Source organism: Arthrobacter sp. 10T425 (assembly GCF_056393985.1).
In genome coordinates this window covers 167,554-223,139 of the sequence record NZ_JBFTGZ010000001.1, presented here as the reverse complement: position 1 = coordinate 223,139, position 55,586 = coordinate 167,554, and the positions used below count along the sequence as shown (strand labels likewise).

The window sequence follows — 55,586 nt, the reverse complement described above, 5'->3', positions numbered from 1 at the left end:
CCTTGACGACCTTGTCAGAGGCAACCGGCGCGGCCCGCTGCCGCTGCGGTGGGTCTACCTGCACATGCTCAGGGAACTAGCCCAGCACTGCGGCCACGCGGATATTCTGCGCGAGCAGATCCTCGCTGCGCGCACCTGACGGCACCGGCCGCCCGTGTCAAGGTTCTAAACCAGAAGACCCGCATTGCACCATGGGTGCGGGTGAGCGCGGATGCGGCCACCCCCGATTGGTTTTCACAGGGCCGCATCCGCGCTGGTCTAGGGAAGGCCGGGTTCCGGCTCTGGTTCCGCGTGCCGGCGGCGTAATCGCGCCCCGGCCAGCTCAGACAGCACAGCGGGGGCGCGCAAGGAACCGGGACGGCCGGATGTCGTGTCCGATCTCAAGGCGAACGCCGTGAACGGGGCGACGGCACTGCCGGCGACAACGACTTTGGTGGCCATGAGATAGGAACTCCCGCAACGAAGTTAGCAGCCTCTGCATGACCAAAATCAGAATATCAATTGCATTTGCCGCACAAAAGGAAAAGAGAGTAACAATTAACCTGCGGCTTTTTGGGCCGGCATCCCCGTAATCCGCGGCTCACCGTCTCTACAGTCCGGAAAGATGTGGGATGCGGATGAGGTCAACCGGCCGATGCGCTGGCCCATTTCGTGGACGGGGCGTATTCCGGGTAGTAACGCTGGATCTCTTGAACGGTCTTGCCGGCCCTCACCATTCGCTCAACGGACACCATGCTCCGGACTTCCTCGTCCGAGGACCGGGTGCTGTTCCACGGTCCCATCGTTCGGTAGCAGAAGTCATTCGGATCGTTCAGCCTGGCTTCGTTGTAGCACTCGGGATGATTCGAGGCATCAACTGCCGTGCCAGCAGGACCGGATTTCGATGCTCCGAATGCGGCGGACAGCCCCAGCGCGAGAAGTGGCGTGAGCGCCACGGCTGCAATTCCAGTTTTCATTCCTTTATTCATGGTTCCCCCAATTGGCCAGAAATATGTTGGCGAGCCTACCGCACAGGTGCCAGGTTTCCCGAGCGACGGTGTTTTCCCCTCGGTCATGGAGGATTCGGCAGTTTGCCTCGCCGGAATCGCAGTTGGGTCTTGATCCACTCGCGGTCTTGGGAAACAATGTTCGCGGCGTAACGGGCCCCGGAGAAAGGGTTTCAATGACAGCGCGGGATACCTCCTCAGTCGGCGCTCCGTGCTGGGTCGACACCTGGCAGCCCGACCCCCAGGCGGCCAAGGACTTCTACGGTCCGCTCTTCTGCTGGACTTTCGACGACCCCATTCCGATGCCGCCCGGGCTCGACGGCTTCTACTACGCCGCCCGCCTCCGCGGTCAGCTGGTTGCCGGAATCGGACAGGCGCCGCCGCAATCGCCGCCGGGGTGGATAACCCACGTGCGTGTCGTAAACGTCGGGGAAGCCTTGGCTCGTGCCGAGCGGGCGGGGGGCAAGCGCCTGGCGCCGTTTGGTGCCGGCCCGGATGACCGTATTGCTGTGCTCGCCGATGCCACCGGCGTCCCGTTCTGCCTGCGGCAGGCAGGAGGGAACGACGGCGCCCAGCTGGCCAATGAGCCGAATTCCTGGGCCATGAGCTCGCTGCACACCACAGATGTCGGGCGGGCCCAGGCGTTCTACGGTGCAATGTTCGACTGGGAACTCGAACCCGTCCCGAACGCCCCCTTCTCGCGGTGGCTCCGCTCCGGCCGGGTAGTGGCGGTGGTGGCAGCCACGGACGGCGTCGCGGTCCCGCCGCATTGGAGCGTCAATTTCGCCGTCCGCGACGCGGACGCCATTGCCCGGCAGGCCGTAACACTGGGTGGCAGCATCTTGATGGCGCCCATGGACACTCCGGGATTTCGCAGCGCCGTGATCAGGGACCCCCAGGGCGGCACCATCGCGGTCAGCGCAACCACCGGCTGACGCTTGCTGGAGAGCATGAGCGCCACACCGATTGGCGGCGCTGGTAGGGTCAGCCCATGGATGAAATTTTGGGGAAGTTCATCGACGATTTCGCGCGGCTCGTGGAGCTCGCGCAGTCCGGGCAGCGTCGGGGGCAACCGGGAACCCAGCTGCTGACTACGCTCACCGAGCATTTGGCGGTCCGGGCCGAATCAGTGTCAGTAGTGGTTGAGGAGATTCCGCCGCACCGATTCGTGGACGCAGACATCCTCATGGAAGAGCTCGCCGCCGAGGATCCTGAGTTCCGGCTCGTGGGCATCGGCGGCGGCGACCAACGCCACCATCACTCGCTGAGCGACATGCTGCAGCAGTCCCAGCTATATCCGCAGTTCCCCCTGTCCCAGCCGGACTACGCCAACTTAGCTGTCGGGCCGGACGAACAACGGCAGGCCGTGGCACTGGGGCTCTGGCTATTCAGCCATGGAGGCAGTCCCATCGCCGTGCTGCAGCGGGACGCCAACCCCCGGTATGGCCGGCAGTCAGCGTCCCTTGAGGTTTTGGCCGGCGCTACAGATAAGGCCGCACGCTTCCTCTCGGAGTTCCGCCGTCGGATGCAGCACCGCAGCGTGCTCAAGGGACAGGTCATTTCCCTGGTGATGGGTGAGTATGGTCCCAGCGCGGCCGGGGTGACGTTCCATGCACGGCCAGTCCTTGCCGCGTCGGATGTCATCCTGCCGGATGGTCTGCTGGAGAAAGTGGCGGACCACGCCTTAGGTATCGCCGAGCACCGCGAGTCTCTGATCAGGTACGGCCAGCACCTCAAACGCGGCGTCCTGCTCTACGGCAGGCCGGGGACGGGCAAGACCCATACGGTGCGGTATTTGTTGAGCCGGAGCGAAGGTGTCACAGCAATCCTTCTTTCGGGAGGATCGCTCGCCAGGATCTCAGAAGCCGCCACCATGGCCAGGGCGCTGCAGCCCTCCATCGTGGTCCTCGAGGACTGCGACCTCATCGCCGAGGACCGCAGCTTCGGGCACGGACCCCAGCCGCTGCTATTCGAGGTGCTGGACGCCATGGACGGTTTGGCCAGCGATGCCGACGTGGCGTTCGTCCTCACCACCAACCGCGTGGACATGCTGGAACGCGCCCTGGCACAGCGTCCCGGCCGTGTGGACCTGGCCGTGGAAATTCCCATGCCAGCCCAGGCGGAGCGGGTTGCGCTGATCAAACTGTATGCCCGCGGTATTCCCCTCAGTCCGAACTCGATTGAAGACGCCGCCGCCCGCACCGAAGGAACCACCGCTTCGTTCGCACGCGAACTCGTCCGCCGTGCGGTCGTTGCCGGCGCATTGGACGGCGTGCCGGTGGCGGACCATCATCTTCAGAAGGCTGTGGATGACCTGATGGCCGACAGCGCCGCGCTCACCCGAAGCCTTCTCGGCAGCGGCACCGGAGACGGCTCTGAGGGCATGGGCGGACCGTTCCCCGGACCGCCGGCGGCCTTCCATCCCGGGGGCTAGGACGTACCGCGCCAGTGCGCTTGGGCCCTCAGCGCCGCCAGCGGTACGGGGTGGTCGTTGAGACTCGCAGCAATCCATAGCGTTCCAGGATCGGTCGCGAATATTCAGTCGAGTCACTGTGGATGAGTCTCTTCCCGAGGGCCAGCGCGGCCCCGGCCCGGGCGGCGGTGAGGGCCCGGTAGATACCCTGACCACGCCATTCTGATCGCGTCGCCCCGCACCAGATGCCCGCGAACTCGGTACCCGGCACCGGCTCCAGGCGGCCCGCGCTCACGATCAGTCCTTCGTGTTCGGCTACCCACAGTTCCATGCCGTCGTCGCGCGCCATGCGTTTCAGGATTGCGTCGGCGTTGCCGTCGGAGACGTCAACGCCGAAAACCTCGTCCTGCATCGCGCTCATGGCGCGGATGTCCCGTTCTGCGCTCACCGGCCGCAGGCTGACGCCGGGCGGGAGCTGGACGTCCACCGTCAAGGCGTTTGCCGGTCCGATCATGATCGACTCGGTCTCATCAGGCTCAAATCCGTTGTCGAGCAGTGCCCCGTGGAGTCCGGGCGCATGATCGTGACCACGGGTTTTCCACTCGACCCGCACGATTGCGGGATCGCTGCGGTAAAACGCGAGCGCTTCGGCTACCCACTGCGCGATCGTCAGGGCGTTGGCCCCATCGAGGTTCTGATAGGTCACGAAGCCCCTGCCGCCTGCGAAGGTCACCAGCCGCAGCGGACCCAGCCGTTCCACGCCGCTGGTACCGGGCGTCTCTGCAGCTGTCCGGAGTTGCTGGTCGTACGCCACAAGAAGTTCTTCAGAAAGAGTCATCGGCGTCCACCCTACAGCCACGCCGGACGCCGGATACAGGACATAGGACACCCGGCGCTCAAGTTCCCTCACTGAGGGCAACCCGGCCGGAGCGATGGCTAGGTGTCACCTGCACTCCTGCCGCCGCCCCCAGCGCGGCCACGTGGCGAAGGTCCGCCCCCGCCGCAAGATCCCCCACGCTCCGCTCTGGAGGGCCTCCGCAGCCTCGTCGTACCCGGCCGCAGGCCTCTTCCGCGGCCAGCCCGCGAGGCTTAGACTCGATTGGCTTGAGCAAACAGGGAGAAGTTCGGCATGAGGCTCGTCGTCGATCTCACTAAGTGTCAGGGTTACGCACAATGCGCCTTCCTCGCCCCGGAGGTCTTCACGATCCAGGGGGACGAGGCACTTACCTACGACCCGGACCCTGACGAGGCGCAGCGCACGAGGATCCGGCGGGCAGCCGCGGCCTGCCCCGTTCAGGCCATCCGGCTCGACCAGCTTGAGGAGCCGAACAGGCCGCGGCCTCCCGAAGAAGCCCCGGGAACGGCCGCTGCCGCAAGGGGCAACGGGGGCGCGTTCCTTCGATCCGGCAGGATTGTCATCGTGGGCACGTCACTGACCGGGCTCCGTGCGGCGGAGCGGCTGCGCGAGGAAGGGTTCACGGGCTCGCTGACTCTCATTGGTGAGGAAGCGCACGAGCCGTATGACCGGCCGCCGCTGTCGAAACAGGTCCTGGCCGGGTCGGTGCCGTCCGATGACACGTCGCTGCCGCGCCGCCGGGCAATCGACGCCGACTGGCGTCTGGGCGTCGCGGCCACGGGTCTGGATCTCGCCGCCAGGCAGGTGCATCTCGCCGACGGTGGCCGGATCGGATTCGACAAGTTGTTGATCGCCACTGGGGTGCGGGCCCGGTCCTGGCCAAACGCGGCGGAGGCGGCGCTGGCAGGCGTGCTGACCTTGCGGACCCGGGAAGACGCGGCAACGCTTCGGCAGCTCCTGGCCGCGCGCCCTCGCCGGGTCCTGGTCATTGGCGCCGGGTTCATCGGCTGCGAAGTCGCTTCGGTGTGCCGCGAACTTGGCCTGCCGGTCACCGTGGCGGAGGCAGGCCCGGCACCGCTCGGCGCGGCGCTCGGCAGCGTGATCGGTGCAATTGCCGGAGAGCTTCAGATCGAGAACGGCGTGGATCTGCGCTGCGGCGTCAGGGTCGTTGCACTGGAAGGCGATGCCGGCGGACAGCTGCGCCGCGCCCGCCTCTCCGATGGCACAACACTTGACGTGGACATCGCGGTCGCCGCGCTGGGGACCGTTCGTAACGGTGATTGGCTCGCAGGCTCCGGATTGGCGAGCGGCGTGTGGGGTGTCGCGTGCGACGCCGGCTGCCGGGCTTTCGACGTCAACGGGCTGGTCACCGATGACGTCTTCGTCGCCGGCGACGTATCCCGCGCCCCGCAGCCGATGTTCGGCTACCAGTTCCTCGCCGTCGAACACTGGGGCAACGCAATCTCCCAGGCCGAGGTTGCAGCGCACAATATGGTCAGCGGCGAAACCGAACGGTGGCCGCACCTGGCTGTGCCCAAATTCTGGTCCGTCCAGTTCGGCACCGAAATCAAGAGCGTGGGCGTGCCCTCGGTCGCCGATGAGGTCGCCATCGTGCAAGGATCGGTCGGATCTCGGCGGTTCCTGGCCGTTTACGGCTACAAGGGCCGGATCGTGGCTGCAGTGGCGTTCAACCAGAACAAATGGCTTGACTTCTATGAACCGCTGATTGACCAGGCGGCGCCCTTCCCGCCGTCGTTCCACCATATTGACGAGCCCGAGGATGCGCAGCCCGTGCCGGCCGGGTTCCAGCCCGCCGCCAGCCCCACCCAGGATGCGACCGTCGTCGTGACCGGTCACTATCCCAATGAGCGGCGCGCCAGATTGACTGACCGCCGCCTCCCGTAAAGCGCCGCACCGGAGGCCTGCAGCCACCGGCCCACGACCCAAGGAGCCTTCGCCATGGCCGAGCCCAGCACCTGGGAGCAGATCCTCGACTACACCAACCGGGCTAACCCCTACCCGTTCTATGACGAACTCCGCAAAACCCCCGTGAGACGACTTCCGGACGGCAGCTATCTCGTGAGCACCTACGCGGAGATCGCCGCCCTGTTGCACGATCCACGGGTCAGCTCCGACATAACCCGCAACCCGGCTGCCGCCGCGGCGGGCGCCGCCGTCGGTGAGGACGGGGACGGGGACGGCGCCGGCATGACGCCGACTTTCCTCAGCATGGATCCCCCTGATCACGACAAGTTCCGGCGGATCACCATGCGGCATTTCGGGCCGCCCACGACGCCTGGCAGGGTGGCCGGGATGGAGGCGCGGATGGCGGAAATTGTCACCGATCTGGTCGACAATATGTCGGACCGCGGCCGGATCGACGTCGTCGATGATCTGGCGTATCCCCTGCCCGTCACGGTGATCTGCGAACTTCTCGGTGTGCCCCCGGGAGATGAACAGCGCTTCCGGGTCTGGGTGGACCTGGCCCTGCAATCGACCGATCCCGGACTCGATCCCGAAACCCAGCAAAAGAAGAGGATTGAAGCCGGCACGGAACTGCGAGCGTTCATGCAAGAGCTGGTCGACGCCCACCGGCAGGCCCCGGGGACTGACCTGCTTTCAGCGATGGCCACCGACGATGGCCCGGAGGGCCGCATGCCGGACGAACAACTGGTGAGCACCGGGCTTCTCCTGCTCATCGCCGGACATGAAACCACCGTGAACCTCATCTCCAACGGCGTACTGACGTTGCTCCGCCACCCGGCCGAGCTCCAGAGGCTTCGCGCTGACCCCGGCCTGGCCATCCCGATGGTCGAGGAACTGCTCCGCTACGAGCCGCCCGTGCATTTCGTCCCGTTCCGCACCGCCCTCGACGACATCGACATCGCCGGCACCACCATCCCGGCCGGCGCCTCCCTCACCCTGGTCCTTGCTGCGGGCAACCGCGACCCCGCCCACGTCGCTGACCCGGGGCTCTTCATCCCTGACCGGGCCAACAACCAGCACCTCGGTTTTGGGGGCGGGGTTCATCTGTGCTTCGGGGCGCCCCTGGCCCGGCTGGAAGCGCAGATCGCGCTCACTGAATTCGCCACCAGGCTGGAGAACCCGCGGCTGGTCTCGGACCCACCGCCGTACCGGCCGAGCCCGTTCCTGCGCGGCCCGTCCCACCTCCCGGTAGACATCGACGGCGTCCTCGCCCCGGGTAAGCCCTTGCCGACAGTCGCCCGGAAAATGCACTTCAGCGGGTGACGGTTAGAGGTTTCATGGGCAACACACAGGACACCCGTTCCAGTCGTAGGTCGCCAGCGCCCGCCACGCGGTTGTTCCTGCCGGTGTCATCGCACCAGTCAATGTTGTAGGGCACCGCGGTTACGGCGGCATCCCCCACAGCTGTCCGGGCGGGAACGACAAACGTATAGGTGAACCCCCCGGCGTCGTTCATGGCGGTGGTCGTTTTGACAACCTCCACGCCTGTGGCGTCGGTGACGCTCACCTGGATGCGGGCGTTCTTGCCGTAGCGGGGATTGCAGTCAGAGTCCGGCGCTGCCACCGTCACGCTCTGCCCCGGTTTGGCTTCCGACGGGGTCAGCGAATAGGCGGGCGGGAAACACGGCGGTTCCCCACCACTGGACGACGCGCACCCCGAGATCGAGGCAGCCAGCACCAATGCACCAATCGTGGCACGGATCACGGAGCGCCGACCACGGTCCTTCAGACAGAGAACCATGCCGTCAGTGTCGCTGGTACAGCAGTCGGCGCCTACTGTTGTGCTGAATTCGTACCCGGATCGTTGCCTGCGCCTGCCCGCCGGCGGTTGACCGCCCCCATCAAGCGCAGGCAGAACGCCCAGTAGGCCACCCCCGCGGCCAGCGAGCCTGCCACGGCCAAGGCAGGGCTGATCCCGGCCAGCGGCGGATAGACCACCCAGTGGACCAGGTACGCGTAGAGGGAGGCGCCGGCGAGCACCACCAAGAGGCAGCGGAGGACCTTCGGCACCGGAATGCTGGGCAGCCAGATGAGCAGCAGGATCCCGGCGAGCAGCGTGGCCTCCCGGCCGGGGTTCTCGAAGAATCCCGGAACGGTCACTGCTGCAACGACAGAGACCAGGCAACGCTGGGCGATGGTCCGGGACCGTGCGATAGCCCAACCCAGCGCGAAGAGCCAGAGAGCAGGCGCCGTGTGCGGCACCCCGGGGTTCACCAGCTCATACCGGGTCAGGAGCCCCACGCCGGTCAGCGCCAGCGGAAAGAGCAGGGGGAAGCGCCGCTCGGCGCGGTCCGCCCACGGAACGGCAAGCAGTGCCACGGACCCCACAAGCAGGTAAACAAGAACTTCGATGAACCAGAAATGCCACTGGGTGCTCACCCCCTCCGGCCCGAGGACGGCATTGAGCAGCACGATATTGGCGGGTGAGTAGTTGTCGGTGATCAGGTACGCCACCGCGATGAACGCCATGCTCGGCACGATGATTCGTGCCGAGCTGGACAGCTGCCTCCGCAGCCGCGGGATCCGCTTCCCGGAGAGCTGGAAGCGTGCGAAGTTGTAGCCTGCCACCGCCATGAGCACGTGGGCCGCACCCTGCCAGCTGAACAGCCCAACGTGCGTGCTGACGATCAGGACGATCCCGACGGCCCGCAGCACGATGCTCGTTTCCACCGGCGCAAAGAAGCGACGACGCGTCTGGCCCGGTGCAGTGCGCGGCCGGGGCTCCAGATCCCGGACCGGCGTCACGTGCCAGTCCCGCGGGAGATGGCCCAGCGCCTGTTCCAGCCGCACCGACGCGGCCACATAAGAGAGCGAGTCCCCGCCCAGGGACACGAACGTGTCGCTGTCCGCGATGTCGGCGCACTCCAGCACGTCCTGGAAAATCTTCCGGACGCTGTCCGGAGCATTGTTGTCCGGCGCGCCGGTTTCCGCTGCGGGGGCGGGTGCCGGCCCGGGTTTCGGCCCGGACAGGGCCAGGACGCCCCTGTAGTCGAGCTTGCCCGTTGCCAGGCGCGGGAGATGGTCGACGGCGTGCACCTCAAGGGCGGCTCGCGGCAGCCCCATGCCCTGGGCGAGGACCTTGCCCAGCAGGTGCGCGTCGTGGTCGCCTTCAACGGCGACGACGACGCCGTCGTCCGTCCCGGCGCTGGCCGCCTGCACACCGAGGTCAGCCAGGAGCCGCTCCACCTGCCCCAGGTCAACGCGCAGCCCCACGATCTTGACGAACCGGCTGCGCCGGCCCACCACTTCGTAGACGCCCGCCGGGTGCAGCCTGGCGAGGTCGCCGGTGCGGAGCTCCGCAACGGTCCGGCCCGCGGCGAGATCCTCCGGGCATTCGGCGTAGCCAAGCATGACGTTGGCGCCGCTGTAGACCAGTTCGCCGTGTTCCAGCCCCGGCACGGGGTCGATCCGGAACGAGCCACCGGGCACCGGGACGCCCACCGCGCCCGGCACCTCGGCCGCCAGCTCCGGAGGCAGGTACGCCATCCGGGCCGTCGCCTCGGTCTGGCCGTACATCACGAAAAATTCCCAGCCGCTGCTGCGGCCAAGTTCGGCGTAGTTCCGCACCGAGTCCGGCCCCAGTCGGCCCCCGGCCTGGGTGACGTAGCGCAGGCTGGGCAGATCCATGTCCGCGAACCCGATCCGCTCGAGTAGTTCGAAGGTGTACGGAACGGCCGCGAAAGACGTCGCCCCGCGGCCTCGGAAGAGGTCCCAGAAGCACGGATCGACCACGGAAAGGCCGGTCAGGACCAGTCCGGCGCCGCGGAGCAGGTGGCTGTTGATCACGGACAGCCCATAGCAGTAGGACATGGGCAGCGTCGTGGCCGCGCGGTCGTCGGGCCCGATGTTCAGGTACTCGGAAATCGACTCGGCGTTGGACTGCAGGTTCGCATGCGAGAGCCGCACGAGCTTGGGCGAGCCGGTGGATCCGGAGGTGCTGAGCAGGAGCGCGAGGTCCGGGTGAAGCTCGTGGCGGGTGCCGGTCCGGCGTTCGTCCAGCAGGAGCTGCCCGTTGCCGGGTTGGACAACGACGTCGGGGTCGTAGGCCGCGACGAGGGATTCCAGGGCGGCCGGCTTGTCCTCCGGCAGGAGGATCAGCGGGTGGCCGCCGGCCAGGGCCGCCAGATAGACCACCAGAGAGTCGAGGTCGTTGGCTGCGGCGAGCGCCACGAGGCGCCGTGTGGTGCCAAGCCGGAGGGCGAAGGCATCGACCCGCTCCGCCAGCTCCCGGTACGTCATTGCCAGGGTGTCGGTAAGGATGGCTGGGCTGTCCCCGTAGCTCGCAAGATCGACGGCAAAGGGCACCCGCATGAAGTCAAGCTGCGTGGTCACCCGGACGATGTTATTAGATTAGGCTTACCTAATCCAAATTAGGGTACGAAAGGTTTGCGTAATCGCCGCGAATCGGTATCCTCCTTACTTAGGTGTACCTAAGTCGGGATTGCATCGGCAATGTTGCCGGGGAAGCCCACTCGGTCCCGTACCCCTGCCTCCACTCCCCCGCACCGCACCGCACTGCTCCACCCCACCGATCCAAGGAAACACCATGCCCAGCATCCCCCTGCCCAAAAATGCCCCCCGGTTCCGGAAGACGCTTGCCCTGTTGGCCGCGGCAACCGCAGTTCCGTTGGCCCTGGCCGGCTGTATGGGCAACCCAAAGGACCCGGGCGCCGCCGGACCCATCCAGGTCACGAGCAGTACCGGCGTCGACGCCCATCTTCAGGGCCTGTTGGACACCGGCACCCGGCAATACTCCGCTTTCGTCGTGGATCAGACCGATCAGCTGGTTACCGGCACGAGGTCATTCGCGGCGGCTTACGCCGCCGGGGATGCGACGAAGGCCCGCGGACTCTATGCCGCCACGCGCATGCACTGGGAGCGTATCGAGCCGGTCGCCGAGTCGTTCGGGGACCTGGACCCCAAGCTCGATGCCCGTGAAGCCGACCTCGCACCCGGCCAGGAATGGACCGGCTGGCACCGGGCCGAGAAGGACTTGTTCCCGCCGGCCGGCCACACTCCCCTCGCACCGGCGGAGCGTGCCGCCATCGCCACGCAGCTTGTTGCCGACACCGAGGACCTGGCCCAGCGGACCCGCACCGTGGAACTCTCCGCGGACAAGATCGGCAACGGCGCCAAGGAACTCCTGGACGAGGTGGCCACCGGCAAAGTTACCGGGGAGGAAGAAATCTGGTCCCACACCGATCTCTGGGACTTCCAGGCCAACGTTGACGGAGCCCGGACCGCTTTCGAGAGCCTGTTGCCTGCGCTGCAGCAGAAGGACCCGGCCCTGGCCGAAGCGCTCGAGGCCAAGTTCGCCGCCTTGCAGGCCGGGCTCAAGCAGCATTCCACCGGCGCAGGCTTCGTCTACTACAACGACCTCAGCCAGGCCCAGGTGCAGCAACTCGCCTCCCTGGTTGATGCCCTGGGCGAGCCCCTGGCCAAGCTCGCTTCGGCAATAGCCCCGTGACCGGCTGCCCCTTCGGCGGCAGCCCCCGCCAGACCCCCGACGGCGGCGCCCCCGAATCAGCTAGCGCACCGGAACCAGCCAAGCCACCGGGAGCCGCCGCCATGCCCGCGCCGCCCGCAGCCCCCGGTTCGGGAAAGGGCCGGCTGTCCCGCCGCGGGCTCCTGTCCCTGGCAGGAGCCGGCGGCGCGGGCGCCGTCGCCGGCCTGGCGGTTKGCTTCCTCAGTCACGACGCCGTCGAGGCCGCGGCCGCCCCCGTGGCAGAGCCCGGCGACATCATCGCCTTCCACGGTGACCGGCAGGCCGGCATCGTCACGCCGGCCCAGGACCGCCTTCACATTGCAGCTTTCGACCTCGTCACGGAGGACCGTGCAGAGCTCATCCGGCTTCTGAAAGACTGGACGGCCGCCGCCGTGGCGATGACCGAGGGACGCAGCACGGGCAGCAGCGGCGCCGTCGATGGCCCCTACGACGCCCCGCCCGAGGACACGGGTGAGGCCCTGGACCTCGGCGCCGGCAGACTCACCCTCACCTTCGGGTTCGGCCCCGGCCTGTTCGAGAAGGACGGCAAGGCCCGCTTCGGACTCGAGGGGCGCCGCCCGGACGCACTGATCGACCTGCCGCACTTCCCAGGCGACGACCTCCAGCCGGGACGCACCGGCGGCGACATCGTGGTGCAGGCCTGCGCCGACGACCCCCAGGTGGCCGTCCACGCGATCCGCAACCTTGCCCGCATCGGCTTCGGGCAGTCGCGCGTCCGCTGGTCCCAACTCGGCTTCGGGCGGACGTCCTCCACGTCGAGGTCACAGGCCACCCCGCGGAACCTCTTCGGCTTCAAGGACGGCACCAACAACCTCAAAGCCGAGGACACCGCCCTGCTTGGGGAGCACGTGTGGGCAGGCCAGGGAACGCGCCCGGAAGAGGGCTGGATGGCCGGCGGCACGTACCTCGTGGCGCGCCGGATCCGGATGCACATCGAAATCTGGGACCGCACCTCGCTGCGGGAACAGGAAGCGCTGATCGGGCGCACCAAGGGCGCCGGGGCCCCGCTCTCCGGCGGCGAGGAATTCACCGCCCCCGACTTCGAGCTCCAGGGGCGCGGCGGGGAACCACTGATCCCGCTGGACGCCCACGTCAGGCTCGCGCACTCGAGCCAGAACGACGGCATCAAGATGCTCCGGCGCGGCTACAACTACACCGACGGCTCGGACGGCCTGGGGCACCTCGACGCCGGACTGTTCTTCATCGCGTTCGTCACGGACCCCAGGACCCACTATGTGCCCATGCAGCTGGCCATGGCGAAGGAGGACACACTGGCCCTGGAATACCTCAAGCACACCGGCTCGGGCCTGTTCGCGGTTCCGCCGGGCATCCGGGCGGGAGGCTTCATCGGCGAAGGTCTCTTCGCATGATGGCGGCAGTCACCGCTGCGGGCAGCCGCCCGGGAGCCGAAGAGCTCACTGCGTGGCAGACGGGACCGTTCCGGGCGGGAGGACCCGGCTGTGGCGCTTCTCGGCCACAGCCGGATCGAATCTCGTATCTTCCAGGGTCCCTCCGTCGTCGAGCCAACGGCGGTTGGTGTAGAAGCTGATAGCCCGATCGTTGCCTTTCTCAACCCAGAGAAATGCCCGGTCATAGCCGAGTTCGATCAGCTGTTGTTCCGCGGCCGCGAACAGGACGGAACCTACGCCCTGCGCCCAGCAGTCCGGATGCACGTTGATCGCGTGGAGCTGACCGGTTCCCGGGTCCGGGTCGCCGGCAGCAGGGCCGAGGATGGCGAACCCGGCAACCGCATCGGCGCTTTGGACGACGAGGTGAATGGTCCCTTGCCTGGGTTCAAGGATGTTTCGGCGCCAGGCGGATGCCGCGCGGTCGACGTCGAGACCGTCCAGGTACTCATCGGTCATGACGCCGCGGTAAGTGGCCCGCCAGGCCGCGATGTGGATCTCGGCCAGCCGTGCGGCGTCGTGCACGGTTGCTGCCCTGACACTGATGTCCGGAGTGGTCATGGTCCAGAATCTATCAACTGCGGTCACCGGTGCCGGGCGGCGCGCGCGAGGCGGCGGGCAAGGTAGCTGATGACGAGGACGCTGGCTGCGGCGAGGAGCCACGCAGACATCACAGCACGAATCGACTCCTGCAGCGAGACCCGATTCCTTGGAATTTCGAGGAGTTCCAGTGCCCGGCCCGAAACACCCGGAATTAGTTGGAGAATCGGAAAGAAGTGTGGGTCGGTGATGTGTCCGTCAAACAGGACTGGGGTACCCCCGGCGCTCACCAGAACTTCTGCCATGCAGGCGGCGACGTCGAGACGCGCCAAGCGGTTGGTCTGGTCCAGGGATTCGCATATTGCCTCCACTTCCGGATCCCGGGCAGTACCGAAGACAAAGCACGCCGCAGCTATCCGGTCATTCCTGACGACGAATACGCTTCGGGACCGGTCCAGTTCTCTCTGGATCATGGGGCGGAATTCAGCGAGGAGTGTCGCGCGCGACCCAGTAGGTGACCATGGCGCGTGCACGATTTCATACATTTCCGTCCATGCTTCATTCAGTTGATCCAGAGCTATTCGATCTCCTGTGAGGATGCCGCCACAGCGGTTTTCGTTTGCCCATCGGAGCACTTCAATGGTCGCGGTATCGATCTGCTCGGGCGGACACATTTGATAGCGCACAGCTCCCAGCGATCTGTAAAACTCGTGCGCAACCGTGCCCGGATGGGCTTTGACGGACAGTGGCATCCAACGACGCCCTTGAATGGATTTCACCAGTGCCGAACCGATACCCTGCCGCCGGTATTGCTCACGCACGAAAACGTTGGGCGTGTCCCGAGTTGGATGGACGCGGTTGGTGGCTGAGACAGCGATCCCCACTGGCTCTGCACCGAACTTTGCCACCAGCGATGATCCCCCGGGACGCCATTCATCGGCTCTGGCCCATGGCGCGTCGGCTGTGAAGTGATCCGCATCAGCGGCTGTCGCCGGATTGATCACCAGATTTTTTGCTTGTCCGGTCAGCATCCTGGCAGTCTATTCGTTTCAAAGCTGCGGCTTCCGGAAGGCATCTTCTAACAAGGAAACAGGTGTTATCCCACCCAGCGACCGGTTGGAAACAGGAACAGAGGCTTTCGGCCGATTCCTTTGGCGCGGTAGCCTGCACTCACACCCTGTATGCCTCCCCCCCCCCCCCGATCGCGATGAGGTCAAATCCCTCCTCGGGCCAGAAGAGTCCAGCAGAACCGTTTTCTTGGAAGGCCACGCCATGTCAGATTCTGAACTTTCCATTCTCCGTGAGCGGGCTGCCCGCGGTGACAACGACGCCATCGGCGAGCTCATCGAGCTGGCCGCGGAGCGGGAAGATTTCGAGGAGCTGCGGCAACTTGCCGACGGCGGCAGCCGCGACGCTGAGGATCAGCTGGTTGAACTCGCCGCTGAGAAGGAAGATCTGGACGAGCTTCGGCGTCTGGCATCCGCCGGCAATACGGACGCGGCCGAAGTTCTGGCCGAGCTCACTGAGTAAGCACTCCCGTATTTCGGCCGGGTCACCGCAGCTGAAATTGACTATGTCAATAGTCGCTGCAGCATCTATGCTGCGCTGAGCCGCAAACGCGGCATCAACTATTCCGTCCACAGGATTGATCGAATGTCGGCGATGATTCAAAGGAAGGGGCGGCCTGTGACGTTCGAGAGGCTGGTGGTGCGCGCAGCGAGGCCGGAAGACGCGGCGGAGGTGCGCCGGTTGTCCATCGCCTTCACTCCAGCCGCACAGGAGGTTCCGCCCGAGGTTTTCCATAGCCGTTTCGCCCGGTTCCTTGCCGACGCCTCATGGTGCCTCCCTGTGGCTCCGGCACGCACCAGGCTGCTCGGCTACGGCCTCGCTCAGGATTTCGGGCCGGGCCTGCGGGCTGACTTCACGACGGGCCGGGTCCATGACGTCTTTGTAGACCCCGACACGCGTCTGGCCGGCACCGGCCGGGCCCTTATGAACTTCATCTTCGATTGGTCACGGGCCAGGCCACAGCCAATGATCCTGGACTGGCAGGCAAGTCCCTCCGCCATCGGCTTTTACGAGGCACTCGGCTTCACCCCCGATCGTGTGGGCGACTTTCCCGAGTATCCGGGCTTCACCCTTGACCACCGATCCGGACACGGCGTGCGCTACATTGCTCTCAACCCGGCGACGGCCCGGGCGATGGAGGGGGACCATTGAAAGTGTCAAAAGAGAACGTGCACCTGCCGCGGACGGACTGCCCAGCATCCACTCAGCGGTCCGCGCGGCGAGCCCGGACGCACCGCTCGGCGTCGGGCCGGCCCGTGGCCGCAACCGTATGGGCCGGTGCTGCCGGCACACTGTACTGGCTGGCGGCCAGCGGAGAACCCAGTGCCGCGATGGACGCCGCCCCCTGGCTGGTTCTGGTGTCCTGGTTCGTCTATGCAGTCCAGTGGCGCCCGTGCCTCCGCGTTGAGAGCGGCGGGTTTTTGTTGATCAACGGACTGCGCGACCACCGGATACCGTTCGATACGGTTGAGGACATCGAGGTCCGCTATGCCGTCACCGTCAGGGCCGCGGGCAAGAAGTACGTCAGCTGGGGCGCTCCGACCCCGCCGGGCTCGTTCGACTCCGGCTTTCAGCATGTCAGCGATCTGAAGAGCCGGCCACACAGCATGCTCCCCGGCAATGAGCGCATCCGGCAGCCGGAGGTAGTCACCGGCCGTGACAGGATCGCCCAGGCGTGGCACGACGCCCGCGCCGCTGGACTCCACTCCTCCGGTGGAACAGTGACCACGACGTGGAACCGCCCGGTTCTCGCCACCGGCGTCGCGGCGCTCCTCTGGGTGATCGCTGCGGTCCTGATCCAGCGGGGGTGACAGCGCACGCCGGGCAATGCCTCGGGAGTTCAGACCGAGCGGTACCGGAGCGAGCCGGGAATCTCTCCCCGGGACCCGAGGCCTTCCCCGTAGGCGAACTGTGCCCACAGCGCCCGCATCGCCCGGCCATGGGCATTGATCTCGTCCCACGTCGCCCCCGCCAGGAGTCCGGCACCTTCCCACGTGCGCTGGTGGCCGAAGAGCAGGGGCAGGTCGACTGTGTGCGCGGCGCCATAGAGATTTCCAGGTGCGCGCCAGGACAGCACGTAGCTGTGGGCCCGGCCGCCCGCACGTACATGCCGCCTGGCAAACTGCCTGGCCGCTTTGCCGTACACCAATTCCGTAACCACCCAGGTGACTGCCTTGAGCACTGCGCTGCCGACCACGGGAATCCTCGCCAGCCGGCCCAGGCGCGGGCTTCGCGGCAGAAACAGCCGGGCTTCCTCCGCCGTGTAGCCGATCAGGATGTCGATCGCCGGGGCAGCGGCATTCCAGGCCCGGTCAAGCCCGGATTCCTCGGGCAGGGGTGAATGCCCGTACTGGATCCCGAACGGCATGGCAGCCATCAGACCGAACTTCCTCGCCGCCCGCGCCACGTCCTCTTCAATAGCGACGACGTCCATCGCCGGAGTCGCGGCGGTAACCGCCTCCGCGGCCACCCCCATGGCGGCGGTCATCCTTTCCCGCCCCCGGGTAATGCCCAGCGGCGCACTTTGAATGATGGCGCGCTGGAAGAGCGACGCCGCGTCAGGGGTCGCCATGAGGTGCGCGACGGCGTCGCCCCCTGCGGATTGCCCGAACGCGGTGACGCGGCCCGGATCGCCGCCGAAGGACGCGATGTTGCGCTGCACCCACCGGAACGCCTCGATCTGGTCGAGCAGGCCCAGATTGGCGGGACGGCCGGTGCTGGTGGACAAATATCCGAAGAGGCCCAGCCGGTAGGTCACCGAAACGACGATCACCCGGGTTTCGGCAACCAGCGCTGCGGGGTCGAAGATCGCCAGATCCCCGGAACCGGACGTGTAGGACCCGCCGTGCAGCCACACCATTACCGGCAGCCGTTCACCGTCGTGGAGATCGGCAGGCAGGGTGATGGTCAGGCGCTGGCAATCCTCGCTGCCCGGAAGTTCGCCGTAGCGGGTGCCGAGCACGTCATCCAGGAAGGGCACCGGCGCCTGCGGGCACGCCGGAGACAGGGATGTCGCCTCGAGCGTCTCGGCCCAGTCGGGTGCCGGCGCGGGCGGCTGAAAGCGTTCCGCGGTGGCGTAGGGAATGCCGGCGGCACGCACGACGGCGCCGTCGCGCCATCCGGTGATCGGGCCACACGGCGGATCGAAGGAAAGGTTCACGTTTATTCCGGTCTAGCTGTTCTTCAGGAGGGCAACGTCGGAGACAAGATCAATGTGCTCCAGCATCGCCGCCGCGGCGGCCGCCGAGTCCCGGGACCTGATCGCGTCGGCGATCTTGCGGTGGGAGGCGAGCGACTGCTCCGGCCGGCCGGGCTGTGCGAGCGATTCGAGGCGCGTTTCCAGGACCATGCCGGCAATGAAGGTCATGAGCTGGGCGAGGACCGCCGAGTGGGCCGCGGCGGTGACGGCCTGGTGGAACAGCTCGTCGCCGCGTGCGCCGCGGTCTCCCGAGGCGACCTCTGCCGCCATGGCTTCGAGGGCGTGATCGATCGCGTCCATGTCCTGCTCCGTGCGGCGGGCCGCGGCCAGTTCGGCCAGCTTGACCTCCAGCGTGCTCCGCGCCTCAACGATCTCAGGCAGACGGCTCCGGTGTTCGCGAAGGCCTTTGATCACGGAGGGAACGTTCGGCCGGTAGACCAGCACCGCTCCGGTGCCGTGCTGGACGTCGATCACGCCAAGCACCTCGAGGGCCACCAGGGCCTGCGCCAGGGTGGCACGGGAAACCCCCAACCGCTCGGCAAGTTCCCGCTCGGCCGGCAACGTGTCCCCGGGGCCCAGCTCGGCGGACTCGATGAAGTCCATGATCTGCTCCACCAGCTGCTCGTAAAGCCGGGGCCGCGAAACGCGGGAAATCTGATGCGTTGCCGCCTGCTTTGCCATGCGCGTCCTTCCAGCCTGTCCTGACCCCTAAGACTACCGGAGAACTATTGACAAAGACACCTAGTGTCTAGGAGGCTAGGCCACTAAGCCAGTCACGAGCCACTTCGATCCGGAGGAACAACGATGTCCGCTCCCGTCCTGTCCATCATCATCCTGGCGGTGATGTTCCTTCTGGCCACGGTGCTGCCGCTCAACATGGGTGCCTTGGCCTTCGTCGGCGCCTTCCTGCTGGGCTCCGTGGTGCTGGGGATGTCCACCAACGAGATCCTTGCCAACTTCCCCGGCGGCCTGTTCCTGACCATCGTCGGGGTTACCTACCTGTTCGCCATCGCGCAAAACAACGGCACCATCGACCTGCTGGTCCGGGGCGCCGTTCGGCTGGTCGGCAGCAAGGTTGCCCTGATCCCGTGGGTCATGTTCGCCATCACCGCGGTGATTACCGCCGTCGGCGCCCTCTCCCCGGCCGCCGTGGCCATCATCGCGCCGATCGCCCTCAGCTTCGCCGCCAAACACAAAATCAATCCGCTCATGATGGGCATGATGGTGATCCACGGCGCGCAGGCCGGCGGCTTCTCCCCCATCGCCGTTTATGGCGTCACCGTCAACAGCATCATTGCCAGGACAGAGCTGGACGCCAACCCGATGGCGATCTTCCTGGCGAGTTTCCTCTTCAACCTGGCCATCGCGCTGGTGCTGTTTGTCGTCCTCGGCGGCGGCAAACTGCTGTCCACCCCGGGCGGGCGGATGGTGGAACAGGCCGCAGAAAAGCGCCTGTCCGTCAGCGTGGGTGCCCGCGCGGCCGGCGTCACGCTGCAGGGATCCGGATCCGACATCTCCGCCGCCGGCGTCTCAGCCAAGGGCACCTCAGGCTCTGGCACATCCTCGGCTGCCGGTCCCGCCCCGGCCGGCGCACCTCCGGCCGGCGGCGCCCGTGCATCCATGCCCCAGCTCATCACCATCCTTGGCCTGATCGCCCTGGCCGTGATCTCGCTCGGATTCAAGGTGGACGTCGGCTTTGTTTCAATCACCATCGCGATCGTCCTCGCCCTCGTGTCTCCCGCAGCGCAGAAGGGCGCCGTCAACAAGATCAGCTGGTCCACGGTCCTGCTCATCTGCGGCATGCTCACGTTCGTGGGCGTCCTCGAAGAAGCCGGCACCATCGCATTCGTGTCCGGCGGAGTGGCGGATCTCGGCATGCCCCTGCTCGCCGCGCTGCTGATCTGCTACATCGGTGCAATCGTCTCGGCCTTCGCCTCCTCCACTGCCATCCTCGCGGCCCTCATTCCACTGGCGGTGCCGTTCCTGGCCACCGGCGAGGTCGGCGCCGTAGGCGTGATCGCCGCCCTGGCCGTGGCCTCCACGATCGTGGATGTGTCCCCGTTCTCCACCAACGGCGCCCTGGTCCTGGCCAACGCGCCCGAGGACGTGGACAAGGACAGGTTCTACAAGCAGATCCTGGCCTACAGCGGCATCGTCGTCGCCGTCGGACCGGCCGTCGCCTGGCTGGTCATGGTAGTCCCGGGCTGGATGTGACCGCTGGATGCAGCCGACAAATCAACCAACCGCGCAAGCCCACCGCGCGCCCGCCACGACCGACCAAAGAAGGAACACGTCCATGAGCACCGAACCCATGCCCGACGCCGAAGGCCCCCTCACCGGCTATCTCGTAGTGGACCTGAGCCGCGCGCTCGCCGGCCCGCATGCCGGGATGATGCTGGCTGACCTCGGCGCGCGGGTGATCAAGGTGGAGAACCCCGGTACCGGCGACGACACCCGCGGCTGGGGACCGCCGTTCGTGGGCCCCGAGGATGATCCGCAGGCCACGTATTTCCTCTCCTGCAACCGCAACAAGGAATCGATTGCCCTGGACTTGAAGAGCGACGACGGGCGGGCAGTGCTGCGTGAGCTGCTGGAACGCGCCGACGTGGTCATCGAGAACTTCCGTCCCGGCGTCCTGGACCGGCTCGGATTCTCCGCCGCGCAGATGCACGCCCTGAATCCGGCGCTGGTGGTCCTCTCCATCACAGGATTCGGGCACGACGGGCCCGAATCCCAGCGCAGCGGCTACGACCAGATCCTCCAGGGCGAGGCCGGGCTGATGTCCCTGACCGGATCCGGGCCGGACGATCCGCAGCGGGTCGGGGTTCCCATCGCCGACCTCCTCTCCGGCATGTACGGGGCGTTCGGGACCCTCGCGGCGCTGCTCCAGCGTGAGCGGACCGGCCAGGGCCAGATCGTCCGCACCTCATTGCTCGCGGCCCTGATCGGGGTCCATGCCTTCCAGGGCACCCGGGCCACGGTTGCGGGCGAAGTGCCGAAGGCCCAGGGCAACCAGCACCCGTCCATTGCCCCCTACGGACTGTTCCACTGCCGGCAGGGCAGGGTGCAGATCAGCGTGGGAAGCGAAAAGCTCTGGAAAACGTTCGCCTCGACGTTCGGGATCGACGCCGCGCGGCCGGAGTTCGCCACCAATGCGGACCGCGTGCGCAACCGCGAGAAAGTCATCGAAGAAGTGGAGCGGGTGTTCTCCGATTTCGAGGCGGAGCCGCTGCTCACCAAACTCAACGACGCCGGCATTCCGGCCGGCAAGGTCAGAACCCTGGACGAAGTCTACGAATGGGAACAGGTCCACTCGCAGGGTCTGGTGGTCGACGTCGAGCACAAAATCCTCGGCACCGTGAGCCTGCCCGGCCCGCCGCTGCGGTTCTTCAGCGCCGCCGGCACCACCGAAACCACGTTGAAATCCCACACCGCGCCGCCGCTGCTGGACCAGGACGGGGAGCAGATCCGGCGGTGGCTGGGGCTGACACCCGGCACCCCAGCGGGCGCGGCCACAGTCACCGGCCAGGAAGGCCCCCGGGCATGCTGACCCGGCAGAAGGTCCGGCACCTGGACGCCACCGAACTCATCACCGCGGTCCTCGATCCCGGGTCCTACCGCAGCTGGGACGCGCCCGTGCTGGACCCCGATCCCGGCCCCGAGTACCGGCAGGAACTGGCCGCCGCCCGGGCCAGGACCGGCGTGGACGAATCCGTCCTTACCGGCGAAGGCCTGATCCGCGGCCGCCGGGTGGCCGTGATCGTCAGCGAGTTCCGGTTCCTCGCCGGCTCCATCGGCCAGGCCGCCGCGGAACGGATCGTCACCGCCGTCGAACGGGCCACCCGCGAGGGCCTGCCCCTCCTGGCCGGTCCGGCGTCGGGCGGGACCCGCATGCAGGAAGGGACCGTCGCGTTCCTCTCCATGGTCAAGATCAGCGCCGCCGTCCGCACCCACCGCAAGGCCGGGCTGCCCTATCTGGTCTACCTGCGTCATCCCACTACGGGAGGCGTCATGGCCTCATGGGGGTCCCTCGGCCATATCACCGCCGCCGAGCCCGGCGCCCTGCTCGGCTTCCTCGGACCCCGGGTCTACGAGGCCCTCCACGCCACCCCGTTCCCGGAGAACGTCCAGACGGCGGAGAACCTCTTCGACAAAGGGCTGATTGACGCGGTGGTCCCGCCCTGGCAGCTGTCCGACGTCGTCGACCGCGCGTTGGGCATCCTGGTCACCGGCCCCCGCCCGCCGGTCGCCGCGCCCGCCACACTGTCCGTGAAGCCGTCCGGCGCCGGCGCCTGGGAGTCCATCGGTATTTCCCGCGACCCCCGCCGGCCGGATGTCCGGCAGCTGCTGGCGCACGGGGCCCGGGACGTGCTTCCGCTCAACGGCACCGGCCAGGGCGAAAAGGACCCCGGCCTCCAGCTGGCCCTGGCCCGTTTCGGCCGGGAATCCTGCGTCGTGATCGGCCACACCCGGCCCCGGGCGACGCGGCCGACAGGCATGGGACAGACGGCGATGGGGCCGGCGTCCCTCCGGGAGGCCCGGCGCGGCATGCGCCTAGCCGAGGAGCTCGGGCTGCCGCTGGTCACCGTCATCGACACCGCCGGCGCCGCCCTGTCCCAGGAAGCCGAGGAAGGCGGCCTGGCCGGCGAGATCGCCCGCTCTCTGCACGACCTCATCGGGATTAACGCACCCACGGTGTCCGTGCTGCTCGGGCAGGGGGCCGGCGGCGGGGCACTGGCCCTCCTGCCCGCGGACCGCACCATCGCCGCGCAGCACGCCTGGCTGTCGCCGTTGCCGCCGGAAGGCGCGAGCGCGATCGTCCATCGGAGCACCGGCTTCGCCGCGGCCATGTCCGAGGCCCAGGGCGTCAACGTCGCGTCGCTGCACGCCAACGGACTTGTGGAACACATTCTGGACGAACGCCCCAACGCCGCCGACGAGGCCCTGGCCTTCTGCAGTCGCCTCGGCCGCGCCATTGAATACGAACTCGCCACGCTCTCCAAGGCAGGAGTCGACGAACTGCTCCCCCGGCGCCTGGCGAAGTACCGCAACCTGGGCAGCGTCCTTGCGCCGGCGGAGGGACGCCGCCCGGCGGGGTCACCGCTAGATGAGGCTCAGAGCAGGCTCGAGAACTCCGCGTGGCTGAGCGGGGCGTAGCGTCCGTAGGCAGCGATCACCGCGGCCTCGACCGCCTCGACGTCCAGGCCCGGCACCAGGTCATCGGCCGCGCCCGCCGTCGCGGGGTCCCATTCGAGGCCGAGGGCGGCGTAGCTGGCCTCCAGGACCGCGCGGATCGGGGCGGAGTCCGCCACCACGATCACGGAGCTGAAGAGCCAGCCGCCGGCGACCACCCGCTGGGCGGTGCCGACCAGCTTGATCCGGTGCTCGGGGACCTCCGGGTCGCTGCCGTGCACGCTGAACTCCCCGGGGCAGTACTCCCCCGGGATCTCACCGACGCCGGCATCCACCCCGGCGTCGCGCAGTGCCCCGGCGAGCAGTTCGCCGAAACGCGAAAACCTCCCCTTGGCCCCGGCAATCGCGTCCGCATCGGGTTCCAGGTGGTCGATGACGAGGGTTCGCTCGTGGTACGCCGCCGCGCGGCCTCCGGCCTTGCGGACCAGCGGCTCGAAGCCCAGCTGCCGGCAGGCGTTGGCGGCGGCCTCGAAGCCTGGCAGGTGCGTGTCGCGCTGGCCGAAGGCGACCGTGGGAACCGGCCGGTACAGCCGCAGGGTGGGACCCAGCGAGCCGGTTTTGACCTTCTGGAGGAGCCCGAGCGCGAAGTCGAGGTCGGCCGCGGCGCCAAGTGATTCCTGCTGCCGCACCACCGTCAGTGTCCGGGACCCGGCTGGCGCCTGCGGCATGTTGTTATGCTCCCTTATGGTCATTCTGCAATTCCTCGTCGTAGCCGCCGCATTCGCCATCATCGACGCCATCTGGCTCAAGACGATGAACCCGTTCTACCGCCGCCAGATCGGTGACCTGATGGCCGACAAGCCCAATCTAGGTTACGCGGTGGTGTTCTACGTGATCTACATTGCCGGGATCGTGTTCTTTGCCCTGACGCCAGCGCTCGACGGCGGCAGCTGGCTCAGCGCTGTGGGCTACGGTGCCGCGCTGGGCGTGTTTGGCTACGCCACCTACGATCTGACAAATGCCGCCACGCTCAAGACGTGGCCGTGGCAGCTGATCGTCGTGGACATCCTTTGGGGTGCCGTGTTGACGGCGCTGGCCACGTTGGCCGGCTGGCTCGTCTTCCACTCGAACTAGGACCTGCGCAGCGTCAGGATCTGTTCCGCGCGTCCGAACGGGCCTGTGAGGTCATGCAGCACCGTGGAGGTGAGCCCGATCCCGTCCGTACCGAACGTGACTTCGTTGTCCAGCCCCAGCCACTCCCCCTCCGGCTGCCGGTACATGTGGATCTGCAGGTCCAGGTTGGGGAAGGCGTAGCTGCCCTTGCCCGGCGGGACCCGGGCGGCAATGCCGTTCGCCGTGTCCACGAGGCCGACCAGCCGGGCGAGGTCGCCGCTGTCCGCCCGGTCTGTCAGCGGGTAGTCGGTGCGGAGCCAGACGGTTCCCGAGCCCGCCCGGTGGCCCTCGGCGATCCGCATGTGCAGTGAGGCGATGTAGCCGCCGGGCCAGACGGCCGCGGCGTCGTACGGCTCGCAGTCCTCCGGCGCCGGAATCCTGGGATCCTCGAAGGCCGCGATGGCGGACGTGTCAGAGGTGATCATCCGCCAGGCCGTGGCGCGAATGGCCGTGCGCCCGCCGGAAACGAGCTCGGCCTGCACCAGTTCGATGGTCCGTCCCGGGCGCAGGGTGGAGGTCACGATCTCGAACTCACCGCCGGGGATCAGCCCGAGGATTTCGTAGCTGAGCCGCGCCATGCGCATGTCTTCGCGGGGCTCATGCCGGGCCAGGCGGTCGGCCATGATGCCGGACGCGGGGGCCATGTGCTGCTCGTGTTCGTTCCAGGCGCCTTGGGCGTGGATGGTGGAGCGGAACCGCCCGTCCCCCAGGACCTCGTAGTAGAAATCGCCCTCGGCAAGTTCCGGTAGTGCAGCAGTCAACGTCCGCCCTTTCGCATGGCTGGTGATTCCAGAACACACTATCCTGCTGCGCTTTCAGTGTTCCCGGCCGCTGTGTTTCCGGCTCCGATCCGGCGCGGACCCCGGACGCGCGTTGCGCTTGTTCCCAACCGATCCGCTCGGACTGGGTAGACTCGGGTGAGGTTTTAACGACTATTCACCGAAGAGGTGCTCCCCCTGCTTAGAGTCATCAGCTACAACCTCCGCAAGCACGCGGCCAGCGGCGAGCTGGTCGATCTGGCACGTGATTTCGAGATTGATGCTTTGTGCCTCCAGGAGTGCGATACGGACGATCTGCCGGAGACCATCGGGGATCTGCACCTGGCCGATTCCACCAAGGGCAACCGGCTGGGCCTGGCGATCTATTACCGCATGAGCCGTTTCACGGCCTACGAGACCAAGACCTTCGCCCTTAAGAAGTCCATGCACGACCGTGTCCTCTCCCCCGCGCACGAGCGGCTCATCGGTACGCGTGTGACCGACAACGAGACCGACCACGAACTCGTCATCGCGTCCTTCCACGCGGCACCGCTGACGGCATCGAACTCACTGCGCCGAAACCAGATCCATGCCGCCCACGCCGAGCTGCTCAGCATGGGCGGTGGGCTGATGTCCCTGATGGTGGGCGACTTCAACTATCCGTTCTTCACCAAGTCCCTGACAGCGCAGATGAAGGACGCCGGCTACGACCTCACGATGAGTGACCGACGCACCTACACCCGGTACAAGGTCTTCAAGGGCCATTTCGATTTTGCCACTTCCCAGGGGCTGGAGATCGAAAGCGTGGAAACCCTGGCCCGAGGCGCGTCGGACCACCTTCCCATCCTGATCACGGCCGAATACGGCCAGGAGGCGCCCCCCAACGGTTCGGGACCCGCGGAGCCTTAGCGGCCGGTCCTGCCGGATCGGTGCTGACCGCCGGCGCTGCCGCTAGGAGCGGTGACGCGCGCTAGGACCCGGCGTTAAATACGTCTCCGCCGAAGCTGTCCAGTCCCGGCGCCCCGGCGTATCCGAGGCGCGGGAGCGAGAAGGCGTCTTCGATGCTGGCCAGGAGGCTGAAGTGGTTGTAGGGCCGGTCCGACGTCGTGCCGCCCTTGGTGAGCGGCGAGAGGACCAGCGCACCAATCCTGCCGCCGGCCGTCCCTCCGGGCAGCAGCCCTGAGGGCCCAACGGTCTTGCCCTCGGACTCGTCGAAGGTGATCACCAGCATCCCGTCCTGCCGGAAGGCCGGGGAATCCAGGATGGCCGGGACCTGCTGGCTCAGCCAAGTGTCGGCGGCGGCCAGTCCGCCTGGGCTTCCGTCGACGCAGGGGTTGTCGTGGCCGTCATTGCAAAGATTGGGCGAAATGTAGGACAGGTTCGGGGTGGTGGCTACGGACTGGAGGTCGCCGCGGAGTTCGCTGAAGTCCACCACGTTGCTCTGGCAGTCCGGTGACGAGGTGATGGCCTGGAAATACACGAACGGGTTGTGCCGCGTTGCGTACTGGTCACCCACCTTGGCGCCCTGGCTGGTGTCCTGCCCGCCGAGTTCGGGATGACGGCACGGCGTGCCCATGTCTTCCATGTAACCCTTCCAGGTCTTGCCTGCGGCGCTGAGCTGCCCGGCGACCGTGGGGACCGAGGCCGGATAGACGCAACCGGCGCCCTCCGCCAGGCCGAGCGCGCCCGTCCCCGTCAGCTCAAACGCGGCGTAGGTGGGGCAGTCCTCCCTCGTCATGGCATTGGACGGCTGGCCGGAGATCTGGGCCAGGTAGTTCGGGTTCGAATTGTGGGCGATCCCGTAGTACTTGGAAAGCAGGACGCCCTGGCTGCGGAGCGTCTGCGACAGGTAGGGGGCCTCCGAGCCTGCGCCCCACACCTTGTTGTAGCCCTTGTTCTCGAGATTGATGACGAACACGTGCCCGGGCTTCGACGCCGCCCCCGCGGTGGCGGTGCCCCCGGCAGTGGGACCCGGGCTGGCGCCCGGCGGCCCCGGCTCGCACGCCGCTGCCGACGCCACCAGGACTGCTGCAACAAGCAGCCGCGCGGCGATTCGTCGATGATTTTTCGTGGCAGTCCGGCTCATGGATTCCGGCTTTCTGATTGACCTGTCAGCGTGGATTTGGCGGCTTCAGTGTCTGCACTCTTTCACACCGCGGTCAAGAAAACCCGCGAGGACCCTGCACGGTTGCTGGGAATGAGTTCAGTAGTGAATGCTGTGGTGGTAGTTTGCACTCATGGGCGCACCATCGGATTCCATTCCGCTCCTGGACCTGAGTACCGCCAGGGGGCGCGACGGCAGGTTTGACCCGGCGTTTATTGATGCACTGCGCGACGCCACGCACCGGGTGGGCTTCTTCCAGCTGACCGGTTACGGGGCCTCTGCCGCCGAGGTGGATGAGCTCTTCGACGTCACGCGGCGCTTCTTCGAGCTTCCGCTTGCATCACGGCTGGAACTGGACAACCGGCTCTCGCCGCATTTCCGCGGTTACACGCGGCTGGGCCACGAAATCACCCAGGGGCGGCCGGACGCGCGGGAGCAGCTGGATTTTGGACCGGAGCGTCCCGCCGTGGAGGACTACCCGCCGGATCAGCCGTACTGGCTGGTCCAAGGGCCGAACCTGCTGCCGGACCGGGCGCTGCCCGAGCTGCGCACCGTGTGCATGGCCTGGGCGGAACGGATGTCCGGCGTCGGGGCCGAATTGCTCAGCGCCATCGCCGTGTCGCTGGAACTGCCCGAAGGATACTTCGATGAACCCTTCCGGGACTCACCGGCCTGGATGGCCAAGTTGGTCCACTACGTCGGCGGCGTCGTCGCTGATGCCGGTCCGCAGGGTGTCGGCGCGCACGCGGACTACGGCTTTGTCACCTTGTTGCTCCAAGACCAGGTCGGCGGCCTGCAGGTACTCCCGCCGGGCACGAACAGCTGGATTCCGGTCGAACCAATTCCGGGGGCCCTGGTCATCAACCTGGGCGAAATGCTCGAAGTCGCGACCCAGGGTTACCTGGCCGCCACCATCCACCGCGTCGAGGCGCCCCCGGCCGGCGTCGACCGCTACACAGTCCCCTTCTTCTTCTCGCCCCGGCTCGATGCCGTCATTGAGCCAGTGCCCCTGCCTCCCGCACTCGCGGCCCGGTCCAGGGGGGTCACCGATGATCCGGACAATCCGATGCTCGCGTCCTACGGCGCAAACGTGCTCAAAGGCTGGCTGCGGGCCCACCCCGAGGTCGCCCGGATTCATCACCCGGAACTGGTCCGGAGCGCCGGGCAGGCCTGAACGGCAGCATTCCACCGGCCAACGTGCCGGGAATGCCGGGCCGCCGGGGCGGCCCGGCGGCATCCCGACTCAGGCCTGTCGCTGTTTCACGGCGCCGGCCAGCGAGGCCAAGCCCTTTTCGAAGTCGGCGCCGACCATCTTGTCCATGTTCATGAACAGGGCGAACACTTTGCCGATGCCTTTGTTCTCCCCGGTCATCGTCCAGGTGACCTGTGTGCCGTCACCGGAGGGCGTGAACGTGAAGGAGGTGGGGTTGACCGCTTTGAAGGGCTTGGTGAATTCCAGACGGATCTTGATGTTGCGCGGGTCGGCCGTGTCCACGATTTCCATGGTGCCGGAGCCGGCCTTGCGGTTTCCGCTCCAGGTGTACTTGGCACCGACGCCGGATTCGCTGCCGGAGTAGCTCCGTTCCATGGCCGGATCAACGGCCTCCCAAGGAGACCATTTGGTCCATTCGTGGAAGCTGTTGACCAGCGGAAAGATGTCCTGCGCCGGGGCTGGAATGACTGCGCTGCGGGTAACTTCATAAGTAGACATGCGGCAATCCTAGGCGGTGACCGGCCCAACCGGGCGCGTGCCCTACGGGTTCACCCCTTCTCAGCGGCTGCCTCCGTCAGATCGACCACCGGCGAGGCCGCGTTCTTCTTGACGGACTCGACCCCGCCCATGGCACTCGCCTTGGTCTTGTAGCTCTCCGAGGAGGCGATCACCTCGCCGTTGGAGGCCTTAAGCCGGAACCGGAATCCGCCGGACTTGTCTTTGTAGACCTCATACTTGCCAGCCATGCTGCATCCCTGATTTCTCCGTTGTTGTGGCCGGCCGGGGAGCCGGCACGGATCAGATTAGCCCCGCCGCAACAGGCTGACCAGAGTCCTTCGGTTGCCCGGCCCGACCAGGCTCACGACAGGCCGGTCAGCCCTGCAGCGGGATGACGTCAATTCCCCCGTGCTGATCGGCAACGACCAGAACCCGGGGCGCCGCCACACCCTCCAGTGCGGCCGCCAACCGCTTCTCCTGGGCCCCGGCATCGCCCGCGACGTCCCCACCGGCAACGCCAGCGCCGGCACCGCCGTCGGCCCGTTTCCACACCGTGACGCCGGCCCCGGTGACCTCACCGATGACGCGCCGCAGCGGTGCGGGGTCGGATCCCGCCACGAGGAACACGTGGCCGATGGTTCGCGGACGGACCGGACCGGCCGCGGCGAGCACGGCACGGTCCTGCCGCCACACGGCAAAGTGGTACCCGAACACGAGTCCCGTGGCGACCAGGAGCCCCAGGGGTGCGCGGATCCGGTCCACGAGGCTTCCCCCGCTGACCTCGCCCAGGACGAACTCGAACATCCGGAACCCGATCACCAGCAGCGTGACCACCGCCACCACGGCGCTCAGGCCGAACACGGCCACCAGGTAGATCCGGCGCGCGTTCAGGCCGGCGCCGGCCGCCGCCGCCTGCTCCACGCGCCGCCACGCAAGCCACCAGACCGGGCCGCCAACCAGGAGCGAGCTGATTCCCGCAAGCAGCAGCGTCCGCGCCCCGGAGCCGGCCAGCGGCGTCGCAGTCATGGCGAGGACCGAGTTGACGATCACGCCTATCCCGGACGCTGCCGCGACCAGGGCGACGCCGGAGGTCACCAGCCTGCCGCCCTGAAGCGTGGCCTCTGAGCGCCCGCGCGCGACATTGCGGTGGTAGACCCAGACGAGGCAGCCGATGGCGGCCGCGGACACAGCCGGCGCGAGGGGCTCCAGCAGGAGCTCCAGCGGTTCGGAACGGTCAAACAACAGGCGAAGCACCACGAAGAGCGCCACCCCGGCTCCGCCCAAGGTCAGAACGCCGGCGCCAAGCACCCCGACCGTGATGAGCGCGACGTCGGCCAGCCCGGTCCGCAGCCTCCGGCCGCCGTCGTGATTCCAATGCCACCACCAGATAATGGTTCCGCCGACGGCCCAGACCAGGGATTGCAGCGCCGACACCCACCACGGTTTGCCCACCGACACCTCCGTCGCGGCTCCCCGCAGGGCGGCATCCAGCAAGGTGGATAAGGCTGCGACGGCGCCGCCCACGCCCAGCACGAGCCCCAGCACCGAGCCGAGCACCGTAGGGACACCGGAGAGGACTGTCGGATTCTTCCGGGGGTCACGCCACATCCACCGGTGCCAGGCCCAGACCGCAGCCCACACCAGACCTGTGGCCAGGGACAGCCGCCACTGAAGGCCCTCCCCGCCGATCAGCGAGGACAGAGTGTTCAGCACGTTGGTGGCCGCGATGAGCAGGGCGAGCAGGTAGGCGCCTGCCAGGTAGAGACCCCAGCCGATGGCGGACCGCTCCTCCGGGTCCTCGAGCCGCCGCCAAACCGCCCACCACAAGAGGGCCGCGAGCGGGCCGCCAATCAGGGCGAACGCCAGCGAGCGCGCGAGCCCGGCGACGTCGTCCGGGGCCAGCTCTGTCCCCGCCACCAGCAGGCGGCCCAGCAGTCCGCTGAGCCCGACGGCGGTGGTCACCACCAGTGCGAACAGCAACGCGTAGGTGATGAGCCGGCGCACTGTCCCTTGGGCGCTCATTGCTTCGCCTCGCCGGTGCACACTGCCAGGGGCCAGGGCACGGTGTCGATCAGCCAGCCGTTGCCCGCCCGAACGAGGTCGAACGCGTCCTCCACCTGGTATTCGGCGCTGCCGAAGGGACCGCCCGGCTCGGACACGGTGATGAGCACCCTCACGTCCGCGGATTCCGGCCGCTCGGTGGTGGACACCAGCGTGACTCGCAGGTTCCGGGCCGAGGGGCGTGACCCGGTTGTGCACTTGCTCCGGGCGGCCGGCGTCAGGTAGGCGGAGGCGGCCGCCTCATCCCCGGCAATGACGGCGGCGGCGTAGCGCTGTGCGACGCCGGCGGGCGTTGACTCGGCCAGGGGCGCGGGCTCCCCGCGGGTGAAGACCACTGCCAGCGCGATGATGACGATCACCGCGATCGCGGCCATGATGGCCAGCAGGGTCCGGTCAGCCCTGGTGCGGCGCAGCTCCCCCGCCTCCCCCGGCTTTTCCGGGCCGGGATCCTCCGGGCGGGGATCCTCCGGGCCGGGCTCCTCCGGGCGGGGTTCCTCCGGCAGTCCTTCAGGCGGCGGCCTCATGGCGCAAGTATGGACGCCGTCCAGCGCACGGTCACGATGTCTTTCGTCCCCTTTCCGCGGCGTCCGCGTCGACGCAGCCAAAGCCAGCCACTACGCTCGGAAAATGGGAATCATGCGCAAAGCCCTCGCCGCTGCTGTTGTGCTGATGGCCGGCCTTCTCGGCGGAGCCCCGGCCGCGCTCGCCACGACGCCGACCGCCGTCGTCATTGAAGACCGCGCCGGGGTGTTGGACCAGCGGACGCTGTTGCCGGCGGTTCAGGCCACCGACTTTTATGAGCCCACCAAAGTTGCGGTCTACACCTATAACGGCACTGCCGCCGACAATCTGAACGAAGAAGTCCTGCGGTTCGCCCGCACCGAACATCCCGAATGGATCAGTGCCGACGGGCAGAAGTGGGCAGACGGACTGTTCATCTTCGCCCTGGATCCGGTGGGCCGGCATGTGGGGACGTACATGGGTGAGGACCGGAAGGTCTCGCCCGAACAGCGCGAGGACATCCAGAACGCCGCCAAAGAGCTGCTTCGCGATGCGCAGTGGACCGAGGGCACCATTGCCGGGATCCGCCGCGGCGCCGAACTCATCAATCAGCCGTGGTACCGTTCCACAGCCTTCCTCGTCACAGCCTGGGCGGCGGTGGCCGCCGCGGTCTGCGGAGCCGCGGCCTGGCTGATCGTGCGGTGGCGGACCCGGGTGTCCAGCCGGAAGGAACTGGCCCGGGGCGACGCCAGCTACGCCAATGTCAGCATGGACCTGCAGGTGACCGAGCTCAACGCCAGCACCATTCCCGAGTCCTCCCGGTACGGGAGCACGGTGCTGGAAAAGCACCGCACGTTCCTGAACCGCTACGGTACGGCCACCGAACTTTCCACCCAGGTACACGCCCTCAGCAGCAGGGACCTGAGCCGCCGGCCCAACCTCAAACTGGTCCGGAGTTACGCCGACGCCGCGGCCGAACTCGACGCCCTGGACGACGTGATCGCCGATACCAATGCCCTGCTCAACCGGGGCTCGTCCTGGCCTGCCGCCTGGGACCGCCAGCTCGCGCCGTTCCGCAACGATCTGGACGGCGTGGAAGACCTGCTCAGCCAGCGCCGGGCCGAGGGAACCTCAGGGACGGCGCTGGCACTGCTGTCCTTCCGCGATGAAAGCCGGCGCGACATGGAGCGCTGGTCGACGGAACTGGCGGACGGCTCCATCACACCGGAATCGGCGCTGGACAGGTTGCGTGACGCCCGGACCCACCTCTCGGAGCTGTTGAAAAATCACGCCGACACCCTGATCCAGGCCTTTGCCCGCAATGAGAAGGAAGCCGGGCTCATGCGCGAGGAAATGGACAGCGCGCAGGCGGGAACGAAGGCAAAATACGGCCGCACGTACGAGCCAAGCATCCTCGGAACGGTGTACCCGTCCTACTACTTCTTCTCGGTCCCGAGCTTCAACACCGGCTTCAGCAGCGGCGTCAGCAGCGTCAGCAACGCGCGCGGCGGCGGCGCCACCACCGGGTACGGGTCCAGCGGCGGAAGCTTTTCCGGGTCCGGGAGTTCGTCGAGTTTCTAGGGCGCGTCTACGGACTTAGGGCCCGCCCGCGGCCTTTTCGACGGCGAAATCCCCGCCGGGAAACATGATCGTTTCGTGGCCGTCGTCGAACCGGACCAGGTACGGCGGCGCACCGTCAGCACCCTTCACTTCAAGGATCAGACCGTGCCGGTCCGTGGACTCGACCGTCGTCCCCCGGATGATGATGCGGTCCCCTGCGGTTGCCTTCATGGCGGTCACCTGTATCCCTATTGACGCCTGTGTGCCCGAAGATCATTATGGCTCTTATCGGCTGGGGGGCGCTATGGCCTGAGGTTGAGGAGCCGCGCCGTGAATGGTAAATGTGCAGTTGGCCAAGCAGGAAAAGCAGTCAGCACCCTTTTCCCGGTGATCGGTTTCGCGGCAGGACCGCGCCACGACCCGCCCCCTCCCTCCGCCCACCCCGACGGCCCGGGACACCGGCGACGCCGACGCGGACGTAATCCCGCCAGCCCCTGCACCACGGTGGAGCCAGCGGGGTACCGGCCATGATGAATGCAATCGTGCGCTGGACGCTGCAGTTCCGGCTCCTGGTCCTGGCCGCCGCGGCAGGAATCCTGGCCCTCGGGCTCACCAATCTGCCGGGCATGTCCGTGGACGCCTTTCCGGAATTCGCCCCGCCGCAGGTAGAGATCCAGACTGAAGCCCTGGGACTCTCGGCCGCCGAGGTTGAGCAACTCGTCACCTCGCCCATGGAGGCCGACCTGCTGAACGGGGTGGCCTGGGTTGAAGCCATCCGGTCCAAATCCGTGCCCGGCCTTTCGTCGATCCAGATGGTTTTCAAGCCGGGGACCGACATTTTGCGGGCACGCCAGCTCGTCTCGGAACGGCTGACCCAGGCGCGTGCACTGCCGAATGTTTCGGCGGCTCCAGTGCTCATGCAGCCGCTGTCCTCGACCAGCCGGGTCATGATGGTCCGGCTAACGTCCAAAAACATGTCCGCCATCGACATGTCCGTGCTGGCCCGCTGGACCATGAAGCCCGGACTCCTTGCCGTTCCCGGCGTCGCGAACGTGGCGATCTGGGGCCAGCGCGACCAGCAGCTTCAAGTCCTGGTGGACCCGGCACAGCTCGAAGCCAAGGGCGTCACGCTGGACGAAATCATCAAGACGACCGGCAACTCCGTGTGGGTTTCGCCACTTAGCTACCTGGAAGCATCCACACCGGGCACCGGCGGTTTCTTCGAGACGGGCCACCAGCGGATCGGCGTCCAGCATGTCCTGCCTATCACCACGCCGGAAGACCTGGGCCAGGTTCCTGTCCAAGGTCCGGCCGGCAATCTCCTGCTCAAAGACGTGGCAACGGTGGCAACCGACCACCAGCCTCTGATCGGCGACGCCCTGCTCAGCAATGAAGCCGAGTTACTGCTGGTCATCGAAAAGTTCCCGGAGACCAACACGATGGACGTGACCCGGGGCGTTGACGAGGTCCTCCGGGAGCTCCAGCCCGGCTTGCCCGGAGTCGTGATCGATACCAGCGTCTACCGACAGGCCTCCTTTATCGACGAAGAGGTCGGGACGCTCGGCGTCGCTGCGCTGATCGCGCTGCTGCTGATCGTTGCCCTGTTTGGCGCTTTCTTCCGTTCCTGGCGCACGGCCCTGATCACCCTGATCACGATTCCCGTATCGCTGACCGCGTCAGCGCTGGTGCTCGATCTGCGTGGCACCGGGATGAACACCATGGTCCTGGCCGGCATGGTGCTTGCCCTGGCCGTCATCGTAGGCGACGTCGCGGAAGACCTGAACGGCATCGCGCGGGCACGCAGCGCCGCGGCCAGGTCCGGCCACGAAACTGCCGACGGCGGGACGGAGGCCGGCCAGGACCAGTCACAGGACGAGCGCCGACGCGACTCCGTGATCCCGGGCGCCCTGCGGGCAGCCCGCACGCCAATGCTCTACTCGCTGCTGATTATGGCGCTGGCCGTCATGCCCGCGCTCTTTATTTCCGGTGAGAACGGCGCCCTGTTCGGACCCCTGGTCCAGAGCTATCTGCTGGCCCTGGTTGTCTCGATGATCGTGGCGCTCACGGTCACGGCGGCACTGGCGTTCGTCCTTCCGGTCGGTTCCAAGGCGCCGGAACGGCGTTCCCTGGCGCGGCTGCAAGGCGCCTACGGCCGGACCGTGACGCGGCTGACGCAAAAGACGCGGTGGGTATTCGCAGCCGCGGCGGTGCTGGCGGTGGCCGGACTGGCGCTCGCACCCCAGCTGGCCGGGACCCGTCCTGTGGTGCCGGTGCTGGCGGACAAGACGCTGGTGGTGCACTGGAGCGCGATAGCAGGCACCTCGGACCAGGAAATGAGCCGGATCACCGAGGCTGCTGCCGTAGAACTGCGCACCGTCCCGGGCGTGGCCAATGTCGGAGGACACGTCGGGCGCGCGATCACTTCGGATCAGGTCGGTGACGTCAGCTCCGGCGAGCTGTGGGTGACCGTGGCCCCGGACGCGTCCTACCCGGACACGGCCGCCGCCGTCGACCGCGTGATCGCAGGCTACGCGGGCCTGACCAGCAAAATTTCCACCTACCCGCAACAACGCATCGACCGGATCCGCGAAGAAGCCGATAGCGGCTTTGCCGTCCGGGTCTTTGGCCTGGACCCGACAGTCCTGCGGCAGAAGGCGGCGGAGGTCCAAACAATCCTGGAGCACACAGCCGGCGTCGTTAATCCCCACGTCGACCTGCCCCCCGAACAGCCGATCGCCGAGGTCAGAGTGGACCTCGCCGCGGCCCAAAAAGCCGGCGTCGTCCCCGGTGATGTACGGCGCGCGGCTGCCGCCCTGCTGCAAGGCATCGAAGTCGGCAACCTGTACGAACAGCAGAAGGTCTTCTCTGTCATCGTGAAGGGGAATGCGGCCACCCGCAGCAGCCTGGACAGCGTCCGCAACCTGATCATTGACACCCCCAACGGCGGGCACGCCCGCCTCGGCGACGTCGCGCAGGTGACCATGGTCGGGAACGAGTCCGTGATCCTGCACGACGACACCTCGCGGCGCATCGATGTGAAGGCCGACATCCAGGGCCGTCCGCTGGGCGACATCGAAGGAGACATCAACACGGCCCTGCAGCAGATGCAGTTCCCGATTTCCTATCACGCCGAGATCCTCACCCAATACGCCCAGCAGCAGAACAATTACCAGTGGCTCTGGCTGCTCGCGGCGGTTGCCGCGGCCGGCATCCTGGTTCTGCTGCAGACGGCGACGGGGAGCTGGCGGCTCGCCGGCCCGCTCTTCCTGGGCCTGATCCTGGCACTGTCCGGCGGTGTGCTGGCCGCCCAGGCCACGGGCGGGGTCAACTCGCTGGTGGCCCTGGTCGCCTTCGCCGCTGTGCTGGGGATCGCCGTGCGCGGCACACTCCTGCTGACGGGCCAGGTCCGGGATTTACGGGCAACAGATGCTTCGGCGCCCTGGCCTGCGCTGGTGGTCCGCGGAACCAAGGAGAGACTGGGACCCATCCTGATGTCCACCGTGATCACGGCCCTGGCGCTTTTGCCCCTGGTCCTTCTGGGCGGCGTCGTCGGAACGGAAATTATCCTGCCGCTAGCCGTGATCGTCTGGGGCGGCCTGCTGACAACAACTTTCTTCACCCTGTTTGTTGTGCCCGCTGTGCTGCTTCGGTTCGAGCCGAAGCAAGCACCCAGCGCGCGGACCGGTCAGGGCACCGCAGCACCAACTGAAAGCCAGGATGCGTCGTGAACTCCACACTTTCGCCGCGGGGCCACAAGGTCGCGGTTTTCATCCTTGCGCTGTTCGTGACGGCGTTCACCGCTCTCTCCGCCACAGGTTGCGCCCAGGCGCCGGAGGCCGCACCGTCCGAAGGCGAACCGGCGGCTATCGCTGAAGTCCCCGGCACGGACCTTCACCGGCTCACCCTCACCGAGCACGCCATTGAACGGGTCGGGATCGCGACAGCTGTGATTGCCGTAGATCCCAAGACCGGGAAGCTCACCGTCCCCTACGGGGCCATACTCTACGACAGCTCGGGCAACGCATGGGTCTACACCAACCCCGAGCCCCAGGTCTACGTCCGCCAGTCCATCACCGTCCAGCGCATCAACGGCGACGTCGCCGTCCTGACGGACGGGCCGCCGGCAGGGACCGTGGTTGTCACGACAGGGGCCGAGGAACTTCTCGGCACCGAATTCGATACGGCCGAGTGACATGCGCTGGCTCATCGGGATCAGCCTCCGTTTCAAGACGGTTGTTGTCGCCCTCGCGTGTGCCGTGATGCTGCTCGGTTCCCTGCAGTTGGGTTCCGCGTCCGTGGACGTCTTCCCGGAGTTTGCCCCGCCACGCGTGGAAATCCAGACCGCGTGCCTCGGGTTGACCGCCCAGGAAGTCGAAGAACTCGTCAGCGTGCCGATCGAGGCCGCCGTGAGCGGCATGCCGGGCCTGGACGAGATTCGGTCCAAGTCCGTACCCCAGCTGTCCTCGATCGTGCTGCTCTTCCATCAGGGCACTGACCTGCTCAACGCCCGTCAGCTCGTCTCGGAACGGATGGCTTCGGTGACTGCGGCGCTGCCGACGTGGGCCGCCCCGCCGGTGATGCTGCAGCCGCTGTCCGCGACCAGCCGCGTGATGAAGATCGGGATGACGTCGTCGGAACATTCGCTCATCGAAATGTCCATGCTGTCCTACTGGACCATCCGGGCCCGGCTGCTGCGGGTCCCCGGGGTGGCCAACGTGGCCATCTGGGGCGAGCGGCTCCAGATGCTGCAGGTCCAGTTGGAACCTGACAAGCTCAAGGCCCAGAACGTCTCCCTCAACCAGGTCATGGAAGTCACCGCCGGCGCCCTCGACGCCGGGCTGCTGAAATACTCGCCCGGACGCTTCATCGGCACCGGCGGCTTCATTGACAGTCCCACCCAAAGGATGGGGGTCCGTCACGTCCAGCCGATCCAGACCCCCGCCGATCTGGCCCAGGTGACCATTCGGGAAAAGGACGGCGTGGCGCTGCACCTGGGCGACGTTGCCCAGGTTGTCGAGGACCATCAGCCGCTCATTGGTGACGCCGTGATCAACAACGGGCACGGGCTCATGCTGATCGTCGAGAAGCTGCCCTGGGGCAACACACTCGACGTGACCAAAGGCGTGGAGGAGGCCCTCCACGAGCTGCAGCCGGGCCTGAGCGGTATCAACTTCGACACCACGATCTTCCGCCCGGCCAGCTTCGTTGAGGAGGCGATCTCCAACCTCAGCATCGCGCTGCTGCTGGGCTGCCTGCTGGTGGTCATGATCCTCGTGGCGTTCCTCTTCCAGTGGCGCACGGCCCTGATCAGCATCGTCGCAATTCCGTTGTCCCTGCTCACCGCCGCACTGGTGCTCTATTTCACCTCCAGTGCGATCAACACGATGGTCCTCGCGGGGCTGGTCATAGCCGTGGGCGTCGTGGTCGATGATGCGATCATCGACGTCGAGAACATCATGCGCCGGCTTCGGCAGCGACGCGCCCAGGGCAGTGACGAATCTGCGGCGTCGGTGGTTTTGAAGGCCTCCCTTGAGATGCGGAGCCCGATCGTCTACGCGACCCTGATCATTGTGGTCGCCGCCGTACCGATCTTTTTCCTGGACGGGCTGACCGGCGTCTTCTTCCGGCCGTTGGCCGTCTCCTACACCCTGGCTGTCCTGGCCTCCATGTTCGTGGCGCTGACAGTGACGCCGGCTCTTGCCCTGATTCTGCTGGGCAACGCCAAACTGAAAGAACGCGATGCGCCGCTGGTCCGTGTGCTCAAACGCGGCTACCACGCCGCCCTGTCCAAGGCCATGAACCGGCCCCGGTTCGGCTACGCAGGCTTTGGCGTGCTTGCCGTCGTGGGCTTGCTCCTCGCTCCCCTGATGGGCTCGTCCCTGTTCCCCACGTTCAAGGAACGGGACTTCCTGATGCACTGGATCTCGGAACCGGGAACCTCTGCCGCGGAAGAGTTCAGGATCTCCCAGCGCGGCTGTGAGGAATTCCTCAAGGTCCCCGGCGTCCTGAACTGCGGCACGCACATCGGGCAGGCATTCGCCGCGGACGAAATCGTCGGTGTCAATGCCGGCGAACACTGGATCAGCATCGACCGACACGCCGACTACGACGAGACGGTGGCCGCCGTGGAGGAAGTGGTCAAGGGTTACCCGGGGCTGCACCGTGACGTCCAGACCTATCTGAAGGAGCGGATTGAAGAGGTCATCACCGGCGCCAGCGAACCCATCCTGGTCCGGGTCTACGGAGACGACCTCAACGTGCTCCGGGAACAGGCGCAACGGGTCAAGTCCATCATGGACTCGATCGAGGGCACCGAGAACCCGCATGTTTCCCTCGAGGTGGAAGTCCCCCAGATCGCCGTGACGGTTGACCTGGCCGCGGCGCAGAAGTACGGCCTCAAACCGGGAGATGTCCGGCGTGCGGCCGCGACACTCGTGGCAGGCGAGGAGGTCGGCGACGTCTTCCGGGACGGCCGGGCCTACGACGTCCAGGTCTGGAGCACCCCGGCCACCCGCTCGTCCGTCACCGCCATCGAGGATCTGCCCATCGATACGCCCAGCGGAGCGCGGGTTCGCCTCGCCGACGTCGCCGACGTGAGCCTGCAGGCGACGCCGAACCAGATTGACCGCACCAACGGATCCCGCCGCGTCGAGGTGGGATCCTTCCTGGCCCAGGGAGCGGACTTGGGAACCGTAGCCGGCGAGCTGAAGTCGCGGCTGGAGAACTTGGACCTGCCAGCAGGATACAGCGTGCAGCTTCTCGGCGAATACACCGAGCGCGAGGCGGCAACGAACCGCCTGATGATCTACTCCGCGGCGGCCCTTGTCCTGATCCTCCTGCTGCTGCAGGCGTCCTTCCGCAGCTGGCGGCTGGCCGTCCTGTCGCTGCTGACGCTGCCAGTCGCCCTGGTGGGCGGGGTCATAGCCGCCTACATGACCGGCGGCGTCCTGTCCCTCGGGTCCCTCGTTGGCTTCCTCACGGTGATGGGGATCGCCGCGCGCAACGGCATCCTGCTGATCAACCACTGCCAGCATCTGGAAACCTATGAAGGCCAAACCTTCGGCCGCGACCTGGTGATGCGCGGGGCGGCGGAGCGGCTCTCGCCCATCCTCATGACCACCCTGGCCACCGGGCTTGCCCTGGTACCCCTGGTTGTCATGGGCAACATCCCGGGCCATGAAATTGAACACCCCATGGCCGTGGTTATCCTGGGCGGCCTGGTCACCTCCACCCTGCTCAATCTGTTCATCGTGCCCTCGCTCTATCTCCGGTTCGCCAAGTCCAGGAAGACCAGGGAGAGGGAGCGCGCTGCCGACGGGCCGGTGTCCGTCTAACAGCGGCAGGCGTCAGAACCTCAACCATCAGAACAGGGCGGCGGTCACGGTCCGGGTGAGCTGCTGAATGATCTGGGTGCGGGGGCCCATATCGGAGTAATTCCTGCCGCGGGTGTACACGACGAACACGAAGGCCCGGCCGTCCTTGTCCAGGACGGACGCGTCATGCAGGTTTCCGAACAGCAGCCCGTACTTGTGGTGAACCCCTACCCCGGGCGGAACCGCCGGCGGGATCAGTGTCTCAAAGTTGGTGTTCTGCATATAGGACAGGAGCTGGGCGGTGTTGCGGGCATTGAGCAGCTGTCCCGTGTAGAGCAGCTGGAGGGTCCTGGCCATTTCTGCGGGCGTCAGCAGGTTGACCGTGCGGTCGTAGGTGATCCCGATCGAGGCGGCGTAATCCGTGATGCCCCGCGCACCGACCGCCCGCAGGATCAGCGCCCACGAATCGTTGTTGCTCTGCTGGACCATCCGGCGGATCTGGGTGCCGGCAGTCGAGTTGCCCATGGGGGCGGTCAGCGAGGCGCGGCCGGTCTCAACGAGGTGGTAATACGCCGACGCGGCCAGAATTTTTGCCGTGCTGGCGGCCACAAACTTGTCCTGGATCCCGTAGCCGTGGACCACGCCGTCGGAGACATCGATCAAGGACACCCCCAGGGCATAGGCACTGTTGGCCGCGATGATCCCGTTGATCTGGCTGTCCAGTTCCGGGTCAATGGCCGGGACCGCGACGGCAGGCACGGCGGGGATCTCAGCGGGCTTCCCGGCGGCCGCCGGGACGGCGCCGGCCGCGGGCGAAGCAGTTGTTGGCGAAGCAGTTGCGGGCAGGTCAGATGCCGGCGGAACGGTCCGGCCGGCATCCGTGACCGGCGCCGTCGGCGTCGCTGCGGCGGCCGGCGGGTCAACGGGTAGCACCGCCTGGACGCCTGCATAGACGCCGGCAGCCACGAGGGCCAGTGCGACGGCGGCCGCCGTCAGATACTGTCGCCGGGTCCTCCCCTCACGCCGGGCGCGGGACCGCAGACCGGGCCGGGAACCGTCGTTGGCCCGGTGCCCGCCGGAGCGGTAGTGCCGCGGGGCCGCCTCAGGCTTCGGGACCGGCCCCGTGCTGTTGTTCGAATCGTTCGAAGGCATCATACTTCCCCGAAGGTGACTGACCGCGGTGGGGCCATAGACTTCCAGCATTCTTCCCGCAAGCGGCTTCCCGCGCAAGGGCACGTCTCCGGGAAAAAGTGGGTCTGCCATCCGAAGCAGCGGCGTACGCTGGTGAAAACGTAAGGAGCGGCGATGCGCAAAATCATCCTGGCCATGCAGGTGTCCCTCGACGGATTCTTCGAGGGCCCGGACCGCGACATCAGCTGGCACATGGTCGACGACGAGCTGCACCGCCATTTCAACCAACAGCTCAGCACCATGGGTGCCTTCCTTGACGGCCGCGTCACTTACGAGCTGATGGAAGAGTTCTGGCCCACCGCGGACCAGGACCCGGCCGCCGGCGCAGTGATGGCCGAGTTCGCCCGGATCTGGCGGGACATGCCCAAGATCGTGTACTCGCGGACGCTGACAACTGCCGCCTGGAACACCACTGTGGTCCGGGATGTGGTGCCGGAAGAAGTGCTGGCCCTGAAAGAGCGGCCGGGCGGGGACCTGGCCCTCGGCGGGGCAGAACTGGCCGACACCTTCCGGCGGCTCGGGCTGATCGACGAATACTGGCTGTACGTCCATCCGGTCCTGATCGGACAGGGCCGGCCCCTGTTCAAGGCTGCGGACAGCAAAGCCCAGCTCCGGCTGCTGGAGACGCGCGCCTTCGGCAACGGGGTGGCGCTGTTGCGCTACGCCGCGTAGCCGGCACGGAGCAGCCGGGCCTGCGGCACCCCGCTGCGGCCGGCGCTGCGTCCGGCGCTGCGTCACTTTCTTAAGCGTTTCTTAACGGGCTGGCGGAAGAGTGGGAGTCGTCGCCTGTCCGGGCGCCCTTGTCCCGAGCCGGAGGATCCCATGACTGGACCTGCCCCTGTTAAGAGCGATGCGCCGCTGGGCGGTGCTGGAGCACTCAGCCGAAGTGGAGCACCAAGCCGTCCCGACGCCGTGCGCCCCGCCGCGGGTCCCCGGCTGTGGGCCCTCCCCCAGGTCCGCCACTGGTTAGTGCTGGGCGTCCTGCTGTCGGCCGCCGTCGTGGCATTGGGCCTGGCGGCGCAGCTGACACCCGGCTTCAGTGCCGCCGAGCTCGGGGTCGATCAGGACCTGAGCCAGCACCACGCCGCCGCCCTGACCGCCGTCGCGATGGCGCTGAATGTTGTGTTTGGCCCGGTGGCGGGCCTCGCGCTGATCGGCGCCGCGGCGCTGTACATCTGGCTTTTCCGCGGCGGCCTGGCCAAGGCGATTGCCTTCGGCCTCGTGGCATCATCCGGCTGGGTGGCAAGTGAATTCTTCAAGCTCCTCGTGGCCCGCCAGCGGCCCAGCCCTGCCCTGCTGTTCGATCCCCTGGCTCCGGAAACGGGTTCCAACAGCTTCCCGAGCGGCCACGTGTCCTTTGCGGTGGCACTGGGATTCGCAGTGTACTTCCTGGCCCGTGGAACCCGCTGGGCCAAGGTCACGGCCCTCGCGGCGGCCGTGATGGCCCTCGTCGTAGCCTGGTCACGGCTGTACATCGGCGTTCACTACCCCACTGATGTCGCGGCGTCGTTCCTGGCCTCGAGCGCGGCCGTGGTCCTGCTCGCGGGACTGTGGAACCTTCTCGCGCCGCGGATAGCGGAGCGGATTCGGGCCCGTTCGGGCAGCCGGCCGCTGGGCAGTGAGGAGAAATGAGAATGCCCGCCATGGACGTTTTTGCCGCCCTTCCGGCCGTCCACGCCGCCGGAACACTGTCCCTGCCGGACCCCGCAAGCCTGCTCGCCGGGTTGGGCCCGGCCGCCCTGGGTGTGATCGCGGTGATGGTCTTCATCGAATCGGGCGTGCTCTTTCCCTTCCTGCCCGGCGACTCCCTGTTGTTCACAGCAGGACTTCTGCACCAGCAGCTGCAACTGACGTTGCCCGTGCTGATCGGCGTCGTCACCGCGGCCGCGGTCGCCGGGGACCAGGTCGGTTACATGCTCGGACGGAAATTTGGCCGGCGATGGTTCAAGGACGACGCCCGGATCCTGAAGACAGCGCACCTGACCACCACGGAGGACTTCTTCCGCCGCCACGGCGGGGCCGCCGTCGTGCTGGCCCGCTTCGTCCCCATGGTCCGGACATTTGCTCCGCTGACCGCCGGGACCGCGCGCTATGACTACAAATCCTTCACCCTGTGGAATATCACCGGCGCCGTCGCGTGGGCAGCCTCCGTGACGATGCTTGGCACCTGGCTGGGGCACTTTGACATCATCGCCAGGAACATCGACGCCATCGTCGTGGCCATGGTGCTCGTCTCCGTCGTGCCGGGGGTGGTGCAGCTCCTCAAACGCCGCCGGAACTCCCGCGGCGCAGCCGCAGCCGCAGACAAAGCCGCCGGCGACACGGCAGAAGAACCCGGGCCCGGACTGCGGACTGAGGAAATGGCCGCGGAAGAATAGCTGACATGACCTCCGCTGACCTTCCGTCCCTGCTGCTCGTCGAGGACGACGCCGTCCTGGGACCGCTCATCGCCGAGCTCCTGGACCCGGACTACCGGGTCCAGTTGGTCACCAACGGCCGCGACGGCCTCCACCAGGGGCTGACCGGGAGCTGGGACATCATGGTGGTGGACCGCGGGCTGCCCGGCATGGACGGCATCGCCCTCATTACGGCTTTGCGCTCGAAAGGCATTGCCACGCCCATCCTGATCCTGACCGCGCTGGGCGATGCCGACGAAAAAGTCAGGGGCCTGGACGCCGGAGCCAACGATTACGTGACCAAGCCGTTCGACGCCGGCGAACTGGCAGCACGCCTGCGCGCACTGACGCGGACTTTCACTCCCCCGGCCCCGGCACCGGTGGCGATCGGGGATTGGGAACTGGATCCAACGCAGCGCTCCGTCCGTTCCGTCTACGGGCAAACGGTGTCACTGACCGCAAAGGAAGGCCAGCTGCTGGCTGCCCTGGCCGCGGAACCGGACCGCGTCTTCACCCGGGATGAGCTCCTCGCGGCGTGCTTCCACGCCTCGGAGCAGCCCGGCGTGATCGATACCTATGTTCATCACCTGCGCCGGAAGATCTCCAAAGCAGTGATCCGCACGGTGCACGGCCTCGGATACCAGATTGGCGAAGCCCATGAGTGACGGCCGGCCGGCCGGCGGAAATCCGGACCACTCCATCCTGCGCAAGGCTTCCCTCAAGGTCGCGGTGCGGATCAGTGCTGCGTGCGCGGTCATGGTTCTCGGGCTGCTCGCCGCCACGGCGCTGTACCTCACGAACCAACTGGCCCATCCTGAAGTGCCGGGCTCGGCGGCGGCCGGGACGGCCTACACCTACCTGGATTCCAAAGACGTCCTCGAAGCCATGATCATCGCCGGGGTGGCGGGAATCCTGCTGGCCGGAATCGTCGGGTGGCTCAGTGCGCGCAGCGCGATTCGTCCCCTCAGTGATGCCCTGGCAAGGGAGCGGCGTTTTATCCAGGATGCCAGCCACGAATTGCGCACGCCATTGACCATCCTGGACACCAGGATCCAGCTGGCCCAGCGCAACACTGTGCCCGGCTCCAGGCAAAGCCACGACCTGGCCCGGATCCGGGAGGACGCCGCGACGCTGACAGGGATTGTCAACGAACTGCTCCTCGCGGCAACCGCGGAGGCCCCGGACCGTTCCTCGCCCCCTGCCGACCTCGCCGACGCTGCCGCCAGCGTCGCCGGCAGCCTCCAGCAGGTGGCAGAGCAGCGCCAGGTGCGTCTGGAATTCTCTGCCGATGCCCGGCCGCTGGCCCGGATCGAGAAGAATGCGCTGCGGCGTGCCGTGCTGGCCCTGGCGGACAACGCGCTGGCCCACACGCCTCCGGGCGGCCGCGTGTCCATCACGACCTCAATCGAGCAGAAGCGCGCCGTGATCACGGTGGCGGACTCCGGGACCGGAATCACCGGCGTCGATCAGGCCCGGATCTTTGACCGGTTCGTGCGGACGGCCGGCACCTCACAGGGACAGCGGAGCTTTGGCATAGGCCTGGCCCTGGTCCGGGAGATTGCCGTCGCGGCCGGGGGCACCGTCGAGGTGGCCGCGACGGGCGACGAGGGAACCGTCATGAAGTTGATGCTTCCGCTCATGGGCAGCGGGAATCCCTGAGGTCCATGCGCCGGGGAAAGATATGCCAACGGGATCCCGGACTCCCGAATGCGGAGACAGGAAAGACCGGCGGTCGAGTTGCCCCCAAGGGAACTCGAGCGCCGGTCTTTCCGGATTGTCTGGCCCCGGGTCGGGGCCGTGCGGCTTAGGCGCGGACGAACGTCACGCCGCCGGTCGCGGTGAGCCAGGACAGCGGGTGGACCATGGTCTGGTTCTTGCCGTTCATGCCGCCACTGACCACCTGGCCGTTGCCGGCGTAGATGCCGACGTGGCCGGACTGGACCACCATGTCACCGGGCTGCGGCGTCGCCACAACGGTTCCAAGGCCAAGGAACGCGCGGGGACCGATGTCGCCAACGGGCTTACCCGCGGCGCCAAGGGCCTTTTCCACCATGGCGGTGCAGTCCTGGGTGATGCCCACCTGGCTGTAGGCGGCCGAGAGCATGATGGCGTTGCGTCCGCCCGCGGGCGGCGCGGCCGGCGCTGCAGCCGGAGCTGCTGCCGGAGCGGCCTGCACCTGGATGACCGGCTTGGCCGGAGCCTTGGGCGCTGCCGCCGGAGCTGCAGCGGGAGCCGGAGCCGGTGCGACGGGCTGTTCGATGACCGGCGCGGCAACAGAATCCACTGCGGGGCGCTCGAAGCTGATCTTGACGCTTGAATCGGCGCTGACGGGGGCACTGACCTGTCCGGTGACGTCGACGGTCGACGCCGGAGCAGAGTCACGCTGCACGGGGGCGGTGGCGGCGTTGGCGGCCATTCCGCTGGTCAGGACCAGGCCGGATGCGGCGGCGAGGACGGCGGCATGGCGCGCAAAAGTATTGACTGAAGTCATGAAAAATGTAGCCTCTCCCAATGCCTGCGAGGTGAGCTGTCGGATTCGGATGGGAGGCACCCGGCCGCACTCCCGGGCCCGTCGTTGCGGGCACTGTGCGGCTTCACCCCAAGACCTGCATATCAGCAGATCAAAAGTGGTTTCCCCGTCTCTGCCGGACGTTGATGCGAGTTACCCCCGGGCCGCGGCAGAGTTAGGCAATCGGCTGGGGAGCGCCCGTATCGGAGACAACAGGCACTCATCAACCGTAGCGCGAACCGCACCCGAAAGTCACATTCAGGTAACGGAGCCGTGATGCCGGGCCGCAATTTGCCCATAGGGCGGCGCCGTTTCCGAACATAGGATGATGCCATCAGCACCACCGGAAGCGGAGGCCCGAAAATGAACAGCCATTGTGTCGCCATCTGCCAGTTGAGCACTCAGCCCCAAGAGGATTTCGACGTCAACACCGAGCTGCTGATCCTCGACGGCGGGGACGTCCACGTGAGCACATGGGACGCGGAACCGCGCGACGGGGGTTTCGACGAGCACATCCTCAATGACCGGGTGGACGCGCTCGGGTACATGGTTGTCAACGACTGGGCTTTCCTGGACGGCAAGGCCTATGCGGTGGTGGAACGGCGGTCAGGCCCGGCGCCGGCCGGCCGCCGCGAACCGTGACCTTCCTGTCGCTGGCGCTGATCGCCGTCATCGCCTTGGCTGGCCCCCTGCTGGCCCTGCCGGCGCGCTGGCACTTGCCTGTCATGCTGGGTGAGCTGCTGGCCGGCATCGCGATCGGGCGCTCAGGCCTGGCCCTGGTGGACCCCGCGGACCCGACGTTCACCCTGCTGGCCAATATCGGGTTTGCGCTGATGATGTTCGTGGCAGGCACCCACGTTCCCGTGCGGGATCCGCACATCCGTGGCGCCCTCGGCAAAGGCTCCCGCCGGGCGATGGTGGCCGCAGCGGCAGCGGTGGTGATCGGAACCGGCATCGGACTGCTGTTCGGGACTGGACATGCTCCCCTCTACGTCGTGCTGCTGGCCTCCTCGTCGGCCGCCCTGGTGCTTCCAATCGTCGATTCCCTGCGCCTCGGCGGGCCAGATGTCGTCGCTATGACAGCGCAGGTGGCAATAGCCGACACAGCCTGCATTGTGGCGTTGCCGCTCCTGGTGGATCCGCCCCACGCAGTCCAGGCGGCGCTGGGTGTCCTCGCGGTGACCGGGTGCGCGGTAGTGCTCTTTGTCGGCTTGCGCTGGCTGGAGCGCCAGGGAATCCGTCGGCGCGTGCACCGGCTCTCGGAAAGCCGCAAGTTTGCCCTGGAGCTACGGATCCAGCTGGCCGTGCTCTTCACCCTGGCCGGTGTCGCGACGTGGAGCAATGTGTCTGTGATGATGGCAGGCTTTTCTTTCGGCCTGGTGATGGCTGCGGTCGGCGAACCGCGGCGGCTGGCCCGGCAACTGTTCGCGCTCAGCGACGGCTTCCTGGGTCCGCTCTTCTTCGTGTGGCTGGGTGCATCGCTGACTCTAAGGGACCTGGCCGGGCACCCGGACATGATGGCCCTCGGCCTGTTGCTGGGGGCCGGGGCCCTGCTGGCCCACGCCGACCTGGCTTTCCTGGGACTCCCGCTGTCGCTCGGGGTGTTGTCGGCGGCCCAGCTTGGCGTACCGGTGGCTGCGGCGAGCATCGGCACGCAGCTTCAGGTCCTGCTCCCGGGCGAGGCCGCGGCCCTGCTGGTGGGAGCGCTGGTCACCATAGCCGCGGGCGCCGTCGCCGGGTCACGGGCGGCGAGGACTTTCGCGGTCCCGGCAAATGCCGGCGGCAAGTCCGGAAATTCCGGCAGCGCCGTTGGGCAGGGCGATCCGGGGGGTCCGAAGGCCTGACAGTCCGAATGTCTAAATGCCTGGGCCAAAGCCGAGCCGGCGGCGAAATTTCGGAGGGTCATTCTCCAATTGACGTGAATTGCAGCTCCGGCCTCCACTTTGCCATCTCTGCCTGGACCCGGGAGACGGCATCCCGGACAGCTGTGCCGTCGGCGTCGAACGTCCCGCCCGGCTCGCCGAGCACCTCGTTGGCGTGCCGGAGGAACCTGTCCCAGTCCCCCGCGCCCGCGCGCAGCGCCAGCAACGGCGAGAGAAGCGCGGCCCGGCGCAGCCAGGCATCGGGCTCGCGCACCCACCGGTCCAGCACGCTGTCGGCCCGCACCCTGGCCAGAACATCGAGTCCGTCCACCAGGGGCCCGACGACGTCGACGGCGAGCGGATCCACAAGGTCCCGCACCCGCGCCTGCCGGATGAAGCCCTCCAGCCGGGTGAGGTCCGAGTTGGTCAGCAGCTTCACGTTGGCCTGCAGCAGGACCACGGCGGCCAGCCGGCGCTCGAAAACCGGCGCGGCCCCCGGGCCGGAGCCTCCGATCGCGGAGCCCCACAGTTCGGAACTCAGCGCAGTGACCTCATCGCGAGACAGCCCGGGATAGCGGCGGCCGGCATCCCGGACCGTGCCGCGCACGGCGCCCACGGACGTGCCGTAGAACCGGAGGCCGCTGCCCGCCGGCTCCGTTTCCAGCCGCGCCTGAAGCTGCTCAGCGCGGCGCCAGGAAGCTTCGCGCTGCAGCGAGAGGTCGATGAATTCGCCGGCATCACTCACCTGTCCATTCTTTCCCCTCGCGGCTCGCGGCGGAAACGCGGTGCCAAGCCGTCCTGGGCGGTGGGCCCGGACCATCTGCCTAGACTGAACTGGCAAGCCTCCGATCGAAAGCGGTTTACGCAACCATGCACACCAAGCTGACACTCGCCATCGCACTTTCCGCCATGACGCTGGGGGTGGCAGGGTGCGCTGCCCCTGCGCCATCTACCGCACCGTCGCCTGAGTCACCTGCGGCATCCGCGGCGCCGGCCTCTGATTTCGCATTAGACATCACGGGGGCGCCCGGCCGGATCGCCCAGGCCGGCCTCACTGTGCTGACGGCGGAGGGCAACGTGGACCACTATCACGCACATCTGGACGTGCTGAAGGACGGCAAGCCCATCGCGGTGCCGGCCAATATCGGCATCACCACCGGAGTTGACCAAAGGGCCAACGGCATCTCAGCCCTGCACACCCACGACACCACGGGCGTGGTCCACATCGAGTCCCCCACCGCCGGCCAGGTCTTCACCCTCGGGCAGCTCCTGACGGAGTGGGGCGTCCTCGGTGGCAACGGCGCCCCCGGCACCGGTGGGGGTTCGCTGGATGGCTGGACCGTTTACGTGAACGGCCGGAAGTTCGACGCCGGGATCCGGGACCTCCCGTTCAAGGCGCACGACGAGATCGTCCTGTCCTACGGCACCGCGCCGGCGACGATCCAGGCCTCCTACGATTTTCCGCCCGGAGAGTGAGGTGACCGGAGAGTGAGGTGACCGGGGGCGACGGCGGGCGGCATGCCCTACCTGCACAACTGTGCAGCAGTCTCCCCACGCAACCCCAACTGGCACCAGCGCCGTCGAAAAATGCATGCACAAACGTGCATGTTGGAGGGATCCGCGGAGCACCTTCCCTAGCGTGAATTGAGAGCCGTGAGTCGGATCACAGCGGGGGCTGATCCCCTACCTCACTTCCATTTCCACAGACCGTCACAGATGACGTGTCCAACCGAAGAGGTAATCCGTGCCATACCCGAAAACGCCCGCAGCACTCGCAGCGCTGGCAGCTGCGACCTCGGCGCTGCTCGGCGCATCCCTGATGGGTGTGCCGGCGGCCCAGGCCGACACCGTTGACGTTTCGCCGCCAGGCGCGAATGACTGGTCCTGCAAGCCCTCGGCAGCCCACCCCTACCCGGTGGTCCTGGTGCCGGGAACCTTCGAAAACATGGCGAAGAACTGGGCGACGATGTCGCCGGCGCTAAAAAGCCAGGGCTACTGCGTTTTCGCGCTGAACTACGGTGCGACCAACGGCGTCGACGCCACGGGCCCGGTGGCAGACTCAGCCCGTCAGCTCGCCCCGTTTGTCGACAAGGTACTGGCCTCAACGGGTGCCAGGAAAGTTGATCTCGTGGGCCACAGCCAGGGCGGCATGATGCCGCGCTACTACCTCGGTTTCCTTGGAGGCGCGGACAAGGTGAACCACTTGGTGGGCATCGCCCCGTCCAACCACGGAACCCGCGGGCTCATCACGCCGACACCGGACGCCGTTCCGCCGGCCACCTCAGTGGGAGGGTCGAATTGCCAGGCCTGCGCCGACCAGCAGGCAGGTTCACCATTCCTCACCGAGCTCAACTCCATTGGCGACACGGTTCCTGGTCCGGCCTACACGGTGATCTCCACGACGCACGACGAGGTGGTGACGCCCTACCCCAGCCAGTTCCTCGCCGGCCCGGCCCGGCAGGTCACCAATATCACCATCCAGGACAAGTGCCCGGCAGACGTGGTTGACCATGACCAGGCGCCCAACGACCCCGTCACCCAGCGTCTCGTGTCGGACGCTCTTGGTCAGCCGGCCGGCCGCCCGGGCAACCCGGCGTATCAGCCCAGCTGCGTGTAGCGCGGCACCCCCGGGCGGGGGCGGCATGCGGAACGTCCCGGATCCGGGAGGTTTGCGGGCTGAGGTAACGGTCCGGTAACGTTGGCGGCTGGCCGTGAGGCCCGGCCCGAATGCAGGGCCCCGGACCGCCCCTTTGCAGGGCCCCGTTGCGCCGTTCGGCGTCTGCTCGCCCATGCCTTGCGGCAGGGGCCGGATGAAACTTCCCGCATTGTCCGCCGCCCAGGCAGCGTCGGTTGTGCGTGCCAGCCACGAAAGCCCGGAGGGGTCCGTTGTTCAAGAAAACACCGCTGTTCAATAAATCAACGTTCAAAGATGCACGGCCGAAGGCACGCTCCACGGCACCACAGCTCAACAAAGTAGCGATTGCGCTGAGCCTGGGCGCACTGTCCCTGACCGGCTGCGGCGCCGGTCCCACGACGGGCGCCGCAGCCGTTTCACCGGCCACCGGGGCCGCGCATTCTGCTGCGGACTCCACGTCCTCGGCGGCAACCCAGGCCGCGCATCCTGCCGCGAAGGCCGCGGCCTCAGTGGCCGCAGCGCCGAAGCCTGCAGTCCCCTCGGCCCCCAAGCCTGCCACCGGCACCGCCGGTGCACCTGCGGCTCCCGGAGCCGATGCGGCACCTGCACGGGCCGCTGCGCCGGTCGCGCCTGCGGCTGGCGCCCAAGCGGCAGCCGCTCCGGCGCCGACGGCGGTAACGGCGCCCGTCGCTGCCCAGGCCGCAGTCGCCGCGACCGGCGACGGTTCCCAGGCCGCCACGGCACGGGGCTGGGGTGCGGTTGTCGCGGGTGACGAGTTCTCCAAGGCCGGCGCCCCCGACTCCACCAAGTGGAGCGTCTTCAAGGGATCCGGACATGCCGGCAAGGGTGTCAGGAGCCCCCAGGCCTGGTCGGTTGCCAATGGCGTGGCCACAGTCAGCGGCGACTCGGCCGGCACCACGGGCGGCATGTCGGCTAAGTTTGCCCAGCAGAAATACGGCAAGTGGGAGACGCGCATGCGGACCAGCGCCCGGGACCCGGAGTACCACCCCGTGCTGATCCTGTGGCCCAACAACAACACCTCCCCCAACTGCGCCGAGATCGACTACGCCGAGGGCAGCACCAACACCGCACAGATCAAGTTCTTCCTGCACTATGCCTGCGGCGGCTCGAACTTCCAGACCACGGCGGCCAGGACGATCGACACCACCCAGTGGCACAACTACGCAGTGGAGTGGACCCCGGCCGGCATCACCGGTTACATCGACGGCGTCAAGACCTTCTCCGACACGAACCCCGCGCACCTGCCCTCCGTGGGCATGCACCAGACACTGCAGCTGGACTGGTTCCCCGACGGGTCGGCCACCAAGCCTTCACAGATGCAGGTCGACTGGGTCCGCGTCTACAAGTAGGACCGGCAAATCGCCAGGCAGCCCCGCGCCGTACTGCGGCGCGGGGCTGCCTTGGTGTTGGCCGAGGACGCGCCGCTACAGGCGGCAGGACTCAAACCCCTTGAAGTTCCCGGGCGGCTACCGCTGAGACCAGCATCGAACCGGCTGCCGTCACGGCGTCGATCACCGGAACCCCGAGCCGGCGGCGGAGCACGTCCGCCATGCCGATGCTGCTCAGGCCCGTGCTGGCCTGGACGATCATGTCGGCGCCGGCGTCAACCAGCATGTGGGCCGCGGCGAGGGCGTCGAAAATCCCGGCAGGCATGAGGAAGGCGTCGGGTGTTTCGATCCTTCCCTGCCCGTCAATGAGCAGCATGCGTTCGCCCAGTGCATCCGAGATCGGGCCCGGTACGTGTGCGCCGAGACCCAAAACTCCAATCCGGCCGCCGAAGGTCAGAGCCGCGGCCGCGGCTGCGGAGCCCGCTCCGATGACCGGGATATCCACGGCTGCCCGGGTGGCGGCCAGCCCGGGGTCGGAGGCGCAGCTGATAATCAGGGCGTCAGCGTCCCCCGCCATGTCCCTCGCCAGGCGGACGACCTTGGGGGCCGCAGATTCGAGCGACGCCTGGTCGTAGACGCCGGACGGCTGGTCCGGAATACAGCGGGATGTGACGGTAAATCCGAATGCTTCCTGGAGGAGTTTCCCGCGGGCGTGGAGCAGGCGTCGGTCCGACGTCGTCATCACCCGGATCAGTCCAACACGCATGGCGTACTACCTTTCGAACGGATTCGTTGGTGCGAGGCTACCCGGCGAGTATTTCCGCGTCTTTTCGGGCAGATGACCAACACAAGCGCTGCAGCGGATACGCCCCGTGGCGCCGGCGGCCGTTAGCATTCCGCGGGCAGCGTCACCGTGCCTTGTGCATGAAACTTGGCGAAAACTTCGCTCCCGTGTGGGGTTGGCGGCCCGGCGTCGTTGTAGGTTTGTCACGGTGGCCCGTCTTAGGACCCGGGTACAGTACCCGGGATTGGGGGAAGGCGGCAGGCCGGTTCCGGACTCAGCCGGAACGATGACCAAAGGAACAGCCATGTCGGTGGAGCCGTCGTCCACTCCAGGACGCCTCGAAGAACAGGATCCCGAGAACCTGGTATCCGGTGCGGAACATGCCGCATCTGCCGCCGGAATCCGACATCAGGCCGCCAGAATCATTGACGCCGTCCTCGACGACAGTGCCCCGGAACAAGCCCGCGCACGGGAGCTGCTGCGCCAGCAGCTGGCTGCGCATCCCGGACATCCGGAACGGGCCCTGCTGGAGCACCTTGCGGCGTTGAAGGCTTTGGACGGGCACCGCGAAATGACGTCGGAGGCTGCCGGCCCGTTCCGGCCGGAATTTGCCTCGGGCGAGTAAGCGCAACGCTTACTTGTAAACGCGGATCCAGTCGACCTGCATCTGGCTGGGTTTGGTGGGCGTCCCGTTGGGAAACCAGTCCAGTTGCACCGTCTGGTGCATGCCTACCGTGGGCTGATGCGCCGGGTTCGTGTCCACAAACCACAATGACCCGTCGACGTATCCCTCGATCCCGGCGGGGGTCCACTCGAGCGCATAGTTATGCCATTGTGTGGTGTCGATCGTCTTGGCCGCGGTGGTCTGGAAGTTCGGGCCACCGCAGGCGTAGTGCAGGAAGAACTTGATTTGGGCGGTGTCAGCGCTCCCTTCGGCGTAGTCAATCTCGGCGCACGTGGACGAGATGTTGTTGTTCGGCCACAGGATCAGGACGGGGTGATATTGCAGATCCCGCTGGCCAATTTTCATCCTGGCCTCCCAGCGGCCGTACCGCTGTTGGGCAAACCTGGCGGACATGCCGCCGGTGGTGCCCGCGGCGTCGCCGCTGACAGTCAAGACCCCGCCGCCTACAACCAGCGCATCCGGACTCCGGATCCCCTTGCCCGCGTGCCCCGGCCCCTTGAAGACCTTCCATTTCGCGGGGTCAGGCGGCCCGGCGTAACTGAATTCGTCCCCCGCCACCACTGGGCCCCAGCCGCGGACGACGGCGGCCTGCGTCCCGTCGGAGACGGCGGCCTGCGTCCCGGCCGTCACGGCGGCCGCACGGTCTATCGCCGGCGCCCGTTCCCTGGACACTGGTGCGGCACCACACCCGGCAAGGGCCAAGGCGCCTGCAGCGCTCAACGCCGCGGTCCTGCGGTTTGCGAACATCGCGTCTCCATCCGGTCGGGACATGTCCGGGCCATGCTTCAGACAAACTTGCCTTCACACATACTTGCCTTCACACATACTTGCCAAACCAGGCGAGCGTGTCGTTCCATGCGGCCGTGGCCTGCTCCTGGTTGTAGCGCGGCCCGGTGTCATTGTGGAAGGCGTGGTCCACGCCGGGATAGATCTTGAGCTCGTTCCGGACACCGGTTTTGGCCAGGGCATCCCGGAGCGCCGGCATGGCGCCGGTGATCCGCTGGTCCAGTTCGGCGTAGACGCCGAAGACGGCCGCCTTGATGGCCGAGACCTTGTCCAGGTCAGGCGCCGGTCCGTAGAATGCCGAGGTCGCCAACAGGCCCGGGATCGCCGTCGCCGACTGCCACGTGATGCCGCCACCGAAGCAGAAGCCGTTCATGGCGATCCGCCCGTGATCAACGAAGTCCTGGGCGTTCAGGTAGTCAAAGCCGGCCGTGAAGTCGGAAACGTGACGCTGCGCCCCGGCCTGGGTCAGTGCTCCCGGGACAGCATCCGGGTCCATGCCAGCGGTACCGCCTTCCCTGCTCAGCAGGTCCAGGGCCAGAGCCGCGTATCCGGCTTTGGCGAAGCGGCGCGCCACATCCTGGATATGCGGTGTCAGCCCGCGGTTCTCGTGGCAGACCAGCACGGCCGGTCCGGCGGCCCCGTGGTCGGGCCGTGCGAGATAGCCACTGATGTCGGTGCCGCCCGATGCGAATTGCACGTTCGCCGTCGTCAGTCCGGCCGCGCGTTCCGGGACCGATAACGGGCTTTTGGCCCCCGGCACCGCGCCCGCGGACGCTGTGCCGGACCCCGGCGCGGACGACGTCGGCGTCGGCATGGGATCGGTACTGCGGGGAACCTCCTCGGGCGTGCAGCCCACCAGGAGCATCGCTGCCGAGGCCGTCGCCATGCTGCCGGTGATGAACGCCACCCGGCGCGTGAACGTGTGCTGGCTCATGGCGCCGGAGCGGTAGTCGTCGAAGAATTCCTCAATCAGGTACTTCTCAAACTTGCCAAGCTGGGTCATGGCGGGCCTCCTCAGTGTGCCGATCATCCTCCTCCGAAGTCAGATGTCCGGCAAGGGTCCTGGACAGGCCGGCCCGACGGCGCCACTTCCCAACAACGACGACGACGCCTCG

At 67.2% G+C, this 55,586-nt stretch carries 53 protein-coding genes and 1 riboswitch (1 of these 54 running past the window's edge); of the genes, 31 read left to right on the top strand and 22 right to left on the bottom strand.

Annotation, left to right across the window (positions count from 1 at the left end; translation table 11 throughout):
• On the top strand, positions 1 to 139 hold the 3' end of the coding sequence (locus AC1DDH_RS01090) for a DinB family protein (RefSeq protein ID WP_476954671.1). It extends 362 nt beyond the left edge of the window; only the last 139 of its 501 coding nucleotides appear in the window; its start codon lies beyond the left edge, outside the window; the stop codon is at positions 137 to 139.
• 484 nt (positions 140 to 623) lie between these two features.
• Here AC1DDH_RS01090 and AC1DDH_RS01085 read toward each other — a convergent pair whose 3' ends face one another.
• Entirely contained in the window at positions 624 to 956 is a 333-nt protein-coding gene (locus AC1DDH_RS01085) for a hypothetical protein (RefSeq protein WP_476947696.1), read from the bottom strand.
• A 206-nt stretch (positions 957 to 1,162) separates the two neighbouring features.
• On the opposite strand from AC1DDH_RS01085, the gene AC1DDH_RS01080 reads away from it, so the two are divergent.
• Together AC1DDH_RS01080 and AC1DDH_RS01075 are read left to right on the top strand one after the other, a co-directional pair.
• A complete protein-coding gene (locus AC1DDH_RS01080; RefSeq protein WP_476947695.1) occupies positions 1,163 to 1,921 on the top strand; it encodes a VOC family protein in 759 nt (252 codons plus the stop codon).
• 56 nt (positions 1,922 to 1,977) lie between these two features.
• Positions 1,978 to 3,420: an AAA family ATPase gene (locus AC1DDH_RS01075; RefSeq protein ID WP_476954670.1), complete on the top strand. Its 1,443-nt coding sequence runs from the start codon at positions 1,978 to 1,980 to the stop codon at positions 3,418 to 3,420.
• Positions 3,421 to 3,448: 28 nt separating this feature from the next.
• Here the strand turns inward: AC1DDH_RS01075 and AC1DDH_RS01070 are convergent, their stop codons facing one another.
• Complete coding sequence (locus tag AC1DDH_RS01070) at positions 3,449 to 4,237, bottom strand: GNAT family N-acetyltransferase (protein WP_476954669.1); 789 nt, start codon at positions 4,235 to 4,237, stop codon at positions 3,449 to 3,451.
• Positions 4,238 to 4,528: 291 nt separating this feature from the next.
• Between AC1DDH_RS01070 and AC1DDH_RS01065 the strand changes: the two genes are divergently transcribed.
• Positions 4,529 to 6,160: an FAD-dependent oxidoreductase gene (locus AC1DDH_RS01065; protein WP_476954668.1), complete on the top strand. Its 1,632-nt coding sequence runs from the start codon at positions 4,529 to 4,531 to the stop codon at positions 6,158 to 6,160.
• 54 nt (positions 6,161 to 6,214) lie between these two features.
• Positions 6,215 to 7,504, top strand: coding sequence for a cytochrome P450 (locus AC1DDH_RS01060; protein ID WP_476954667.1), 1,290 nt, complete (start codon positions 6,215 to 6,217; stop codon positions 7,502 to 7,504).
• Here the strand turns inward: AC1DDH_RS01060 and AC1DDH_RS01055 are convergent.
• Together AC1DDH_RS01055 and AC1DDH_RS01050 are read right to left on the bottom strand one after the other, a co-directional pair.
• Positions 7,494 to 7,982 (bottom strand): hypothetical protein, encoded by a 489-nt coding sequence (locus AC1DDH_RS01055; RefSeq protein ID WP_476954666.1) that lies wholly within the window; start codon positions 7,980 to 7,982, stop codon positions 7,494 to 7,496. The two genes, AC1DDH_RS01060 and AC1DDH_RS01055, sit on opposite strands and share 11 nt — an antisense overlap.
• 32 nt (positions 7,983 to 8,014) lie before the next feature.
• The gene (locus tag AC1DDH_RS01050; RefSeq protein WP_476954665.1) at positions 8,015 to 10,573 is read right to left on the bottom strand and encodes an AMP-binding protein; all 2,559 of its coding nucleotides are present in this window, start codon (positions 10,571 to 10,573) and stop codon (positions 8,015 to 8,017) included.
• A gap of 214 nt (positions 10,574 to 10,787) precedes the next feature.
• Between AC1DDH_RS01050 and efeO the strand changes: the two genes are divergently transcribed.
• Complete coding sequence (efeO, locus tag AC1DDH_RS01045) at positions 10,788 to 11,708, top strand: iron uptake system protein EfeO (protein ID WP_476954664.1); 921 nt, start codon at positions 10,788 to 10,790, stop codon at positions 11,706 to 11,708.
• Positions 11,705 to 13,117 (top strand): iron uptake transporter deferrochelatase/peroxidase subunit, encoded by a 1,413-nt coding sequence (efeB, locus tag AC1DDH_RS01040; RefSeq protein ID WP_476954663.1) that lies wholly within the window; start codon positions 11,705 to 11,707, stop codon positions 13,115 to 13,117. Before efeO ends, efeB begins: the two co-directional genes overlap by 4 nt.
• A 45-nt stretch (positions 13,118 to 13,162) precedes the next feature.
• Here efeB and AC1DDH_RS01035 read toward each other — a convergent pair whose 3' ends face one another.
• Positions 13,163 to 13,714 carry an N-acetyltransferase family protein gene (locus AC1DDH_RS01035; protein WP_476850019.1) on the bottom strand — a complete coding sequence of 184 codons (552 nt, stop codon included), beginning with the start codon at positions 13,712 to 13,714 and terminating at the stop codon, positions 13,163 to 13,165.
• A 23-nt stretch (positions 13,715 to 13,737) separates the two neighbouring features.
• Positions 13,738 to 14,724, bottom strand: a complete 987-nt coding sequence (locus AC1DDH_RS01030; RefSeq protein WP_476954662.1) for a GNAT family N-acetyltransferase — start codon at positions 14,722 to 14,724, stop codon at positions 13,738 to 13,740.
• A 241-nt stretch (positions 14,725 to 14,965) separates the two neighbouring features.
• Between AC1DDH_RS01030 and AC1DDH_RS01025 the strand changes: the two genes are divergently transcribed.
• From AC1DDH_RS01025 to AC1DDH_RS01015, 3 genes are all read left to right on the top strand, one after another.
• Positions 14,966 to 15,223 (top strand): DUF1387 domain-containing protein, encoded by a 258-nt coding sequence (locus AC1DDH_RS01025; protein WP_230008836.1) that lies wholly within the window; start codon positions 14,966 to 14,968, stop codon positions 15,221 to 15,223.
• Between the two features lie 123 nt (positions 15,224 to 15,346).
• A complete protein-coding gene (locus AC1DDH_RS01020) occupies positions 15,347 to 15,913 on the top strand; it encodes an N-acetyltransferase family protein (RefSeq protein WP_476954661.1) in 567 nt (188 codons plus the stop codon).
• Positions 15,914 to 16,017: 104 nt separating this feature from the next.
• On the top strand, positions 16,018 to 16,572 hold the full coding sequence (locus AC1DDH_RS01015; protein WP_476954660.1) for a hypothetical protein: 555 nt from the start codon (positions 16,018 to 16,020) through the stop codon (positions 16,570 to 16,572).
• A gap of 29 nt (positions 16,573 to 16,601) precedes the next feature.
• On the opposite strand, the gene AC1DDH_RS01010 is transcribed toward AC1DDH_RS01015, so the two are convergent.
• Positions 16,602 to 17,921, bottom strand: a complete 1,320-nt coding sequence (locus AC1DDH_RS01010; RefSeq protein WP_476954659.1) for a carboxylesterase family protein — start codon at positions 17,919 to 17,921, stop codon at positions 16,602 to 16,604.
• 12 nt (positions 17,922 to 17,933) lie between these two features.
• Positions 17,934 to 18,641, bottom strand: a complete 708-nt coding sequence (locus tag AC1DDH_RS01005; RefSeq protein ID WP_476856831.1) for a FadR/GntR family transcriptional regulator — start codon at positions 18,639 to 18,641, stop codon at positions 17,934 to 17,936.
• A gap of 123 nt (positions 18,642 to 18,764) precedes the next feature.
• Between AC1DDH_RS01005 and AC1DDH_RS01000 the strand changes: the two genes are divergently transcribed.
• The 3 genes from AC1DDH_RS01000 (at position 18,765) to AC1DDH_RS00990 (ending at position 23,117) form a co-directional block, all read left to right on the top strand.
• Positions 18,765 to 20,174 carry an SLC13 family permease gene (locus tag AC1DDH_RS01000; protein WP_476873904.1) on the top strand — a complete coding sequence of 470 codons (1,410 nt, stop codon included), beginning with the start codon at positions 18,765 to 18,767 and terminating at the stop codon, positions 20,172 to 20,174.
• A gap of 82 nt (positions 20,175 to 20,256) precedes the next feature.
• Positions 20,257 to 21,510 carry a CaiB/BaiF CoA transferase family protein gene (locus AC1DDH_RS00995; RefSeq protein ID WP_476850027.1) on the top strand — a complete coding sequence of 418 codons (1,254 nt, stop codon included), beginning with the start codon at positions 20,257 to 20,259 and terminating at the stop codon, positions 21,508 to 21,510.
• Positions 21,504 to 23,117, top strand: coding sequence for a carboxyl transferase domain-containing protein (locus tag AC1DDH_RS00990; RefSeq protein WP_476954658.1), 1,614 nt, complete (start codon positions 21,504 to 21,506; stop codon positions 23,115 to 23,117). The genes AC1DDH_RS00995 and AC1DDH_RS00990 overlap by 7 nt, the downstream gene beginning before the upstream one ends.
• On the opposite strand, the gene AC1DDH_RS00985 is transcribed toward AC1DDH_RS00990, so the two are convergent.
• Complete coding sequence (locus AC1DDH_RS00985; protein WP_476930870.1) at positions 23,075 to 23,821, bottom strand: lipoate--protein ligase family protein; 747 nt, start codon at positions 23,819 to 23,821, stop codon at positions 23,075 to 23,077. The genes AC1DDH_RS00990 and AC1DDH_RS00985 overlap by 43 nt on opposite strands.
• Before the next feature lie 16 nt (positions 23,822 to 23,837).
• Here AC1DDH_RS00985 and AC1DDH_RS00980 point away from each other — a divergent pair, with 16 nt between their 5' ends.
• Complete coding sequence (locus AC1DDH_RS00980) at positions 23,838 to 24,227, top strand: DUF2177 family protein (protein WP_223916770.1); 390 nt, start codon at positions 23,838 to 23,840, stop codon at positions 24,225 to 24,227.
• Here AC1DDH_RS00980 and AC1DDH_RS00975 read toward each other — a convergent pair.
• Positions 24,224 to 25,027, bottom strand: a complete 804-nt coding sequence (locus tag AC1DDH_RS00975) for a thioesterase family protein (protein WP_230010034.1) — start codon at positions 25,025 to 25,027, stop codon at positions 24,224 to 24,226. The genes AC1DDH_RS00980 and AC1DDH_RS00975 overlap by 4 nt on opposite strands.
• Before the next feature lie 195 nt (positions 25,028 to 25,222).
• Here AC1DDH_RS00975 and AC1DDH_RS00970 point away from each other — a divergent pair, with 195 nt between their 5' ends.
• On the top strand, positions 25,223 to 25,933 hold the full coding sequence (locus AC1DDH_RS00970) for an endonuclease/exonuclease/phosphatase family protein (protein ID WP_476850153.1): 711 nt from the start codon (positions 25,223 to 25,225) through the stop codon (positions 25,931 to 25,933).
• Positions 25,934 to 25,994: 61 nt separating this feature from the next.
• On the opposite strand, the gene AC1DDH_RS00965 is transcribed toward AC1DDH_RS00970, so the two are convergent.
• Positions 25,995 to 27,110 (bottom strand): alkaline phosphatase family protein, encoded by a 1,116-nt coding sequence (locus tag AC1DDH_RS00965; RefSeq protein ID WP_476871635.1) that lies wholly within the window; start codon positions 27,108 to 27,110, stop codon positions 25,995 to 25,997.
• Positions 27,111 to 27,261: 151 nt separating this feature from the next.
• Here AC1DDH_RS00965 and AC1DDH_RS00960 point away from each other — a divergent pair, with 151 nt between their 5' ends.
• Positions 27,262 to 28,302 (top strand): isopenicillin N synthase family dioxygenase, encoded by a 1,041-nt coding sequence (locus tag AC1DDH_RS00960; protein ID WP_476954657.1) that lies wholly within the window; start codon positions 27,262 to 27,264, stop codon positions 28,300 to 28,302.
• A 69-nt stretch (positions 28,303 to 28,371) separates the two neighbouring features.
• Here AC1DDH_RS00960 and AC1DDH_RS00955 read toward each other — a convergent pair whose 3' ends face one another.
• From AC1DDH_RS00955 to AC1DDH_RS00940, 4 genes are all read right to left on the bottom strand, one after another.
• Positions 28,372 to 28,839 (bottom strand): SRPBCC family protein, encoded by a 468-nt coding sequence (locus AC1DDH_RS00955; protein WP_476954656.1) that lies wholly within the window; start codon positions 28,837 to 28,839, stop codon positions 28,372 to 28,374.
• Positions 28,840 to 28,889: 50 nt separating this feature from the next.
• On the bottom strand, positions 28,890 to 29,087 hold the full coding sequence (locus AC1DDH_RS00950; RefSeq protein ID WP_223916785.1) for a YegP family protein: 198 nt from the start codon (positions 29,085 to 29,087) through the stop codon (positions 28,890 to 28,892).
• Between the two features lie 127 nt (positions 29,088 to 29,214).
• Positions 29,215 to 30,861: a DUF5671 domain-containing protein gene (locus AC1DDH_RS00945; protein WP_476954655.1), complete on the bottom strand. Its 1,647-nt coding sequence runs from the start codon at positions 30,859 to 30,861 to the stop codon at positions 29,215 to 29,217.
• A complete protein-coding gene (locus AC1DDH_RS00940) occupies positions 30,858 to 31,424 on the bottom strand; it encodes an LpqB family beta-propeller domain-containing protein (RefSeq protein WP_476954654.1) in 567 nt (188 codons plus the stop codon). The genes AC1DDH_RS00945 and AC1DDH_RS00940 overlap by 4 nt, the downstream gene beginning before the upstream one ends.
• A 103-nt stretch (positions 31,425 to 31,527) precedes the next feature.
• Between AC1DDH_RS00940 and AC1DDH_RS00935 the strand changes: the two genes are divergently transcribed.
• Entirely contained in the window at positions 31,528 to 32,982 is a 1,455-nt protein-coding gene (locus AC1DDH_RS00935) for a DUF5129 domain-containing protein (protein WP_476873913.1), read from the top strand.
• A 15-nt stretch (positions 32,983 to 32,997) separates the two neighbouring features.
• Here AC1DDH_RS00935 and AC1DDH_RS00930 read toward each other — a convergent pair whose 3' ends face one another.
• Positions 32,998 to 33,192: a DUF1918 domain-containing protein gene (locus AC1DDH_RS00930; RefSeq protein WP_476850038.1), complete on the bottom strand. Its 195-nt coding sequence runs from the start codon at positions 33,190 to 33,192 to the stop codon at positions 32,998 to 33,000.
• Between the two features lie 296 nt (positions 33,193 to 33,488).
• Between AC1DDH_RS00930 and AC1DDH_RS00925 the strand changes: the two genes are divergently transcribed.
• Genes AC1DDH_RS00925 through AC1DDH_RS00915 form a run of 3 tightly spaced genes read left to right on the top strand, consistent with a single transcriptional unit; the run spans position 33,489 to position 40,295 of the window.
• Positions 33,489 to 36,689 (top strand): efflux RND transporter permease subunit, encoded by a 3,201-nt coding sequence (locus tag AC1DDH_RS00925; protein WP_476954653.1) that lies wholly within the window; start codon positions 33,489 to 33,491, stop codon positions 36,687 to 36,689.
• Positions 36,686 to 37,153, top strand: coding sequence for a hypothetical protein (locus AC1DDH_RS00920; protein WP_476871642.1), 468 nt, complete (start codon positions 36,686 to 36,688; stop codon positions 37,151 to 37,153). The genes AC1DDH_RS00925 and AC1DDH_RS00920 overlap by 4 nt, the downstream gene beginning before the upstream one ends.
• A gap of 1 nt (position 37,154) precedes the next feature.
• A complete protein-coding gene (locus tag AC1DDH_RS00915) occupies positions 37,155 to 40,295 on the top strand; it encodes an efflux RND transporter permease subunit (RefSeq protein WP_476954652.1) in 3,141 nt (1,046 codons plus the stop codon).
• A gap of 27 nt (positions 40,296 to 40,322) precedes the next feature.
• Here AC1DDH_RS00915 and AC1DDH_RS00910 read toward each other — a convergent pair whose 3' ends face one another.
• Positions 40,323 to 41,426 carry a serine hydrolase gene (locus AC1DDH_RS00910; RefSeq protein ID WP_476954651.1) on the bottom strand — a complete coding sequence of 368 codons (1,104 nt, stop codon included), beginning with the start codon at positions 41,424 to 41,426 and terminating at the stop codon, positions 40,323 to 40,325.
• Positions 41,427 to 41,579: 153 nt separating this feature from the next.
• On the opposite strand from AC1DDH_RS00910, the gene AC1DDH_RS00905 reads away from it, so the two are divergent.
• From AC1DDH_RS00905 to AC1DDH_RS00885, 5 genes are all read left to right on the top strand, one after another.
• Complete coding sequence (locus AC1DDH_RS00905) at positions 41,580 to 42,137, top strand: dihydrofolate reductase family protein (RefSeq protein WP_476871645.1); 558 nt, start codon at positions 41,580 to 41,582, stop codon at positions 42,135 to 42,137.
• 150 nt (positions 42,138 to 42,287) lie between these two features.
• Positions 42,288 to 43,097 carry a phosphatase PAP2 family protein gene (locus tag AC1DDH_RS00900; protein ID WP_476858377.1) on the top strand — a complete coding sequence of 270 codons (810 nt, stop codon included), beginning with the start codon at positions 42,288 to 42,290 and terminating at the stop codon, positions 43,095 to 43,097.
• 2 nt (positions 43,098 to 43,099) lie between these two features.
• Complete coding sequence (locus AC1DDH_RS00895; RefSeq protein ID WP_476954755.1) at positions 43,100 to 43,843, top strand: DedA family protein; 744 nt, start codon at positions 43,100 to 43,102, stop codon at positions 43,841 to 43,843.
• A gap of 5 nt (positions 43,844 to 43,848) precedes the next feature.
• On the top strand, positions 43,849 to 44,526 hold the full coding sequence (locus tag AC1DDH_RS00890) for a response regulator transcription factor (RefSeq protein ID WP_476856849.1): 678 nt from the start codon (positions 43,849 to 43,851) through the stop codon (positions 44,524 to 44,526).
• Positions 44,519 to 45,520 (top strand): sensor histidine kinase, encoded by a 1,002-nt coding sequence (locus AC1DDH_RS00885; RefSeq protein WP_476954650.1) that lies wholly within the window; start codon positions 44,519 to 44,521, stop codon positions 45,518 to 45,520. Before AC1DDH_RS00890 ends, AC1DDH_RS00885 begins: the two co-directional genes overlap by 8 nt.
• A gap of 145 nt (positions 45,521 to 45,665) precedes the next feature.
• Here the strand turns inward: AC1DDH_RS00885 and AC1DDH_RS00880 are convergent, their stop codons facing one another.
• A complete protein-coding gene (locus AC1DDH_RS00880; RefSeq protein ID WP_476954649.1) occupies positions 45,666 to 46,352 on the bottom strand; it encodes a hypothetical protein in 687 nt (228 codons plus the stop codon).
• A gap of 7 nt (positions 46,353 to 46,359) precedes the next feature.
• Positions 46,360 to 46,562, bottom strand: a riboswitch (cyclic di-AMP (ydaO/yuaA leader).
• A 201-nt stretch (positions 46,563 to 46,763) separates the two neighbouring features.
• Between AC1DDH_RS00880 and AC1DDH_RS00875 the strand changes: the two genes are divergently transcribed.
• On the top strand, positions 46,764 to 47,012 hold the full coding sequence (locus tag AC1DDH_RS00875) for a hypothetical protein (RefSeq protein WP_223916806.1): 249 nt from the start codon (positions 46,764 to 46,766) through the stop codon (positions 47,010 to 47,012).
• Positions 47,009 to 48,214, top strand: coding sequence for a cation:proton antiporter (locus AC1DDH_RS00870; protein ID WP_476850048.1), 1,206 nt, complete (start codon positions 47,009 to 47,011; stop codon positions 48,212 to 48,214). The genes AC1DDH_RS00875 and AC1DDH_RS00870 overlap by 4 nt, the downstream gene beginning before the upstream one ends.
• Positions 48,215 to 48,272: 58 nt before the next feature.
• Here AC1DDH_RS00870 and AC1DDH_RS00865 read toward each other — a convergent pair whose 3' ends face one another.
• Entirely contained in the window at positions 48,273 to 48,977 is a 705-nt protein-coding gene (locus tag AC1DDH_RS00865) for a DNA alkylation repair protein (protein WP_476954648.1), read from the bottom strand.
• A gap of 125 nt (positions 48,978 to 49,102) precedes the next feature.
• Here AC1DDH_RS00865 and AC1DDH_RS00860 point away from each other — a divergent pair, with 125 nt between their 5' ends.
• From AC1DDH_RS00860 to AC1DDH_RS00850, 3 genes are all read left to right on the top strand, one after another.
• Entirely contained in the window at positions 49,103 to 49,708 is a 606-nt protein-coding gene (locus tag AC1DDH_RS00860; protein WP_476954647.1) for a hypothetical protein, read from the top strand.
• Positions 49,709 to 50,051: 343 nt separating this feature from the next.
• The gene (locus tag AC1DDH_RS00855) at positions 50,052 to 50,849 is read left to right on the top strand and encodes an esterase/lipase family protein (RefSeq protein WP_476954754.1); all 798 of its coding nucleotides are present in this window, start codon (positions 50,052 to 50,054) and stop codon (positions 50,847 to 50,849) included.
• Between the two features lie 269 nt (positions 50,850 to 51,118).
• The gene (locus AC1DDH_RS00850) at positions 51,119 to 52,237 is read left to right on the top strand and encodes a glycoside hydrolase family 16 protein (RefSeq protein ID WP_476954646.1); all 1,119 of its coding nucleotides are present in this window, start codon (positions 51,119 to 51,121) and stop codon (positions 52,235 to 52,237) included.
• A 91-nt stretch (positions 52,238 to 52,328) separates the two neighbouring features.
• On the opposite strand, the gene AC1DDH_RS00845 is transcribed toward AC1DDH_RS00850, so the two are convergent.
• A complete protein-coding gene (locus AC1DDH_RS00845) occupies positions 52,329 to 52,982 on the bottom strand; it encodes an aspartate/glutamate racemase family protein (protein ID WP_476954645.1) in 654 nt (217 codons plus the stop codon).
• 304 nt (positions 52,983 to 53,286) lie between these two features.
• Between AC1DDH_RS00845 and AC1DDH_RS00840 the strand changes: the two genes are divergently transcribed.
• A complete protein-coding gene (locus AC1DDH_RS00840) occupies positions 53,287 to 53,625 on the top strand; it encodes a hypothetical protein (RefSeq protein ID WP_476873924.1) in 339 nt (112 codons plus the stop codon).
• Between the two features lie 9 nt (positions 53,626 to 53,634).
• Here the strand turns inward: AC1DDH_RS00840 and AC1DDH_RS00835 are convergent, their stop codons facing one another.
• On the bottom strand, positions 53,635 to 54,432 hold the full coding sequence (locus AC1DDH_RS00835; protein WP_476930852.1) for a glycoside hydrolase family 16 protein: 798 nt from the start codon (positions 54,430 to 54,432) through the stop codon (positions 53,635 to 53,637).
• A 70-nt stretch (positions 54,433 to 54,502) separates the two neighbouring features.
• A complete protein-coding gene (locus AC1DDH_RS00830) occupies positions 54,503 to 55,474 on the bottom strand; it encodes a dienelactone hydrolase family protein (RefSeq protein WP_476954644.1) in 972 nt (323 codons plus the stop codon).
• Positions 55,475 to 55,586: the final 112 nt, after the last annotated feature.

Excerpts from the sequence above, each read along its gene's own strand:
- AC1DDH_RS01085 (WP_476947696.1), bottom strand. The coding sequence starts at position 956 with ATGAAAACTGGAATTGCAGCCGTGGCGCTCACGCCACTTCTCGCGCTG.
- AC1DDH_RS01080 (WP_476947695.1), top strand. The coding sequence starts at position 1,163 with ATGACAGCGCGGGATACCTCCTCAGTCGGCGCTCCGTGCTGGGTCGAC.
- AC1DDH_RS01075 (WP_476954670.1), top strand. The coding sequence starts at position 1,978 with ATGGATGAAATTTTGGGGAAGTTCATCGACGATTTCGCGCGGCTCGTG.
- AC1DDH_RS01070 (WP_476954669.1), bottom strand. The coding sequence starts at position 4,237 with ATGACTCTTTCTGAAGAACTTCTTGTGGCGTACGACCAGCAACTCCGG.
- AC1DDH_RS01065 (WP_476954668.1), top strand. The coding sequence starts at position 4,529 with ATGAGGCTCGTCGTCGATCTCACTAAGTGTCAGGGTTACGCACAATGC.
- AC1DDH_RS01060 (WP_476954667.1), top strand. The coding sequence starts at position 6,215 with ATGGCCGAGCCCAGCACCTGGGAGCAGATCCTCGACTACACCAACCGG.
- AC1DDH_RS01055 (WP_476954666.1), bottom strand. The coding sequence starts at position 7,982 with ATGGTTCTCTGTCTGAAGGACCGTGGTCGGCGCTCCGTGATCCGTGCC.
- efeO (WP_476954664.1), top strand. The coding sequence starts at position 10,788 with ATGCCCAGCATCCCCCTGCCCAAAAATGCCCCCCGGTTCCGGAAGACG.
- AC1DDH_RS01035 (WP_476850019.1), bottom strand. The coding sequence starts at position 13,714 with ATGACCACTCCGGACATCAGTGTCAGGGCAGCAACCGTGCACGACGCC.
- AC1DDH_RS01030 (WP_476954662.1), bottom strand. The coding sequence starts at position 14,724 with ATGCTGACCGGACAAGCAAAAAATCTGGTGATCAATCCGGCGACAGCC.
- AC1DDH_RS01025 (WP_230008836.1), top strand. The coding sequence starts at position 14,966 with ATGTCAGATTCTGAACTTTCCATTCTCCGTGAGCGGGCTGCCCGCGGT.
- AC1DDH_RS01020 (WP_476954661.1), top strand. The coding sequence starts at position 15,347 with ATGTCGGCGATGATTCAAAGGAAGGGGCGGCCTGTGACGTTCGAGAGG.
- AC1DDH_RS01005 (WP_476856831.1), bottom strand. The coding sequence starts at position 18,641 with ATGGCAAAGCAGGCGGCAACGCATCAGATTTCCCGCGTTTCGCGGCCC.
- AC1DDH_RS01000 (WP_476873904.1), top strand. The coding sequence starts at position 18,765 with ATGTCCGCTCCCGTCCTGTCCATCATCATCCTGGCGGTGATGTTCCTT.
- AC1DDH_RS00995 (WP_476850027.1), top strand. The coding sequence starts at position 20,257 with ATGAGCACCGAACCCATGCCCGACGCCGAAGGCCCCCTCACCGGCTAT.
- AC1DDH_RS00990 (WP_476954658.1), top strand. The coding sequence starts at position 21,504 with ATGCTGACCCGGCAGAAGGTCCGGCACCTGGACGCCACCGAACTCATC.
- AC1DDH_RS00985 (WP_476930870.1), bottom strand. The coding sequence starts at position 23,821 with ATGCCGCAGGCGCCAGCCGGGTCCCGGACACTGACGGTGGTGCGGCAG.
- AC1DDH_RS00980 (WP_223916770.1), top strand. The coding sequence starts at position 23,838 with ATGGTCATTCTGCAATTCCTCGTCGTAGCCGCCGCATTCGCCATCATC.
- AC1DDH_RS00965 (WP_476871635.1), bottom strand. The coding sequence starts at position 27,110 with ATGAGCCGGACTGCCACGAAAAATCATCGACGAATCGCCGCGCGGCTG.
- AC1DDH_RS00960 (WP_476954657.1), top strand. The coding sequence starts at position 27,262 with ATGGGCGCACCATCGGATTCCATTCCGCTCCTGGACCTGAGTACCGCC.
- AC1DDH_RS00955 (WP_476954656.1), bottom strand. The coding sequence starts at position 28,839 with ATGTCTACTTATGAAGTTACCCGCAGCGCAGTCATTCCAGCCCCGGCG.
- AC1DDH_RS00950 (WP_223916785.1), bottom strand. The coding sequence starts at position 29,087 with ATGGCTGGCAAGTATGAGGTCTACAAAGACAAGTCCGGCGGATTCCGG.
- AC1DDH_RS00945 (WP_476954655.1), bottom strand. The coding sequence starts at position 30,861 with ATGAGCGCCCAAGGGACAGTGCGCCGGCTCATCACCTACGCGTTGCTG.
- AC1DDH_RS00940 (WP_476954654.1), bottom strand. The coding sequence starts at position 31,424 with ATGAGGCCGCCGCCTGAAGGACTGCCGGAGGAACCCCGCCCGGAGGAG.
- AC1DDH_RS00935 (WP_476873913.1), top strand. The coding sequence starts at position 31,528 with ATGGGAATCATGCGCAAAGCCCTCGCCGCTGCTGTTGTGCTGATGGCC.
- AC1DDH_RS00930 (WP_476850038.1), bottom strand. The coding sequence starts at position 33,192 with ATGAAGGCAACCGCAGGGGACCGCATCATCATCCGGGGGACGACGGTC.
- AC1DDH_RS00925 (WP_476954653.1), top strand. The coding sequence starts at position 33,489 with ATGATGAATGCAATCGTGCGCTGGACGCTGCAGTTCCGGCTCCTGGTC.
- AC1DDH_RS00915 (WP_476954652.1), top strand. The coding sequence starts at position 37,155 with ATGCGCTGGCTCATCGGGATCAGCCTCCGTTTCAAGACGGTTGTTGTC.
- AC1DDH_RS00910 (WP_476954651.1), bottom strand. The coding sequence starts at position 41,426 with ATGCCTTCGAACGATTCGAACAACAGCACGGGGCCGGTCCCGAAGCCT.
- AC1DDH_RS00905 (WP_476871645.1), top strand. The coding sequence starts at position 41,580 with ATGCGCAAAATCATCCTGGCCATGCAGGTGTCCCTCGACGGATTCTTC.
- AC1DDH_RS00900 (WP_476858377.1), top strand. The coding sequence starts at position 42,288 with ATGACTGGACCTGCCCCTGTTAAGAGCGATGCGCCGCTGGGCGGTGCT.
- AC1DDH_RS00895 (WP_476954755.1), top strand. The coding sequence starts at position 43,100 with ATGCCCGCCATGGACGTTTTTGCCGCCCTTCCGGCCGTCCACGCCGCC.
- AC1DDH_RS00890 (WP_476856849.1), top strand. The coding sequence starts at position 43,849 with ATGACCTCCGCTGACCTTCCGTCCCTGCTGCTCGTCGAGGACGACGCC.
- AC1DDH_RS00885 (WP_476954650.1), top strand. The coding sequence starts at position 44,519 with ATGAGTGACGGCCGGCCGGCCGGCGGAAATCCGGACCACTCCATCCTG.
- AC1DDH_RS00880 (WP_476954649.1), bottom strand. The coding sequence starts at position 46,352 with ATGACTTCAGTCAATACTTTTGCGCGCCATGCCGCCGTCCTCGCCGCC.
- AC1DDH_RS00860 (WP_476954647.1), top strand. The coding sequence starts at position 49,103 with ATGCACACCAAGCTGACACTCGCCATCGCACTTTCCGCCATGACGCTG.
- AC1DDH_RS00855 (WP_476954754.1), top strand. The coding sequence starts at position 50,052 with ATGGGTGTGCCGGCGGCCCAGGCCGACACCGTTGACGTTTCGCCGCCA.
- AC1DDH_RS00845 (WP_476954645.1), bottom strand. The coding sequence starts at position 52,982 with ATGCGTGTTGGACTGATCCGGGTGATGACGACGTCGGACCGACGCCTG.
- AC1DDH_RS00840 (WP_476873924.1), top strand. The coding sequence starts at position 53,287 with ATGACCAAAGGAACAGCCATGTCGGTGGAGCCGTCGTCCACTCCAGGA.
- AC1DDH_RS00835 (WP_476930852.1), bottom strand. The coding sequence starts at position 54,432 with ATGTTCGCAAACCGCAGGACCGCGGCGTTGAGCGCTGCAGGCGCCTTG.
- AC1DDH_RS00830 (WP_476954644.1), bottom strand. The coding sequence starts at position 55,474 with ATGACCCAGCTTGGCAAGTTTGAGAAGTACCTGATTGAGGAATTCTTC.